The sequence below is a fragment of the Salinimicrobium gaetbulicola genome (genome assembly GCF_042676025.1).
GTDB lineage: Bacteria > Bacteroidota > Bacteroidia > Flavobacteriales > Flavobacteriaceae > Salinimicrobium > Salinimicrobium gaetbulicola.
On record NZ_JBHTJP010000034.1, the window covers coordinates 272 to 57,942 of the forward strand.

General features: G+C 38.8%; 48 protein-coding genes (1 of these 48 cut by a window edge). 29 read left to right on the forward strand and 19 right to left on the reverse strand.

What is annotated here, in order from left to right; genetic code table 11:
• Positions 1-715: 715 nt before the first annotated feature.
• Complete coding sequence (locus ACFQ1G_RS08310; RefSeq protein ID WP_380738508.1) at positions 716-1,405, reverse strand: DUF4294 domain-containing protein; 690 nt, start codon at positions 1,403-1,405, stop codon at positions 716-718.
• A 107-nt stretch (positions 1,406-1,512) separates the two neighbouring features.
• Between ACFQ1G_RS08310 and ACFQ1G_RS08315 the strand changes: the two genes are divergently transcribed.
• On the forward strand, positions 1,513-2,601 hold the full coding sequence (locus ACFQ1G_RS08315) for a M42 family metallopeptidase (RefSeq protein ID WP_380738510.1): 1,089 nt from the start codon (positions 1,513-1,515) through the stop codon (positions 2,599-2,601).
• Between the two features lie 127 nt (positions 2,602-2,728).
• A complete protein-coding gene (locus tag ACFQ1G_RS08320; protein ID WP_380738512.1) occupies positions 2,729-3,814 on the forward strand; it encodes a DNA topoisomerase IB in 1,086 nt (361 codons plus the stop codon).
• A gap of 33 nt (positions 3,815-3,847) precedes the next feature.
• Here ACFQ1G_RS08320 and acs read toward each other — a convergent pair whose 3' ends face one another.
• Complete coding sequence (gene acs / locus ACFQ1G_RS08325) at positions 3,848-5,755, reverse strand: acetate--CoA ligase (RefSeq protein ID WP_380738514.1); 1,908 nt, start codon at positions 5,753-5,755, stop codon at positions 3,848-3,850.
• Between the two features lie 177 nt (positions 5,756-5,932).
• On the opposite strand from acs, the gene ACFQ1G_RS08330 reads away from it, so the two are divergent.
• Positions 5,933-6,874: a DnaJ C-terminal domain-containing protein gene (locus tag ACFQ1G_RS08330; protein ID WP_380738516.1), complete on the forward strand. Its 942-nt coding sequence runs from the start codon at positions 5,933-5,935 to the stop codon at positions 6,872-6,874.
• Positions 6,864-7,157 carry a chaperone modulator CbpM gene (locus tag ACFQ1G_RS08335; RefSeq protein WP_380738518.1) on the forward strand — a complete coding sequence of 98 codons (294 nt, stop codon included), beginning with the start codon at positions 6,864-6,866 and terminating at the stop codon, positions 7,155-7,157. Before ACFQ1G_RS08330 ends, ACFQ1G_RS08335 begins: the two co-directional genes overlap by 11 nt.
• A 57-nt stretch (positions 7,158-7,214) precedes the next feature.
• On the opposite strand, the gene ACFQ1G_RS08340 is transcribed toward ACFQ1G_RS08335, so the two are convergent.
• A complete protein-coding gene (locus ACFQ1G_RS08340; RefSeq protein ID WP_380738519.1) occupies positions 7,215-9,974 on the reverse strand; it encodes a TonB-dependent receptor in 2,760 nt (919 codons plus the stop codon).
• Positions 9,975-10,131: 157 nt separating this feature from the next.
• On the opposite strand from ACFQ1G_RS08340, the gene ACFQ1G_RS08345 reads away from it, so the two are divergent.
• The gene (locus tag ACFQ1G_RS08345) at positions 10,132-10,431 is read left to right on the forward strand and encodes a hypothetical protein (RefSeq protein ID WP_380738521.1); all 300 of its coding nucleotides are present in this window, start codon (positions 10,132-10,134) and stop codon (positions 10,429-10,431) included.
• Positions 10,432-10,498: 67 nt separating this feature from the next.
• Here ACFQ1G_RS08345 and ACFQ1G_RS08350 read toward each other — a convergent pair whose 3' ends face one another.
• Together ACFQ1G_RS08350 and ACFQ1G_RS08355 are read right to left on the reverse strand one after the other, a co-directional pair.
• Complete coding sequence (locus ACFQ1G_RS08350) at positions 10,499-11,446, reverse strand: phosphoribosylaminoimidazolesuccinocarboxamide synthase (RefSeq protein ID WP_380738523.1); 948 nt, start codon at positions 11,444-11,446, stop codon at positions 10,499-10,501.
• A gap of 73 nt (positions 11,447-11,519) precedes the next feature.
• The gene (locus ACFQ1G_RS08355; protein ID WP_380738525.1) at positions 11,520-12,473 is read right to left on the reverse strand and encodes a PhoH family protein; all 954 of its coding nucleotides are present in this window, start codon (positions 12,471-12,473) and stop codon (positions 11,520-11,522) included.
• Between the two features lie 108 nt (positions 12,474-12,581).
• Between ACFQ1G_RS08355 and ACFQ1G_RS08360 the strand changes: the two genes are divergently transcribed.
• The 5 genes from ACFQ1G_RS08360 to dnaN all read left to right on the forward strand — a co-directional run bounded on the left by ACFQ1G_RS08360 (position 12,582) and on the right by dnaN (position 17,551).
• Complete coding sequence (locus ACFQ1G_RS08360; protein WP_380738527.1) at positions 12,582-13,412, forward strand: SAM hydrolase/SAM-dependent halogenase family protein; 831 nt, start codon at positions 12,582-12,584, stop codon at positions 13,410-13,412.
• An 85-nt stretch (positions 13,413-13,497) separates the two neighbouring features.
• Positions 13,498-13,803: a putative quinol monooxygenase gene (locus tag ACFQ1G_RS08365; RefSeq protein WP_380738529.1), complete on the forward strand. Its 306-nt coding sequence runs from the start codon at positions 13,498-13,500 to the stop codon at positions 13,801-13,803.
• Between the two features lie 11 nt (positions 13,804-13,814).
• Positions 13,815-14,549 (forward strand): gliding motility-associated ABC transporter permease subunit GldF, encoded by a 735-nt coding sequence (gene gldF, locus ACFQ1G_RS08370; RefSeq protein ID WP_380738531.1) that lies wholly within the window; start codon positions 13,815-13,817, stop codon positions 14,547-14,549.
• A gap of 2 nt (positions 14,550-14,551) precedes the next feature.
• On the forward strand, positions 14,552-16,228 hold the full coding sequence (gene gldG, locus ACFQ1G_RS08375; RefSeq protein WP_380738533.1) for a gliding motility-associated ABC transporter substrate-binding protein GldG: 1,677 nt from the start codon (positions 14,552-14,554) through the stop codon (positions 16,226-16,228).
• Between the two features lie 204 nt (positions 16,229-16,432).
• Positions 16,433-17,551, forward strand: a complete 1,119-nt coding sequence (dnaN, locus tag ACFQ1G_RS08380) for a DNA polymerase III subunit beta (RefSeq protein WP_380738535.1) — start codon at positions 16,433-16,435, stop codon at positions 17,549-17,551.
• Between the two features lie 351 nt (positions 17,552-17,902).
• Here dnaN and ACFQ1G_RS08385 read toward each other — a convergent pair whose 3' ends face one another.
• Positions 17,903-18,241, reverse strand: a complete 339-nt coding sequence (locus tag ACFQ1G_RS08385; protein WP_380738537.1) for a DUF4870 domain-containing protein — start codon at positions 18,239-18,241, stop codon at positions 17,903-17,905.
• Positions 18,242-18,737: 496 nt separating this feature from the next.
• Here ACFQ1G_RS08385 and mnmE point away from each other — a divergent pair, with 496 nt between their 5' ends.
• From mnmE to ACFQ1G_RS08455, 14 genes are all read left to right on the forward strand, one after another.
• Positions 18,738-20,204 carry a tRNA uridine-5-carboxymethylaminomethyl(34) synthesis GTPase MnmE gene (gene mnmE / locus ACFQ1G_RS08390; RefSeq protein ID WP_380738538.1) on the forward strand — a complete coding sequence of 489 codons (1,467 nt, stop codon included), beginning with the start codon at positions 18,738-18,740 and terminating at the stop codon, positions 20,202-20,204.
• Between the two features lie 317 nt (positions 20,205-20,521).
• The gene (locus ACFQ1G_RS08395; RefSeq protein ID WP_380738540.1) at positions 20,522-20,887 is read left to right on the forward strand and encodes a helix-turn-helix transcriptional regulator; all 366 of its coding nucleotides are present in this window, start codon (positions 20,522-20,524) and stop codon (positions 20,885-20,887) included.
• 6 nt (positions 20,888-20,893) lie between these two features.
• Positions 20,894-22,030, forward strand: a complete 1,137-nt coding sequence (locus tag ACFQ1G_RS08400; protein WP_380738542.1) for a tyrosine-type recombinase/integrase — start codon at positions 20,894-20,896, stop codon at positions 22,028-22,030.
• Positions 22,020-22,907: a hypothetical protein gene (locus tag ACFQ1G_RS08405; RefSeq protein WP_380738544.1), complete on the forward strand. Its 888-nt coding sequence runs from the start codon at positions 22,020-22,022 to the stop codon at positions 22,905-22,907. Before ACFQ1G_RS08400 ends, ACFQ1G_RS08405 begins: the two co-directional genes overlap by 11 nt.
• Before the next feature lie 215 nt (positions 22,908-23,122).
• Complete coding sequence (locus ACFQ1G_RS08410; protein ID WP_380738546.1) at positions 23,123-23,455, forward strand: helix-turn-helix domain-containing protein; 333 nt, start codon at positions 23,123-23,125, stop codon at positions 23,453-23,455.
• A 309-nt stretch (positions 23,456-23,764) separates the two neighbouring features.
• The gene (locus ACFQ1G_RS08415; protein ID WP_380738548.1) at positions 23,765-24,193 is read left to right on the forward strand and encodes a hypothetical protein; all 429 of its coding nucleotides are present in this window, start codon (positions 23,765-23,767) and stop codon (positions 24,191-24,193) included.
• Positions 24,184-25,461, forward strand: a complete 1,278-nt coding sequence (locus ACFQ1G_RS08420) for a DUF3987 domain-containing protein (protein ID WP_380738550.1) — start codon at positions 24,184-24,186, stop codon at positions 25,459-25,461. The genes ACFQ1G_RS08415 and ACFQ1G_RS08420 overlap by 10 nt, the downstream gene beginning before the upstream one ends.
• A gap of 115 nt (positions 25,462-25,576) precedes the next feature.
• Positions 25,577-26,518 (forward strand): DUF6371 domain-containing protein, encoded by a 942-nt coding sequence (locus ACFQ1G_RS08425; protein ID WP_380738552.1) that lies wholly within the window; start codon positions 25,577-25,579, stop codon positions 26,516-26,518.
• Positions 26,519-26,596: 78 nt separating this feature from the next.
• Complete coding sequence (locus ACFQ1G_RS08430; RefSeq protein ID WP_380738554.1) at positions 26,597-27,535, forward strand: hypothetical protein; 939 nt, start codon at positions 26,597-26,599, stop codon at positions 27,533-27,535.
• Positions 27,536-27,659: 124 nt separating this feature from the next.
• Positions 27,660-30,542 (forward strand): SNF2-related protein, encoded by a 2,883-nt coding sequence (locus tag ACFQ1G_RS08435; protein ID WP_380738556.1) that lies wholly within the window; start codon positions 27,660-27,662, stop codon positions 30,540-30,542.
• A 6-nt stretch (positions 30,543-30,548) separates the two neighbouring features.
• Positions 30,549-33,569: a site-specific DNA-methyltransferase gene (locus ACFQ1G_RS08440; RefSeq protein ID WP_380738558.1), complete on the forward strand. Its 3,021-nt coding sequence runs from the start codon at positions 30,549-30,551 to the stop codon at positions 33,567-33,569.
• Between the two features lies 1 nt (position 33,570).
• The gene (locus tag ACFQ1G_RS08445) at positions 33,571-36,753 is read left to right on the forward strand and encodes a DEAD/DEAH box helicase family protein (RefSeq protein WP_380738560.1); all 3,183 of its coding nucleotides are present in this window, start codon (positions 33,571-33,573) and stop codon (positions 36,751-36,753) included.
• On the forward strand, positions 36,753-37,250 hold the full coding sequence (locus tag ACFQ1G_RS08450; protein ID WP_380738561.1) for a hypothetical protein: 498 nt from the start codon (positions 36,753-36,755) through the stop codon (positions 37,248-37,250). The genes ACFQ1G_RS08445 and ACFQ1G_RS08450 overlap by 1 nt, the downstream gene beginning before the upstream one ends.
• A 22-nt stretch (positions 37,251-37,272) precedes the next feature.
• On the forward strand, positions 37,273-38,124 hold the full coding sequence (locus ACFQ1G_RS08455) for a phospholipase D family protein (protein ID WP_380738562.1): 852 nt from the start codon (positions 37,273-37,275) through the stop codon (positions 38,122-38,124).
• Between the two features lie 61 nt (positions 38,125-38,185).
• On the opposite strand, the gene ACFQ1G_RS08460 is transcribed toward ACFQ1G_RS08455, so the two are convergent.
• A complete protein-coding gene (locus tag ACFQ1G_RS08460) occupies positions 38,186-40,822 on the reverse strand; it encodes a hypothetical protein (RefSeq protein ID WP_380738564.1) in 2,637 nt (878 codons plus the stop codon).
• Positions 40,819-42,408: a hypothetical protein gene (locus ACFQ1G_RS08465; RefSeq protein ID WP_380738566.1), complete on the reverse strand. Its 1,590-nt coding sequence runs from the start codon at positions 42,406-42,408 to the stop codon at positions 40,819-40,821. The genes ACFQ1G_RS08460 and ACFQ1G_RS08465 overlap by 4 nt, the downstream gene beginning before the upstream one ends.
• Before the next feature lie 377 nt (positions 42,409-42,785).
• Between ACFQ1G_RS08465 and ACFQ1G_RS08470 the strand changes: the two genes are divergently transcribed.
• Positions 42,786-43,466 (forward strand): YDG/SRA domain-containing protein, encoded by a 681-nt coding sequence (locus ACFQ1G_RS08470; RefSeq protein ID WP_380738568.1) that lies wholly within the window; start codon positions 42,786-42,788, stop codon positions 43,464-43,466.
• Between the two features lie 187 nt (positions 43,467-43,653).
• Here the strand turns inward: ACFQ1G_RS08470 and ACFQ1G_RS08475 are convergent, their stop codons facing one another.
• The 8 genes from ACFQ1G_RS08475 to ACFQ1G_RS08510 form a co-directional block, all read right to left on the reverse strand.
• Positions 43,654-43,974, reverse strand: coding sequence for a hypothetical protein (locus ACFQ1G_RS08475; protein WP_380738570.1), 321 nt, complete (start codon positions 43,972-43,974; stop codon positions 43,654-43,656).
• Positions 43,975-44,008: 34 nt separating this feature from the next.
• Entirely contained in the window at positions 44,009-44,596 is a 588-nt protein-coding gene (ribA, locus tag ACFQ1G_RS08480; RefSeq protein WP_380738572.1) for a GTP cyclohydrolase II RibA, read from the reverse strand.
• Complete coding sequence (locus ACFQ1G_RS08485) at positions 44,586-45,035, reverse strand: DUF4231 domain-containing protein (protein ID WP_380738574.1); 450 nt, start codon at positions 45,033-45,035, stop codon at positions 44,586-44,588. The genes ribA and ACFQ1G_RS08485 overlap by 11 nt, the downstream gene beginning before the upstream one ends.
• A gap of 129 nt (positions 45,036-45,164) precedes the next feature.
• Positions 45,165-45,812, reverse strand: coding sequence for a hypothetical protein (locus ACFQ1G_RS08490; RefSeq protein WP_380738576.1), 648 nt, complete (start codon positions 45,810-45,812; stop codon positions 45,165-45,167).
• Positions 45,809-46,225 carry a DUF6884 domain-containing protein gene (locus ACFQ1G_RS08495; RefSeq protein WP_380738578.1) on the reverse strand — a complete coding sequence of 139 codons (417 nt, stop codon included), beginning with the start codon at positions 46,223-46,225 and terminating at the stop codon, positions 45,809-45,811. The genes ACFQ1G_RS08490 and ACFQ1G_RS08495 overlap by 4 nt, the downstream gene beginning before the upstream one ends.
• 30 nt (positions 46,226-46,255) lie before the next feature.
• The gene (locus tag ACFQ1G_RS08500; RefSeq protein ID WP_380738580.1) at positions 46,256-46,552 is read right to left on the reverse strand and encodes a hypothetical protein; all 297 of its coding nucleotides are present in this window, start codon (positions 46,550-46,552) and stop codon (positions 46,256-46,258) included.
• 32 nt (positions 46,553-46,584) lie between these two features.
• Positions 46,585-47,649 carry a type I restriction enzyme HsdR N-terminal domain-containing protein gene (locus ACFQ1G_RS08505; RefSeq protein WP_380738582.1) on the reverse strand — a complete coding sequence of 355 codons (1,065 nt, stop codon included), beginning with the start codon at positions 47,647-47,649 and terminating at the stop codon, positions 46,585-46,587.
• Between the two features lie 288 nt (positions 47,650-47,937).
• Positions 47,938-49,413: an exonuclease domain-containing protein gene (locus tag ACFQ1G_RS08510; RefSeq protein ID WP_380738583.1), complete on the reverse strand. Its 1,476-nt coding sequence runs from the start codon at positions 49,411-49,413 to the stop codon at positions 47,938-47,940.
• A 528-nt stretch (positions 49,414-49,941) separates the two neighbouring features.
• Between ACFQ1G_RS08510 and ACFQ1G_RS08515 the strand changes: the two genes are divergently transcribed.
• Entirely contained in the window at positions 49,942-52,005 is a 2,064-nt protein-coding gene (locus ACFQ1G_RS08515) for a hypothetical protein (protein ID WP_380738585.1), read from the forward strand.
• Positions 52,006-52,296: 291 nt separating this feature from the next.
• On the opposite strand, the gene ACFQ1G_RS08520 is transcribed toward ACFQ1G_RS08515, so the two are convergent.
• The 3 genes from ACFQ1G_RS08520 to ACFQ1G_RS08530 form a co-directional block, all read right to left on the reverse strand.
• Positions 52,297-52,632, reverse strand: a complete 336-nt coding sequence (locus tag ACFQ1G_RS08520) for a hypothetical protein (protein WP_380738587.1) — start codon at positions 52,630-52,632, stop codon at positions 52,297-52,299.
• A gap of 104 nt (positions 52,633-52,736) precedes the next feature.
• Positions 52,737-53,069: a hypothetical protein gene (locus tag ACFQ1G_RS08525; protein WP_380738589.1), complete on the reverse strand. Its 333-nt coding sequence runs from the start codon at positions 53,067-53,069 to the stop codon at positions 52,737-52,739.
• 62 nt (positions 53,070-53,131) lie between these two features.
• On the reverse strand, positions 53,132-54,043 hold the full coding sequence (locus ACFQ1G_RS08530; protein WP_380738591.1) for a metallophosphoesterase: 912 nt from the start codon (positions 54,041-54,043) through the stop codon (positions 53,132-53,134).
• 419 nt (positions 54,044-54,462) lie between these two features.
• Between ACFQ1G_RS08530 and ACFQ1G_RS08535 the strand changes: the two genes are divergently transcribed.
• The 3 genes from ACFQ1G_RS08535 to ACFQ1G_RS08545 form a co-directional block, all read left to right on the forward strand.
• On the forward strand, positions 54,463-55,854 hold the full coding sequence (locus ACFQ1G_RS08535; protein WP_380738593.1) for an NAD-dependent succinate-semialdehyde dehydrogenase: 1,392 nt from the start codon (positions 54,463-54,465) through the stop codon (positions 55,852-55,854).
• Positions 55,855-56,017: 163 nt separating this feature from the next.
• A complete protein-coding gene (locus tag ACFQ1G_RS08540; protein WP_380738595.1) occupies positions 56,018-56,512 on the forward strand; it encodes a DsrE family protein in 495 nt (164 codons plus the stop codon).
• Positions 56,513-56,878: 366 nt separating this feature from the next.
• Positions 56,879-57,671: the 5' end (the start) of a serine hydrolase gene (locus ACFQ1G_RS08545; RefSeq protein ID WP_380738597.1), read on the forward strand. The gene runs 884 nt beyond the window's last position; the window shows 793 of its 1,677 coding nt (coding positions 1-793); it begins with the start codon at positions 56,879-56,881; the stop codon falls past the right edge of the window.

Below are 57,671 nucleotides of genomic sequence, written 5' to 3' on the forward strand. Positions count from 1 at the left end.
CTATTTCAGTAATTTCTTGTGAACTTCGCTTGTGTTCTAAGCGGCTGCAAATATACAACCGATTTTCAAACTCGCAAGAAAAAAATTTTATTTTTTTTCAAAGCCCCCAAAGAAGCGTTTTGACCAGAACAGGGATGCAAATCTACAACCTTTTTTCCTTACAAAACAAACAAAATTTTAAACTTTTTTCAGAGAACTTTTCTAGCTTCAACCTTCGCCCCTGCTGGGATCTCAACTCATAACCCGAAGGTCATTTGTTGCGGCTGAAAGCGGCTGCAAACTTACAACCTTTTTTTCTTAGCTTCCAAAAGAAATTTCAAATATTTTTCAGAGAACATTTTCGCTCGGAGACCTCGTCATTACTGGACTTTCACTTCGGATTCATAACCCGTTGCTGTGTCTCAAAGCGGGTGCAAATATACGCCCTCTTTTTAATCTCGCAAGTCCCAAACTCAACTTTTTTAAGGTTTTTTTAAGCCTCCGTTTTAAGGGCTTGAAAATGTGGTTTTTGAAGAGTAAACTTTTTTTCCTTTTTTGAAAAAACTTCCTCCCTCCTATTATATAGGTAACCAAACCGCGTTAGGGATAGCAGCGGAAATCCTTTTTGTGAAGCATAAGCAAAAAGATTGAAGCGGATAGCCCGACCCCGCCAGGGGCGGGGAACGCCCAAATCAATAAAAGAAATATGCACTCCTATATATAAAGGAGAAATGAATTATGATTTTCGATCGGGCTTATTTGGAGCCGACCATTTATTGGTCAATTCAAGAAAATTAAAATCAAGTGCTGAAGGCTGCTTCTGCAACTGCTTCTTTTGAAAGGCACGCTGAAGAATATCCTCGATCAAATAATCTTCCTGATCGCTCTCCGGCTTAAACTCTTCTTTGAGCGAAATATCAAAGAAACTCGCGGTCGTATTATACCAAAAGGCACGCCACCCGCTTTTCAACTCCTTTATAAGGTCAAAGGTAGTGGTACCTGTTTGACGGTGTATCAATTTCACCAGGATCTGACCTTCGGTGCGGGTGAGTTTTTTCAATTCGGCTGAAAACTGGTCTTCTATATAGTTCTGCACAATCTTGGTGTACTTCTTCCTGTCGCGGCGACTCTTGATCTGGTCCAGCCTACTATTCAACTCAACCAATCTTTCTGAAGCCAGTTTCGCGTATGGATACACTTTTATAGTCTTACGACGCAAGATCAAATACTTTCTTCTTTCAAGGTCACTGTCAAATTTGAGCCGTCCAAGGATCAAAACCTCATCAAGGTCTATATGCTCACGGGCAATAGAATCACCTTCTATAAACATATATTCCTTCTGCAGCGTATCACTAACAGGCATATTTTCCTGAGCGATCGCAGAACCTGAAAAAATGAAAAGTAAAAGCAGAAATAATCTTTTCACAAAAGTCCTTTTTTATAAATACTAGCGCTAAAATCATTCCAAAATTACATTATCTATAAATTGTCAGCTGTTTTATTCTTATTAAATTCGTGCAAAATCTTTATTAAATGGGAAAAGAAAGTTTACTGAACGATAAATCGCTTGCGTTTTTAGAGAAATACCTGAATAACGCCGCCCCTACCGGGTACGAATGGGAAGGGCAAAAATTATGGATGGACTACCTGAAACCATACGTGGACGAATTTATCACAGACACATATGGAACCGCTGTAGGGGTGATCAACCCAGAAGCGAAATACAAGGTTGTTATTGAGGGCCATGCCGATGAAATTTCATGGTATGTCAATTACATTACAGATGATGGTCTTATATATGTAATCAGAAATGGAGGAAGCGACCACCAGATCGCTCCTTCTAAAAGAGTCAACATCCACACCAAAAACGGGATCGTAAATGGTGTTTTTGGATGGCCGGCCATTCACACCCGTGATAAGGAAAAGGAACAGGCGCCCAAACTGGACAACATCACTATAGATGTGGGATGTACTACCAAAGAAGAAGTGGAAGCACTTGGGGTTCATGTTGGTTGCGTGATCACTTATCCCGATGAGTTCTTCATTCTGAACAATGATAAATTTGTTTGCCGTGCGCTAGACAATAGAATTGGCGGATTTATGATCGCGGAAGTTGCCAGACTTCTGAAAGAAAATAAGAAAAAATTACCTTTTGGACTCTACATTACCAACTCGGTTCAGGAAGAGATCGGTTTACGCGGGGCTGAAATGATCACTCACAGAATTCAGCCGAATGTTGCTATCGTGACCGATGTTACCCATGATACCACTACCCCAATGATCGAAAAGAAAACCAATGGTTTGACCAAGATCGGGGCGGGACCTGTGATCACGTATGCTCCTGCAGTTCAAAACAGGCTTCGAAACCTGTTGATCGAGACTGCGGAAGAAAAGAAAATTCCTTTCCAGCGTGCCGCGTCTTCAAGAATGACCGGTACAGATACTGATGCTTTTGCCTACAGTAACGGAGGAGTTCCTTCTGCACTGATCTCGCTGCCTTTGCGCTATATGCATACCACGGTTGAAATGGTACACCGGGAGGATGTGGAAAACGTAATCAAACTTATTTACGAAAGTCTCTTGCAATTGAAGGACGGAGAAACCTTCAGCTATTTTGAATAAGAAGCTCTTATAATCGCATTTTCAAACCTCCTTCTTTACGGAAGGAGGTTTTTTATTTCTGCAACTTTCACATTTTTTTAAATCCAAGACAGCTATACTCAGGTTATCTTTAGGAAAAAAGTGAGCTATGTCCCTCTCTTCTGATGAAATCAACGAACTTATTGGCAACCCTCAACTTTCCGCAGAAAAGGCCAATCTCATATATACTTCAGAAAATGATCTCTGTATTAACCGCCAAAAAAGAGGAAAAGGATATCAATATTTAAAAGACGGGGAACCGGTGAAGCCTGAAGTGGTAGAACGAATAAAGAAACTGGTGATCCCCCCGGGTTGGAAAAATGTTAAGATCTGTCCGCTTGATAAAGGACATTTGCAGGTGGTAGGGATTGACGCTAAAGACCGAAAACAATATATGTATCACCCGGACTGGTCTAAAATAAGGAATCAGACCAAATTTTATAAAATGTCGGCTTTTGGAAAGGTCCTTCCTAAAGTAAGAGAACGTGTAGAGCATGACCTGGCGAAAAGAGGAATGCCCCGCCAAAAGGTTTTAGCACTGGTCATTAAGCTTATGGAAGAAACCCACATTAGAATAGGGAATGAAGCATATGCCCGGGAGAATAAATCTTATGGTCTTTCCACTCTAAGAAGCAAACACGTAGACATTTCAAAAGGGAAACTTCAGTTTTCCTTTGTCGGAAAGCGCGGTATTGAACACCAGGTACCCGTAACTGACAGAAAACTGGTAAGACTGGTGAATCAATGTGAAGAAATTCCGGGCTGGGAGGTGTTCAAATACTTTGATGAAAACGGGAATAAACAACGTATCGACAGCGGAATGGTCAATGAATATATACAGGAAATTAGCGGCGAGCTATTCTCTGCTAAAGATTTCAGGACCTGGGGCGCTACAAAGATCTTTTTCGAGGCCCTAAGAGAAATAGGTTTTGTAGAGAAGGAAAAAGAAATTAAATCAAATATTCTCCGGGCCTACGATACTACCGCAGAAGCTTTAGGTAACACCCGCAGTATTTGTCGCAGCTATTATGTGCATCCTCATGTAGTGCAACTTTACGAATCAGGAGGCATCGTTCCCTATTTTAAAAAAGTAGAACGCAAAAGAACCTCAAAACCTCATTTTTCACAGACAGAAGAGATCCTGCTTGAAATGATCAGTGATTTTGAGATCAATTTATCTGAAGGAGAGGAATAAAAAAGACCGGAAATCCGGTCTTTTAAAGTTTGTTTACACCAAAGCCTTTTCTTTGATCTCTTCCACCACCTCAGGATTCAATAGAGTTGAAGTATCTCCCAGGTTTGAAGTATCATTGGAGGCGATCTTCCTAAGGATCCTTCTCATGATCTTCCCGCTTCGGGTCTTAGGAAGGTTGTTTACAAACTGGATCTTATCAGGTTTCGCGATAGGTCCTACCGTGTCACTTACCAATTCTCTAATTTCCTTACGCAGTTCTTCGGAAGGCTCTACATTATCATACAATATTACATAAGCGTATAAGGCATTTCCTTTCACATCATGTGGGAACCCAACTACTGCGCTCTCCACTACTCCTTCATGCTCATCAATTGCATTTTCGATGGTAGCAGTTCCTAAGTTATGACCTGAGACTATGACAATATCATCTACCCTTCCGGTAATTCTATAGTTCCCGGAAGCATCCCTGTAAGAGCCGTCTCCGGTAAAATACTTATTCTCATAAGTCGAAAAGTAGACTTCTTTATAGCGTTCATGATCGCCGTAAATAGTTCGGGCGATAGACGGCCACGGAAATTTTATGGCCAATCTACCTTCTGCCTTTTCATTAAGATTGGTTATCTCTTCCCCGTTGTCATCCATTAAAGCAGGTTGAACTCCAGGCAAAGGCAAGGTCGCAAAAGTGGGTCTTGTGGGAGTGATCCCTGCCAGAGGTGAGATCATAATGGCCCCTGTTTCGGTTTGCCACCAGGTATCTACGACAGGGCAATTTCCTTTCCCTATATTATCATTATACCAGTGCCAGGCTTCTTCATTGATCGGTTCTCCCACACTTCCAAGAACTTTTAAGGAGGAAAGGTCATGTTTCTCTACAAATTCAAGGGACTGTTTCGCCAGTGCCCTGATAGCGGTTGGGGCTGTATAAAAATGTGTGACATTTAATTTTTCACAGATCTCCCAGAATCTTCCGTAATCAGGATAACTTGGAACCCCTTCAAACATTACTGTTGTCGCCCCCGAAGCAAGCGGACCGTAAATTATATAAGAGTGTCCGGTGATCCAGCCGATATCGGCCGTGCACCAGTACACATCATTCTTTTGCAGTTGAAAAACATTTTGAAAAGTGTAAGTTGTCCCTACCATATACCCGCCAACAGTATGAACCATTCCCTTAGGTTTACCAGTAGAACCGGAAGTGTAAAGAATGAACAACATATCTTCCGCATCCATCACCTCAGCCGGACATTCCTTTTCAGCTTTCTGAAGTTCATCGAACCAGAACTTATCGCGACCTTCCTTCATAGGTGTTGGTTCAACGGTTCGGCGGTACACAATTACTGATTCTATAGAAGGTGTTTCTTCCAGGGCCTTATCACAGATCTCTTTCAAATTCACCTTTTTCGATCCTCTATAAACCTCATTGGCTGTGATCAGCATTTTACATTCCGAATCATTGATCCTTCGGGCAATGGCAGCACTTGAAAAACCGGCAAAGACTATGGAATGAACGGCTCCTATTCTTGCGCAGGCCAGCATCGCAATAGCCAGTTCGGGGATCATTGGCATGTAAAGGCATACCTTATCCCCTTTTTTAATACCATTATTCTTAAGCACGTTCGCGAAGTGAGAAACCTTCACAAATAGTTGTCGGTAGGAAATGTAACGGGATTCCTCATCGGGATCGTTCGGTTCCCAAATAATTGCGGTCTTATTGCCCAACTTTTCGAGATGACGATCCAGGCAATTCTCTGTGATGTTGAGCTTTCCGCCCTGAAACCACTTAACTTCAGGTTTACTAAAGTCCCATTCCAAAGTCTTATCCCATTTCTTGTGCCAGGTAAAGGTGTCGGCAATTTCATCCCAAAAGGTTTCCGGGTGCTTTACACTTTTCTTGTAAGCCTTTTTATATTCGGCGAAGGTCTTGAGCTGTAAGTTTTCCATCTATTAAAAATAGAAAAACCAACTTCAAAAACAAACATTCTTTTTTCCGCAGCTCCTTCAGAAGCACAAAATCATAAACTGAATTTTACAGAAGTTTAAGAATATAAACTAACAGCTGCCTGGCGAATATTGTATATTTAAGGTAACATCTCCCTGAATCGTAAAACAAATACATCAATGGAATTCATAGATTATTATAAAGTTTTGGGACTTTCCAAAGATGCTTCCAAGAATGACATCAAAAAGGCCTACCGGAAATTAGCCCGCAAATATCATCCAGATCTCAATCCCAATGACGCGGCGGCACAAAAAAAATTCCAACAGATCAATGAGGCCCACGAAGTACTGATCGATCCCGAAAAAAAGAAGAAGTACGACAAATACGGTAAGGACTGGCAGCACGCTGAAGAGTTTGAAAAAGCCAGGGCACAGCAACAGCAGTATCAGCAACAATATTCAGGTGGTGGTTATGGCGGAAGAAATGCCGGAGGATTTGAAGGATTCGGCGGACAGGGTTTTGAACAAGGTGATTTCTCCGATTTTTTCGAATCTATGTTTGGAGGTGCCGCCAGGGGTGGTCAACAAAGAACTACCCGGTTCCGAGGGCAGGATTTCAACGCTCAGCTTCAGTTAAACCTATCCGATGTCTATAAAACTCAAAAACAAACGCTCACCGTAAACGGTAAAAATATCCGACTAACTATTCCTGCCGGGGTGGAAAATGGCCAAACCATTAAGATAAAAGGCTACGGAGGTGAAGGTATAAATGGCGGTCCAAACGGAGACCTTTTTATAACGTTTGCCATCAATAACAATACTACCTTTAAAAGGGAAAAACAGCAGCTTTATAAAGATGTGGAACTTGATATGTTTACCGCGGCTTTGGGAGGCAGCATTACCGTTGACACCTTTGACGGAAAAGCCAAACTTACGGTTAAACCCGAAACCCAGAATGGAACGACTGTCAAATTGAAGGGCAAGGGTTTCCCTGTCTATAAAAAGGAAGGGCAGTTCGGAGATCTTTTCATCACCTACAAAGTCAAGATCCCTACCAACTTAACTACTCGTGAAAAAGAACTGTTACAGGAGCTACAAAAATTGAGAAAAAATGGATCCTAAAGAATTTATATTAATTGCAGACTTCTGTGAATGTCATAACGTTCAGTACTCGTTTATTAATTCCCTGAATGAATTCGGACTGCTTGAAATTCAGGTGATCGAAGAAAATGAGTATATAGACCCCGAACAGGTTCGGGAGTTGGAAAGAATGATGCGGCTCCATTATGACCTTGAGATCAATCTTCAGGGAATTGACGCCATTCGAAACCTTTTGAACAGGGTATCTGAACTTCAGGATGAAGTGAGAATTCTTCGGAATCGCCTTAGCCGCTACGAGGAATAACTCCCGAAAACAAAAAAAGGAGCCCTCAAGACTCCTTTTTAAAATGCTTTCTTCCGATTAAAAATTATTGAAAGTTAACGAGATATAATATTGCTGACCTATGTGTCCGGTACCATAAGCTGTGAAATATTCATCACCACCAATATTTGTAGCTCCGGCCTTAAGAATAGACTTGATAGAAGGAATTTTATAACTCACCTGTGCATCAACCACTGAGAAAGCAGGTACCTGCCCATCTGCAAAAGTGGCTTGCCAGAAATAAGTATCACTCCATCTGTAGTTCACTTTAAATCCGAAATTGTCAAAAAGATCTGTATTCCCGAAGGATAATTTCACCTTATGTTTTGGCGTGTTGAAGTTCGTTCTGAAATCGGGCGCTGAAGCCTGGTCAAAATCCTGCTCGGCATAGGTGTAACTCCCCTCCAGATCGTAATCTCCAAACACCTTAGCTGAAAGGCCCAGAGATGCTCCGAAAGATTTCACGTCGGCAGGAGAATTCGTGTAAGTCTGGAAAGCTTTATAATCTTCCTGCTGCAAAGCAAGCAAGGACAATGAATTATCCCCCACTTCCCCATATAAAGGTACGAGAACGGTTTCATTGGAAATAAAATCCTTGTATTGATTAAAGTAAGCATTAAGATCTACTATAACACGTCCCATTCTTCCACGGTAACCAACTTCAAAAGCCGTTACCTTTTCAGGTTTTACAATGTCAACATCGGCAGCAGCCGGGTCTTTTGCCTGAACGGAAGCCAGTGAAAACGAATTTTCATAGGCATCCCTTCCGGAGATCGTAGCTTCCGAACTTCCGGAGGCGGCAGCTCCTGCTCCACTTACCGGAAACGTGCGCACATATCTGTCAAGGTTTTCCTCTGCTGAACCCACTAAAATAGCCCGACCCACATCTAATCCAATGAACAGATCCTGGGTGGTGGGATACCTGAACCCGGTTTGTACAGAAGCTCTGAAATTGTGCTCTCTTTTGTCACCAGCAGTATACCCGACAGATAGACGTGGAGAGACGTTGCCTTCAAAAAGTTCAGATTTATCGTAGCGTAGAGAGCCGGTTAGCTTCAGTCTTTCTTCTAGAAGTTTCTTCTGAATCTGAGCATAGATCCCGTATTCGGAATAAGTTATAGGAGCATCATAATCTGTAAAGATGGTTCCGAAAGAGTTTAGCTTGTATTGCCTGAAAGATCCACCCGCCTGTATTTCGGCAAAGTCACCGGTCAAATGTGTGAAGTTATAGTTTAGATCGGCGTGTCTCAATTGAGAACCATCCCGAAACTGTGATCCTGAAGCCAGATCTGAATCGGTAGTAACCTGCTCAAAAGCCTGTTGGAACTCAGGGGTTCCCGGCACAAACCTACCCTGGTCGGCAAATTGCCTGGCGGCGGCATGGGACTGCTCGGAAGAAGCACCTTGAGATGCCACCTGAATATAAGCACCCGCATATTGCCCAAACCAGTCCTGATCACTCTTCCAAACCCTGTTCACATTAATTCCTGTGAAACGAATATCGTAAGAATCGCCCGCGTCCTCATCGGTTATATAAAACCGGGCGAAGAAATTTTCATTTTCAACCTGGAGTTTATGTTGCTGCAGGAAAAAGTCATTCAAGGAATACCGGTTGGCACCCTGATAAATTGTAGTTCCCATTCCCACTTTTCCGAGGTAACTGATCTCAAGATCATCCCCGAAAGGACGGTAATGCAAAGCCGCGTCAAATTTGACACTTTCAGCATTATAGTCGGTCAAGGCTTCTTCGGCATAACCTGTTCGGCTTACTTGCTCATTAGGCAGGAAATTTTCATAACCAGCAGGGATCCTTCCCATTGCTACAAGAGCATCACCCACTCCCTTTATATTCGTACTTACTTCATCCCCGTAAATATTAAGTCCGTCATAGTTTGGATGGGCCCTGGTCCTTCCGGGATTTAAAACATCCTCTTCACTTACCGCATACCAATCTGTTCCGCTTAAATATGAGAAGTTAGCTTTCGCGGCGAACTTATCAGAAAATTTGTGAGCCACGCGAACGCCAAGATCATAAACCGCATTGGTTCCTGCCGCATCCTGGACGGTCCAACCTTGTTTGTAATAGGCACTTATACCGGGAAAATCAAACGGATTCTTACTATTCATAAAAAGTATACCGTTGAAAGCATTCGCGCCATATAATGCAGAAGATGCACCCGGCAACAACTCAATACTGAAGACGTCTAATTCTGTCATACCCAATAAATTCCCTAAAACGAAATTTAAGGCCGGGGATGAATTATCCATTCCATCTACCAGCTGAACAAACCTTGTATTTGCAAAAGTGGCAAACCCGCGGGTGTTTACAGACTGAAATGTCAGACTGTTGGTATTGATGTCCACTCCTTTTAAACTCTCCAGCCCCCCGTAAAAAGAAGCTGCAGGAGTATTCGTAATTTCTTTGATCCCAAAACGCTCCACGGTAACCGGCGATTCGAAAATTCGCTCAGGTGTTCTGGAGGCAGAAACCACAATTTCGTCCAGCGATGTTCCTTCCATCATGGTCACAAGTATTTCCTGATCTTCTGAAGTGACCCGGACTTCTTGAGATTCATAGCCCACATTACTAAACTGAAGTACAAAAGGAGGATCCATTGGAGCCGTGAGTGAAAATCTACCGTCAAAATCTGAGATGGTTCCCTGTGTCGTTCCGGCTAGTAAAATATTCACTCCGGGAATGGGCTCATTGTTACTGTCTACCACCTTCCCTGAAACACTGGTTTGAGAAATTGCAAGCGAACAAAATAACAAGGTCAAAACTGATAAAATTGTCTTCATACCGTTTACGAATTGTTGATTTAATACATACAATATAAACAAATTATCAATTCTTAACATTCTTTAACACAAAAACTATAAGTTTCGCAATTCCAATTAAGATTGTCTGGATTTACATCTGAAATATTATACCTTTATTGAAAATTTAAAAAACACCATGAGAGTAATCGCCTTTTTCACCCCAATTTTTATGTTGTTATTTTTTACTGCGACCTGCAGTTCCACCACTCAAAAAGACACAATGGAGATATCCGGAATTATAGAACCTCAGGGAATTACCTCCTACCAGTATGGCACTCATACTATTTCTAACGATGATACATTTTACGCTATTAAAAGTGAAACCGTGGATCTCGATGATTATGTGGGGGAAAAAGTAACCGTTACAGCAGAAAAGATCGAAGGCTATCCTTTGGAAGGAGGTCCGGATTATCTTTTAGTTCTCAAGGTCAAATAACTGAAATAATGATCATAAAAAAAGCCCGTTCACAGGAACGGGCTTTTTCATTTTAAGCGGTCTGGTCTTATTTATTCAAATAATCCAGAACATTCTTTTCGATCCTGGATTCAATATCCGAGATATCAGCTTTAATAAAGGTCTCCCCTGTTATTTGCTCATAAAGTTCAATATAACGTTCAGAAACCGAGTTGATATATTCATCGGTCATCTCAGGTATCTTCTGGCCGTCTTTTCCCTGAAATCCGTTTTCAATCAGCCATTGTCTCACAAATTCTTTGGAAAGCTGTTTTTGAGGCTCCCCGTTAGTAAGACGGTCCAGATAACCTTCAGCATAAAAATATCGTGAGGAGTCGGGTGTATGGATCTCATCGATCAAAACGATTTCACCATCGGCCGTTTTTCCGAATTCATATTTGGTATCCACCAGTATCAATCCGTTATCTTTCGCGAGTTCACTTCCTCTTAAGAATAGCTGACGGGTATAACTCTCAAGCGTATTGTAATCTTCTTCTGAAACGATCCCTTTGGCAAGGATCTCTTCGCGGGAGATATCCATGTCGTGCTCTCCTGAATCTGCCTTGGTGGTAGGAGTAATAATAGGAACTTTAAAAGCCTCGTTCTCCTTCATACCATCGGGCATTTTCACTCCGCAAAGTTCCCTTTTCCCGGCAGCATACTCCCTGGCAGCATGACCTGCAAGGTAACCTCTTATCACCATTTCCACCTTAAAGGGCTCGCATTTTGCGCCGATCGCCACGTTTGGATCGGGCGTGGCCTCCAGCCAGTTTGGAACAAGATCTTGGGTCGCTGCCATCATTTTGGTGGCGAGCTGATTCAGAATCTGTCCTTTATATGGAATTCCCTTAGGCATGACCACATCAAAAGCTGAAAGCCTGTCGGTCACGATCATTACCAGTTTGTCATTTTCCAGGGAATATACCTCCCTAACTTTTCCTTTATAAACCGATTTCTGGCCGGGAAAATTAAAATTTGTGGTGGTCAAAGTGTTCATTTCGTTGTGTAAGTTGTGCTGTTCGTTTTTATAATTAAAAAACCCACAGTTTCGAAACCGTGGGATATGTTGTTTAATCCGGAGTTTCAATTCGCTTATAAGCAGCGATAATTTGTTTTACCAGTTTATGCCTTATTACATCTTTGTCGTCAAGGTGAATGATCCCCACTCCCTGCACATCCTGCAATACCAGAATGGCTTCTTTTAATCCTGATACTACCCGTTGGGGAAGGTCGATCTGCCCGGGGTCACCGGTGACCATGAATTTGGCGTTCTTACCCATCCGGGTAAGAAACATCTTCATTTGTGCGTGTGTAGTATTTTGAGCTTCGTCCAGGATAACAAAGGCGTTGTCCAATGTCCTTCCACGCATAAAAGCCAAAGGAGCGATCTGAATAGTTCCTTTTTCAATAAAACTTTCAAGCTTTTCATGAGGGATCATATCTCTCAAGGCATCGTATAGGGGTTGCATATAAGGATCCAGCTTCTCTTTAAGGTCACCCGGAAGAAAACCGAGGTTCTCCCCTGCCTCTACCGCGGGTCGCGTCAAAATGATCCTTCTCACTTGTTTCTCTTTCAGAGCTTTTACTGCCAGAGCCACCCCCGTATAGGTTTTACCCGTACCGGCAGGCCCTATCGCGAAGACCATGTCATTTTTGTTCATCAATTCCACCAACCTGCGTTGATTGGCAGTAAGGGCTTTGATCAGCCTTCCGCTTACGCCGTGAACCAACACCTCTCCGCTTGCGCTGGAAGTGTCATATTGTTCCTGACTTTCACTGGTCAAGACCCTTTCCATGGTGTTTTCGTCCAGCTTATTGAACTTTCCGTAGTGATCAATAAGCATGTTGAAACGTTTGTCAAATTCTTCCAGCAACTCCTCATCGCCATAGATCCTGAGTTTATTTCCCCTGGCAACGATCTTCAATTTTGGAAAATACTTCTTTAGTAATTCAATGTGGGCGTTGTGTTCGCCAAAAAAATCCCGGGGATTTATTTCAGAAAGCTCAATGATAAGTTCGTTCAAAAGCGGTGTGGATTTAATTTAAAAATTGACTTAATTATCTTTAGATTTGCAATACAAACTTAGCAAATTAAAGGTTTAAGTTACTAAAAATTATTCTAAGAATTGCCCATGGCTATTATTACCTTAACAACCGATTTTGGGGAAAAAGATCATTTCGCAGGGGCAGTTAAAGGTGCTATTTATTCCGAATTACCTACGGCCAAAATAGTCGACATTTCTCACTCTATCGCTCCCTTCCACATTACTGAAGCATCCTATATAATCAAAAATGCTTACCGGAGTTTCCCGCAAGGCAGTATTCACATAATTGGAGTGGATTCTGAACTGACCCCCGAAAATAAGCATATAGCATTGAAACTGGACGGGCACTATTTTATCTGCGCCAACAACGGGATACTTTCGTTGATCGCTTCGGAATATGTTCCCGAAAAGATCGTGGAGATCAATATTCACGACAAGGTGGAGACTAATTTCCCGGTACTGGATGTCTTTGTTAAAGTAGCCGGCCACCTGGCGCGGGGAGGAACCCTGGAAGTCATAGGAAAGCCTATCAAGGAGATCAAACAACTTAAGGAAGTAGAGCCATATTACAATACAGAGCAGAACCAGATCAAAGGAAATGTGCTGTATATTGACAACTACGGCAACGTGGTCACCAATATTTCAAAAAAGCTTTTTGACAAGATCGGTAAGGGACGCAAATTCACCATGAGAGCAAGGACCGCTACCTTTGATGAGATCTTTCACACCTACAGTGACGCAATAAATTTTGAAACAGACCAGTTAAACAGGGAGGATGGAAAGAAACTGGCTATTTTCAATTCCGGGGGTTATATAGAGCTTGCCATCTATAAAAGCAACCCGAGTACGGTGGGAAGTGCCTCCACCCTCTTCGGACTGGAGTGGCGGGACACTATCACCATAAATTTTGAGAATTAAGTGTTGATCGATAAGGGATCGGTGCCCTATAATTGGTAACGGGTCCTTTTGATACTTATTTATTGATAATCGTTAATTGAAACAGATGTTCGTACGAATCGTAAAAATGACTTTCAATCCTTCTGAAACTGATGCCTTCCAGGAGTTATTCCATAAAAACAAACTGAAGATAAGAGGTTTTGAAGGCTGCAATTTCCTGGAACTGTATCGGGATAAAGCCGAAGAAAATATATTTTTCACGTATAGTTACTGGGAAAATGAAGAAGCTTTGGAAAATTACCGCACTTCAGACCTTTTTAAAGAGGTATGGAGCAACACCAGGAAAATGTTCTCAGCCAAACCTGAAGCCTGGAGCGTAGATAAAGTATGGAGCTCAAACAATAATCTCTAAAACCCATAAAGGTGTTTGCTATCTTAAGAAAGGAAATCAATTCATTTTTCGCGACCCCCATCGGATACCTTGTGATCGGACTTTTCCTGGTAATTAACGGACTTTTCCTGTGGGTCTTTCCGGGGAATTACAACATCCTGGACAGCGGCTTTGCAAGCCTTGGCCCATTTTTCACGATCGCCCCGTGGATCTTGCTTTTCCTGATCCCGGCCATCACCATGAAAAGTTTTTCTGAAGAGATCAAACAGGGAACCCTTGAATTGTTACTCACAAAACCGCTTAGCAGCCGTGACCTCGTACTTGGCAAATTCTTTGGCGCCCTTGTCCTGGTCATTCTTTCCCTTATCCCAACCCTGCTATATGTTCTGGCCATAGAAATGCTAAAAAAACCGGAAGCGATCCTGGATTGGGGGGTGATCACCGGATCCTATTTCGGCTTACTTTTCCTGGGAGGATGCTATGCCGCGATCGGACTTTTCGCATCTATACTTTCACCTAACCAGGTAGTCGCATTTATCCTGGCGATCTTCCTGTGTTTCATCAGCTTTTTCGCTTTTGAGGCCCTTGCCGGTTTTGACATTTTTAGCTTCGGGAGTTTCAACCTTTCAGACCTTGGCATTAGCGCGCATTACGACAGCATCAGCCGTGGGGTTATCGACACCCGTGACCTGGTATATTTTTTCAGTTTCATCATTTTCTTCCTGTTTGTGACCGGATTCAACCTAAGCTCCAAAAAATCCTCCTGATCTTGAAAAACAAGCAATCAAATATCGTTAAGGCACTGGTGTTACTGGTAGTTCTGTTCCTTATTAACGGAGCGTCGTCCTTCATATATGAACGTTTCGACCTGACGGCAGACAAACGATACACCCTTTCCCCTGCTTCGGAAGAGATCCTGGAAAAGGTGGAAGCCCCTATCATCGTAGATGTTTTCCTGAAAGGGGAATTTCCGCCGGAATTTAGAAGACTTCAGGAAGAGACCCGTCAACTCCTGGAAGAACTCGCAGCCGAAAATCCGAATATAACATACAATTTCATTGATCCCCTGGAAGACGGAGGTAACGCTTCGGCGATAGCAACCCAATTCTACGAGATGGGAATGACCCCGGCAAGGATCAATGTGGTCGAAAACGGCCGTACCAGCGAGGCCATTGTTTTTCCGTGGGCTATGGCCAACTACCGGAACAGAACCGTGAGCATTCCGCTTTTGAAAAACCAGCTGGGTGCCACTACCGAAGACCGGGTCGAAAGCTCCGTGCAACAATTGGAATACTCCTTTGTCGACGCCTTGAGCAAACTGGTCACTCCCCGCAAGAAAAAGATCGCCGTGATGCGCGGTAACGGGGAACTGCCCGACGCTAATATCGCCGACTTTGTAAAAAGCATCCAGGAATACTATTTCATAGCCCCCTTCACCCTGGATTCGGTTGAAACCGTTCCCGAAAAAACCCTTTCAGAGCTGAATAAGTATGACCTTGTGATTGAAGCCAAGCCTACCCAGCCTTATTCGGAAGCTGAAAAATTCGTGCTTGATCAATACCTGATGCAGGGTGGTAAACAGCTGTGGATGCTGGAACATGTAGCCATGGAAACCGACAGCCTGTTCTCCCCTGCCGGAAGCGCCTTTGCTCTGCCCAGAGACCTGAACCTGGGAGATTACTTTTTTAAATACGGTATCAGGATCAACCCTGTACTGGTAAAAGATATTTACTCGGCTCCTATCGTATTGGCCCGTGGCTCGGGAAATGATACCGAATTCAACCCATATCCCTGGTTCTATTTTCCGTTGTCCGCTTCTCAGAAAAACCATCCCGTGGTCAACAACCTCGAAGCCGTGAAATTCGAGTATGCCAGCCCGATAGATACGCTTGCCAATGATCTTGACAAAACGGTATTATTGACCAGCTCCCCAAACAGCTTACTGGAAGGCCTTCCGAAAGAAATAAGCCTGGACCTGATCAATCAAAAGCCCGATCTGTCCCTGTATGACGCGGGTGAGCAACCCCTTGCAGTCCTCCTGGAAGGAGAGTTCACCTCAGTCTATAACAACAGGATCCCGCCGTTCAAACTGGAAAAGCAACTTAACAAAAGTACGCCTACGCAACTGCTGGTGATCTCTGACGGGGATATCGCCAAAAATGAGCTGCAACGCGGCCAACCCATGGAACTGGGATTTGACAGGTTTACAGGCACTACTTACGGTAACAAGGAATTCCTTCTGAACGCGGTAAATTATATGCTGGACGACACCGGTCTCCTGAACATAAGATCCAAAGAAGTTTCGATCGCATTTCTGGACCTTCAGAAAGCAGATGAAGAGAGAACCTTTTGGCAGGTGGTGAACCTGGTCCTGCCACTGGCAGTATTGGGTATCTTTGCCGGACTCTTTATTTTCATGCGGAGAAGAAAGTATATCAGGAAATAAATAATATTTCAGGTTACTCACTGATAATGAGATAGTTTGATGCTTATTAACAATTCTGAAATCGGTCAAAAACCAAAGCAACTGAAAATCAACAATTTAACTTAAAAAAGTCTTTTTTTCCTGTTAATAAAAAATAGAGGGGCATTCCCCTATTTTTAAAGGATTAGGATATATTTGTATCACGATTAACTTATTACGAAGCCAATGAAATTTATTGTATCAAGCACTTATTTGCTGAAACAGCTACAAATACTCGGGGGAGTTATTAACAACAACAACACCCTACCAATCCTGGATAATTTCCTGTTTGAACTTAATAACGATGAGCTTACCGTTTCCGCTTCAGACCTGGAAACCACCATGTCTGCCAAGCTTACGGTAGAGTCAGATTCTCAAGGGAAGATCGCGGTTCCTGCCCGTCTTTTACTGGAGACTCTTAAGACCTTTCCTGAACAACCTTTGACTTTTGTAGTTGAAGACAACAATACCATTGAACTTAGTTCAAATCACGGTAAATACGCGTTGGCTTATGCCGGTGGGGAAGAATTCCCTAAAGCGGTGAGTTTGGAGGAACCAAGCAGCACAAGGATCCAGGGGGATGTCCTGGCAACAGCGATCAGTAAAACGATCTTTGCTTCCGGTAATGACGACCTTAGACCGGTAATGAGCGGGGTGTTCTTCCAGTTCACTCCTGAAAACCTGACTTTCGTAGCTACAGACGCTCACAAGCTTGTAAAATATTCCAGGGATGACATCTCTGCATCTCAGTCGGCTGAATTCATCATGCCTAAGAAACCATTGAACCTGTTGAAAGGGATCCTTTCAGGATCTGACAGTGAGGTATTGATCGAGTACAACGACTCCAATGCCCGTTTCACTTTTGAAGACACTACTTTGGTATGTAGGTTGATCGACGGAAAATACCCGAACTATGAAGCGGTAATTCCGAAGGAGAATCCTAACAAACTGGTAATTGACCGCGGACAATTTTTAAGCTCTGTAAAAAGGGTTTCTATTTTCTCTAATAAGACCACGCACCAGGTACGCCTGAAGATCGCCGGTGCCGAACTGAATATTTCCGCAGAAGATGTGGATTACAGCAACAAGGCCGAAGAACGTCTTACCTGTTCTTACCAGGGAGACGATATGCAGATTGGCTTCAACTCACGTTTCCTTACAGAAATGTTATCAAACCTGAATGCAAATGAAGTGCAGCTGGAAATGAGCCTTCCAAACCGCGCAGGGATCCTTACTCCTGTGGACGGACTGGATGAAGGTGAAAAAGTCACCATGCTGGTGATGCCAGTAATGCTGAACAACTAAAAAGGATCACACTTTTATAATAAAACCCTCTGAAAATTCAATTTTTCAGAGGGTTTTTTCTTTTTAAAGTCCTTCTATTTTTCCTCCTTTTGGATCAGATGCAAAAGGCCGGTGCGGGCATCTTTAAAACCGTCTTTGCGAGGGAGTTTTTGAACGGCCGAAGCAATCTCATCTTTTACCCCCTAAATCCCCCTAAAGGGGGACTATCCTGGAATATGTGATATGATCTGTCCACTAATTACCCACTATCCACTGTCTTCTACCCTCTTTTCATTTTTTGAGCATCATAAAACAGTTTAAAACTCCAAACTCTCAAACATCGACTCCCGTCTAAAGACTAAAGTCTATATACTACTTTATGATCTCGATGGTCAAAGGATATGACGGTATCTCCCCGTTGTTCACTTTGATGGCATTAAGAATTGGGAAAACGATAGCGATGATCCCGATCCCGATCAAAATAAAGATCCCTAATCCAAACAGGAGAATTAGCGGAATAGCCACAATGGAATAAATGAACAGACTTATCTGGAAGTTCAGGATCATCTTTCCGTGTGCATCCATCCCAAGGATCTTATCCCGCTGGGTGAGCCAAATGACCAGGGGCACGATGAACCCGCCTATTCCGGTCACCAGGTCTAATAATTGGCTTAAATGCGTAAGCATTAGTAATTGTCTGTCCTCTCTCATCTTTTTAAATATTATGTTCGTAATGATCTTTTGTGCTTTCCAATAGCTCCTCAAAATTAAATTTGAGGTAGTTGGTTTTGCAAGGTACTAATAAGACGACGAGAAAATTAATTTGTTACAAAAAACTTTTCTATCTGCTCTTCGGGACCGGTATTTGGTAATTGCTTATTGGTCACTGGTAATTGTTAATTGATCATTGATAATTGTCCTATTCCCTATTCCTTATTCACAGCATTATCCCCTCAGAAGATCACAGCACCACCACATCACAGCTTCACTGCATCACAAGATCACTCCCCTCTACGAACTCCACTTTTCCGTTTTACCCCAACCCTAAAGGGAGCCGGAAAAATGGAAGGATGTAAATTTCACCAAATAATGATACCATAATCAAAGCATAACTCTATTCCCACAGCGTTACTTCTTCACAAGGTCACAAGATCACTTTCTAACTTCTCACTTCCAACATCTAAATTCAAATCCTTACTTTTGCAGCATGAAATTGAATGACAATATAGTAGCGCTTGCTACCCCTGCAGGAGCGGGAGCCATCGCGGTGATCAGGGTTTCGGGGCCAGATGCGATCGACCTGGCAGCACCTCTCTTTAAAGCCAAAAGCAAGAAGGACCTGAGAGAAGTCCCTTCCCATACCCTGCACCTGGGCAACATTATGGATGGAGAGCGCATCCTGGACGAAGTCCTGGTATCTGTATTTCACGGGCCCAAATCCTACACGGGTGAGAACACCATTGAGATCTCCTGTCACGGGAGCCCTTATATTCAGCAGGAGATCATTCAATTATTGATACGGAAAGGCTGTCGTTCCGCGGAAGCCGGGGAATTCACACTGCGCGCTTTCCTTAACGGAAAGATGGACCTTAGCCAGGCCGAGGCGGTTGCCGATCTTATTTCTTCTGAAAACCAGGCGAGCCACCAGATGGCCATGCAACAAATGCGCGGAGGTTTCTCTAACGAGATCCAGAAACTCCGCCAGGAACTGCTGAATTTCGCTTCTCTCATAGAACTGGAGCTAGACTTTGCCGAAGAGGATGTGGAATTCGCGAACCGGGATGAATTCCAGAGCCTGGTAAGTCGTATTCAGCAGGTGCTCAAAAAACTGATAGATTCCTTCGCGGTAGGGAATGTACTGAAGAACGGGATACCTGTCGCTATAGTCGGGGAGCCCAATGTTGGAAAATCCACGCTCCTGAACGCTCTTTTGAACGAGGAGCGCGCCATAGTTTCAGAGATCGCGGGAACCACCCGTGATACCATTGAAGACGAGATCTCCATTGGCGGCGTTGGTTTCAGGTTCATCGATACCGCCGGGATCAGAGAGACCAAGGACGTGGTAGAAAGCATCGGGATCAAAAGGACCTTTGAAAAGATAAGCCAGGCGCAGGTGGTGCTGTATCTCTTTGATGCCTCCCGCCTAAGTATTTCAGAGGGGCATACAGACCGTCATCCTGAACTTGTTTCAGGATCTCAGGAAGGCCCCACGCCCACTCTCGAGCAAGTCAAACTGGAAATAGAAAAGATCAAGAACCAGTTCCCGCAGAAACCTTTGATCATTGTAGCCAACAAAATAGATCAATTATCTGAACAGGAAATTGCAGACCTGAATGTCAGCCTAAGCTCCGTCGAAGGCTCTTCTTACCTGCCTATTTCAGCAAAGACAGGCGCGGGCGTCGAGGAGTTGCAGCAAAAGCTCCTTCAGTTCGTAAATACAGGTGAGCTTCGCAACAACAACACCATTGTCACCAATTCCCGTCACTATAACGCGCTATTGAGCGCCCTTGAGGAGATCAACAAGGTGCAGGAAGGCCTGAACCAAAACCTTTCAGGAGACCTGCTGGCGATCGACATTCGGGAAGCGCTGCATTACTTCGGCGAGATCACCGGCGAGATCACCAACGATGACCTGCTGGGGAATATTTTTGCGAATTTTTGTATTGGCAAATAGAAAATCAAATCAACCCAAAGAAAAACAAACCAAATATCACACTATAACTGAGATTAGAAACAAAAGTTATATTTTTGTCTTTTGTTAAAAGGTACATTTTTTTTGATATATGTACCTTTTATAATAAAATTTATATTTAGATTTGGCTTATGAATGTCTCTTATTTACTTCAAAAGACACCAAAAATGAATATAAAAATTGTGTCCCAAAAATTTGGGGAGATTACGACTCGTAAGTCCTTCTATAACCCCTTAAAAACCCAAGCGAAATGTCCCTTAGAGATATCTAATCGAGGATATCAACATTAAAATTGATCTATGAGCTCTAATATTAGAATCAAGAAAAAGTGCCAGCTCTGCAACAGCGAATTCATTGCAAAAACTACAGTTACCAAATTCTGCGGAGACACCTGTGCCAAGATCGCCTACAAGGCGAGAAAACGAGCTGAAAAAATTCAAAAGGCTTCTAAACCACAAAAGGTAAAAGTTGATCCCAAGGAAAAGGTTCAAGATTTACAGTTGAAAGAATTTCTCAGCGTAAAGGAAGCTGCCATTTTACTTGGTTGTTCAGCAAAGACTATTTATCGCCTTATAGACAATGGGCAATTAAAAGCAGTCAATCTGGGACAGAGACTTACCCGTATTAAGAGAACTGAAGTAGATTATATCTTTAACCAAATATAATAAGCCATGGCAAACGTTACCTTAAGATCCAAACCACTAAAAAGTGGTATGCTTAGTCTTTACCTTGACTATTATCCGCCAGTCATTATTCCTAAGACAGGAAAGCTTTCTCGACGAGAATTTTTAAAGCTTAAGATTTATGAATTTCCTGAAAATGCTCAGGAAGAAAGGTTTAATGAGTCACAACTTGAAATAGCTGAGGAAATAAGAGCTACCAGGTTTCTGCAACTCAAGAATAAAGAATTTGGGTTAGTTGATAATATCGTAATGGATATTAAATTCAGCCAGTATTTTCAAGAAGTAGTAGATGAATATTATAACACCGGAAGCAAAGGGAACTATCATTCCTGGAAATCTTCTCTTGATTACTGGAAAGCTTTCATGGGAGAGGATTTGACCACACAAAATTTAACTGAATGGCATGTTAACAATTACAGGAATTTTCTTCTCACCACAAAAAACCTAAGGACCAGTAAAGGAAAGTTAGCCATTAATACCGCCTCCAGCTATTACAAGAATTTCATTATGGTCCTGAAAAGGGCTTTCAAGGATAAACTTCTTTCAAGAAATTTAGCTGAGGATGCCAGATATATTAAAGAACAGGAGACGCACAGAGAATACCTTTCGGAAAAGGAATTGTCTAAACTTTGGAAAACTCCTATTGATAATGTAAAAGTGAAACATATGGCCATATTCTCAGCTTTAACTGGTCTTCGATTTTCAGATGTTATTAACCTGAAGTGGGAAGATGTATATGAGGACTCCCATCAAGGCTATTACATTCAATTTAGGGAGCAAAAAACAGGAAACATTAAGAACCACCCTATCTCCAGATCAGCTGTTAATATCCTAAGTGAACAAGAGACCAAGGAAGGAAGAATTTTTACAGATATTAAATATTCACAAATATCCAGACCTCTTAAGAAGTGGTTACTCGAAGCAGGTATTCATAAGAAAATAACTTTTCATAATTTCAGGCACAGTTATGCTACACTGCAATTAGCTAATGGAACTGATATCTACACAGTTTCAAAGCTATTGGGCCATAAAAATGTATCCACAACACAGATATATACCAAGGTCATGGATCAAAATAAAGTAAAGGCAGCTAACAGGATAAACTTAGATTTGGATGGATTATAATAAATTATTTGAAGAGAAATACCGGGACACTTTCCAGAGTTTAGAACATTTCGTCAATAATGAATTCAAAAGCTCAAAAGAAGACGATGAGGATGAGCGGGATTATCAGGAGACTTATAATGAAGTTAGATCGAAAATTGATGACTGGAAAAACCAACACTTTGAAACCTCTAAGTTATTGAGCAACCTTGAAATTTATAGATATTTTACAAGTAAGAACAACAAAGCTACATTACCGGAATTTCTTTTTCCAGGTGTGCTGGGGAGGAAGACAAAAAAGTTCTTTTTAGAGAAGCATTCTGAAGGAGAATATTCTTCCTTTATTGAGGACTTAGCAGAAAATAAAGCCTACACAGATGTTGTAGACATTATCAATAATTACGACAGGTACATTGAACTGGTTTACAAAGACAAGAAGTGGAAAACAATAGATCTCACAAAGTTCGACCACAACTACCAATCAGCTGAATATTTTATTAATCTTCATAAGAAAATATATCCCCCCAGAAATCAAAGTAACGGGAAAAAAGATTATAGTCTTAAAATTGAGCAGACTAAAAATCTGCTAAACAAATTCGATGAGGATGAAAAAGTTTTTTTGATAAAACTTTTTTATGACAAATATGTGGAGAACAAGAACACCCTAACTAGAACAGAATTTATTAAGTTTTCACATGTAATTTCCGAAATAAAAGATATTTCAATTTTTTATAAGCAACCCCAGTATTCAAGTACCTATAACCTTTTTCAAAAAGATTATGAATATTTCTCCCTTTTGGAAGACAAGAATTTTTTCAAGATTTTAATTAATAAACTTAATGCCGTCGGATTGAAATCAATAAAAACACAAGTGAAAATCTTGGAAAGCAAATATTAAAAAAACGAGTCATTTATTAATGCTAAAGTAGAACCAGCTAATTAAATTAGCTGGTTTTTTTGTGTTTTTTAGCATTCTCTTTTAGCCTCAATTAATTATCAAACAGATATTTAACTTAAACCTACACCTAACCTACGGGTAACCTACGACTATCTCCTCTTTGCTTCAACTGCAGTAATCTTACATCATAATTAATATTAACACAATTATTTATTATGAAAGATTTGACGATGATCACCAGCGATGATCTTAAAAAACTCGCTTCAGAACTTTACCAGCTCTCGAAGAAGGAAGCTGAAGAAAACAATCAGGAAGACATCCTTAATGCTAAACAGGCTGCAAAGCTTTTGGATTTAAGTCCGGCTACAATCTACGGTAAAACCCACCGCAATGAAATTCCCTTCTTTAAACAAGGGAAAAAGCTTCTCTTTTCCAGAGCTGCTCTCATAGAATGGCTAAAAAAGGGAGAAAATCCGGTGACTACTTTCAAACTAAGCTCAGCCAAATCTAAGGCAGCTGAATATTTACACAGAAATAAAAGATTTTAATTAATTATTTAAACTATTTATTATGGACTATTTTAAAAAATGTGTGCATTGCTCACAACCATTTATCACCGATAAATATTTCACCAATCATTGTAATGAGAAAGTTTGCAAAGAAACACATGCTTTGCAGGAAATTAAAAGTGAATTATATCGATTAAAACGAACTAGGTATATCTCCGTAAAAAACCTTCCAAAGGGACCCAACGGGATGACTGCGAAATTTGATATACTCACAAAAGAAGTCGTTTTCAAAACCTTTGACGACCTATAGTAAAATTCGTTAACCTAACGTTAGATTAATTTAAAATTATGGAAAATCATCTATATATATGTGAATACTGTTCGAAAAAGTATTTACCAAGAAGAAGGCATAAACAGAGATTCTGCAGCAATAGCTGCAGAGTCAATGCCCACAACCGCAAAAGGAAATTATTACTTCTTTCTAAAAATAAAGGACTCAACAAACCTTCAGACCATCAAACAAAGAATGGAATAACTTGGGGTGGTATTGGTAATGCCGCGATAGCCAATGTAGCTACTGAAGTAGGGAAATCAATCTTTATAAAGGAAGAAAATAAACCGGCAACAAAGGGTGACATCCAAAATTTGGCCAACAAGATTGGCGAAAGATACATCTTGATAAAAAACATGGATGCACGAGCTGACGGTGCTCCTGCCTATTTTGATACAACCTTAAAAGAAATCGTCCACCTCAAATTTCTGCCGACATGGAAATAAACATTCTGAAAGACATTGAGGAGGCAATAATCGAAAATAGCTCCAGCCTTGAAGATAAGGCTGTTAGGCAGCTTCACAAAATTATTGATAAGTTGCCTCCCTACATTCGCAGATTAATTTATGAAGCATTTGAATTTAAGCGAATACCGAAGGAATATCTGTTAAGCTCGATACTTTTTGCTTTTAGTAATGTGGCAGGATTAGCTTTCAGATTAGATGCCGTCACATACTCAAATTATGGTAATATCTATTTGGCTCTAATAGGAAGCAGAGGTGATTCAAAATCTCCTGCAATGGACCTGGCTACAGCTCCCCTTAATGAGTATGATACCAAAATGTACAAAGAATTCATAGAAAAGACTCAGGAAAATGGATTTGAAGAACCCACTGTTAGAAAACAGTTGCTTATCCAAGATGCCACAATAGAAGCAGCCTACCAAAAGCATCATGAAAACCCATTCTCATTGGGGATTTACATGGATGAATTATACCATTTAATAGAAAAAATGGGCAATAAGACCAGTAGAGATGGCTTGGATTGGAGGCAATTACTCCTCCAAGGCAACACAAACAAACATGTTGACATCATTAGAAAAACTACTAATAGTTTTCGTCTACCCAAAGCTTGTCCTATACTCCTGGGCTCCATACAAGAAGAGTTTATTCCACAAATTTTTTCGGGTGGTAATGAAATTAGTGGTTTCACAGATCGGTTACAATATACACCCAAATTAACTCATAATTCTACACTGTCCAGACGTGGAATAAGTACAGATTGTTTGAGGAATTATTCCGATAACCTTTTAAGATTAATGGAACATCGTAATACGGTTGAACACAAAGGTCTAAATCACCCGTATATCTTAACCTGTACTACAGAGGCTGAAGATGTAATATTCAACTACACTCAAGATCTACTCCATCGTCAGGAGAACGCAGAAAATGGAGAAAAGGAATATTTATCCAAGGTACAGATTAACGTTCTCAAAATGATGATACTCATACACCTTATGGAGCAATCAGCTTCACCAGAACTTTGCCTAAAAATAGAGTCCAAAACTGTACACGAGGCAATTCAGATAATGGAATTTTACATTACTAATTTCCAAATCATTAGACAAAAACGGCAAGTGCAGGAAAAGAGTTTTAATATTAATGAAATAATTAATTTGGGAAGGAAAAACAATGCCACCCAAGAACAAATAGCTGCAGTCTTGGGAGTCAACAAATCAACAGTCTCCCGTAAAATGGCCAGAATGAAAATATAATGCAACCTGCAACTTGCATTTTAGCTCAATTTCATCTGCATTAGCCTAATATTCAGACATATAAAACTGATTTAAAAGGAGTTTGCAAGTTGCACGTTGCACAACAATGTACCCTATGCTTACTAAAATTGAGAGAATATTAAAATTTGACAATAGGCGGAATTTCAAGATTATTACCCCTTGTTGTGGTAAACGAAACACAGATGGTAAATTCGTTAATTATAAAGGGTACTCTTACAATTTTGGCTACTGCCATTCCTGCGGAAAAGCCACTACCCCGCCCGCTTTCTACAAGGATGAAAAAGGGCAAGAGTACCAATGGAATGAAATTACCAACTCCTGGGACACGGATGTAGTGACCTCCCCTACTCCAAGCTTTTCAGAGAATTTTAGCTCTGCAAGCAATAATCCAGATCAGCGATTTATACCTGAATCCCTGATCTGGAAATATTATAAGGTAACACCTGAAAACAATCTGCTGCAGTATCTCAGAAAGAACTATCCAGAGCAAGATGTAGATCGTGTCAAAGAGGAGTATGCCCTTGGCTCTACAAAAGACAAAGGTGTTGTTTTCTGGTTAATCAATGAGGATCTCCAGGTGCAGAAAAATAAGATTTGCTACTATTTTGAAAACGGTAAAAGGACAAATCGCTTTAAAGCCCCTTACAAGAACGAGGACGGCTATTATGCCTGTTTATTTGGTGCTCATCTTTTGGGTAGTATCAAACGAGGTGAAGATCTTGTGATCCTAGTTGAAAGTGAGAAAACTGCTGTTGTAGGAGCTATTCTTCTACCGCAATACACTTGGATTTCCTATGGTGGATTAAATGGCTTAACAAACGACAAGATCAATTGCTTAGAAGGACATAGAGCGCTGCTAGTTCCTGATATCAGTGAACAAGCTGTTTCTGTAGCCTATTCCAAACTTCCACTTCTTCGTCAAATAGGCGTAAATGCTAAGATCTGGGATATGACAAATGACAGAACAGATTCGGAGCTAAAAAAAGAAAGGGTTTACAATAATGATTTAGAGGATTACTTTCGGAAAGTACACTGATTTAAATAAACCTCCCTTATTTCTCTTTTGCATTTCTTAAGCAGGGTCTTTAAATTAGCTAACCTCTTAAACTTTTATATGCCTTGTACCGAATACCCAGTAGCTCTGAAAAAAGGAACCAATGACTTAGCTGAAATAAAAGAAGTTCCAAACGGTAAAGCATGTAATTGTTATTGCTTTTATTGTAAAGGAGATTTAATCGCTGTAAATAGAGAAGAAAATGTCGTAGCTGATCATTTCAAGCATTATCCAGGATCCAATTGCTCTCTTTCTTTTGAAACCTATTTACATTGGCTGACCAAAAAAATATTTGAGAAATTTGACTTTATAAAACTCCCAGCCATAACTTTCAAAGACTTATACGTTAAATACTGGTGCTTTGAATCTCCAAAAATCAAAAAAATAAGAGAGCTATTCTCAAAATATAATCTTCCAGAGGAGTTCAGGGATATTATTCAATATGAGTTTGATCTTAATGTTTCAAATCAATTTAAAATCGAACTATGCACTACCGAGAAACGTCTCAAGAATGAAAAGGACCAAATTCAGCCAGATATTCTTCTAAAGTTAAATTCTATGGATCTTTTAGTAGAGCCTTATGTAACTAGTAAAATCAATGCTAGGAAGCTAGGGAAAATCAAGGAAATTGATATATCCACATTATCGATAGACTTGAATACGTTTCGGAAAGAAAATAAGTTAGAATTTACCGAAGAAGATCTTACCAATTATTTGCTGCTTGATTCATGTAAGGAATGGTTGTATCTCAGTAAATCCTTTCGTGAAGAGTTATTCAAGGAATTTATGTCCCTTTTGGAAAAAAGACTGAATGAAAGAATCTCTATGGTACAGGATTATGCCAATCATGAATCTCAAATTGAAATAAATGGGAAAGAAATGAAAAGTACTCAGGACACAATTGAACAGCTAGAAAGAAAAATAAGATCACTTGAATCTGTTAATTCTGACCTAGCTAGTAAAAGAAGATTATGTATTCGTTCAATATACAGTTACTAATTTAAAATTGAAGTTTTAAATATTCACATTGCTTTAACGTTCCCATTCTTTTTCCTAAATTGTCGCTGCTTAAGAGCCCTACCTTAAGCAAGGTGTTGTTACTGAATTTACCGAGCCAATTTACATGAACTTAACCCCTCACCAGGCGAAATACTATGCCTATGAACTTAGTAAAAAAGTCAAGTCCAATAGCACTGAAAAATTTGGTGCTACCCTACTTGATGCTAAAGTAGATCTTAACCCACACCAGATCCAGGCTGCTCTTTTTGCTTTTAAATCTCCATTATCTCAGGGTGCAATTCTTGCTGATGAAGTGGGATTAGGTAAGACTATTGAAGCCGGGATCCTTCTTTCCCAGAAATGGGCAGAAGGTGCCAGACGGATACTTATCATCTCCCCTTCCAGCCTTCGAAAGCAATGGATGAACGAATTGATGGATAAATTCTATTTACCTTCCGAAGTAATGGAAACAAAAGTCTTCAATAAAAGACTGAAGCAAGGAAATAAAAATCCATTTGAGAACAAAAACAAGATCCAGATCTGTTCTTACCATTTTGCACGTAACAAAGCAGAATACCTACAATTGGTTTCCTGGGACCTGATCGTTATAGATGAAGCGCATTTTCTGCGCAATGTTTACCGCACCGGCAACAAGATTGCCACAGAGATCCAGCAGGCCATTTCTCCTTACAAGAAGGTATTACTTACGGCCACTCCCCTTCAGAATAAAATAGAGGAATTATACGGACTTGTAAGTTTTATAGATCCTAACACTTTCGGCGACCTTAAGAGTTTTAAAAAACAGTTTATACGAAAGGAAGGTGGGATTGATCTTGATGAATTAAAAGAAAGGATCCTCCCGTTATGTCACCGTACCCTGCGTCGCCAGGTAACCGAATATATTAATTATAAGAACCGAATTCCACTCACCCAAACCTTTGAACCCTCTCCTAAAGAGCAGGAACTTTATGAAAAGGTGACAGAATATTTACAAAGGGAGACGAACTACGCCCTGCCTTTAGCCCAGAAGCATTTAATGACTTCTGTACTAAGAAAACTATTGGCCTCTTCTTCTTTTGCAATTTCCGGGACCTTAAACAGTTTGATTCGCCGGCTTAAGAAACTTGTTGATGATTACAATGAGGATCTTGAGGATTTTAAAGCGGAAATGGAAGAGCAATATGAAGGATTTGATGAAGACGTCGAAGAATGGGATGAGCAGAATATTCCCGAAAACGAAGCTACATTTGATAAGGATAATCTCACTGCTGCAGATATTGTCAACATCAAAAGGGAGATAGCAGATCTGGAAGGTTTTCTTAATCTCGCGAACTCGATCCAGCACAATGCCAAGGGCGATAAACTAATGATTGCTCTAAATAAAGGTTTTGAAAAGCTTAAGGAGCTTGGGGCTAATCAAAAGGCAATCATTTTTACAGAATCTACTCGCACACAACGATATCTTTTTGAAATGCTTCAAAAAAGTGAATACGGCGGAAAGATCCTTCTTTTCAACGGAAGCAATAATGAAGATATTTCAAAAGAGGTTTACCATCAGTGGGTTGCCAATAAAAAAAACGCGCACAGGGTCACAGGAAGCAGAGATGTTGATATTCGTTCTGCTATTGTAGATACTTTTAAAACTGAAGACTTCCAGTTAATGATCGCCACTGAAGCTGCTGCTGAAGGTATAAACCTGCAGTTCTGCTCTATGGTTGTGAATTATGACCTGCCCTGGAACCCGCAGCGAATAGAACAACGTATTGGAAGATGTCACCGTTACGGCCAGGAATACGATGTGGTTGTGATTAATTTTCTCAATACTAGCAATGAGACAGATATGCGGGTTTTCCAGTTACTGGAAGAAAAGTTCAGTTTGTTTGATGGTGTCTTTGGTGCTTCAGATGAAGTCTTAGGTTCAATTGAGAGCGGAGTAGATTTTGAAAAACGACTTATACAGATTTATAAGCAATGCCGCACAAGAGAGGAGATAGATCGTGCTTTTGATGAACTGCAGGAAGAAATGCGGGAGCAGATAGATGAAAAGATCAAGTCAACCCAGGAACACCTTTTCAAAAATTTTGATGCCCAGGTAGTCCAGCGACTAAAGACCACCCTAGAAAATACTAAGAAGTATATCTCCAAATATGAAGACTGGCTTTGGAAGATTACAAAATATTCCCTGCAGGGAAAAGCCGACTTCAATGACAGGGATCACAGCTTTATCCTGAATGGACAATCAGAAAAGATTGCTCCACAAGGTCTTTATTCCCTGGACAAAAAAAGAGAAGATGCGTGGCATTACCGTTTAGGGCATTCCCTTGCGGAAAAGATCATTTACCGCAGTAAAAAAATAACCACTCCTTTAGGGAAGATCATTTTCGATTATACCTCCAGCCCTTTAACCTATAAGGAACTGGAAGATCTTAAGTCTAAAAAAGGTTTGTTAAGAGTGGCAAATATGAAATTAAATTCTCCGGCAGAGGATCTGGATCTTATAGTGTTTTCGGCCATAAATGAAAGTGGAGAAGTTTTAAAAGATGAGCTCTGCCAATTTCTATTGACGCTTCCTGGAATTTATGAAGGAGATTTGCAAAGTCCTGACCTGCGTAGACTTGAAAAGAATTACCTGGAACAAAAGCAGAAGCATCTGGATTTTATCAAGAACAATGATGCCCAACTTCTGCAAACGGAAATCCGAAAATTCGAGAAATGGGCGGATGATAGAATTACTTCAACAGAACAGGACCTTAAGGATGTAAAAAAGAAGATCCAGGAACTGGAAAGGGAAACCCGTGGCGAAAACATTAATGCCGATGAACTACTGGAAATTCAAAGAAAAATTAGAAAACTGGACCGGAAAAAAGCAAAACTGCGCCGGGAGATCTTTGACGTGGAAGACCAGATCCTGGAAGAACGGGATCAAATGATAGATGAAGCAGAAAATAAATTAAACCGAACAATGAAAGAACAGGAGCTATTTACGATAGCCTGGGAAATTATATAAAAGATTATGAGCAATAATTACGATAAACTGCAAAAAGTACTTACTGAAGTTTTTCAATTGGACAAGGCTGAACTTGATTTTGGGATTTACCGCATCATGAACCAGAAGCGGAATGATGTAGAAACATTTCTTACAGAAAAACTTCCTTCTCAGGTACGTGAGATCCTGGAGCAGAACAATAATGGAGATACTGCAGAGCTACAAAAGGAGCTGGAAAAAACAGTAAATCTTTTAAAAGATGCAGGAGTTGATCCTTCTTCATCTTCAAAGGTTAAAGAACTGAAACATAAAATTGAAAATGGCACCTCCGTAGACGCTTTGGAACAGGATGTATTTTCTCATTTAGCGTCCTTTTTTAAACGCTACTACAAGGATGGAGATTTTATTTCTTTACGTAGATACAAGAAGGATGTATATGCCATTCCCTATGAAGGAGAAGAAGTAAAACTCCATTGGGCCAACCATGACCAGTACTACATCAAGACCTCAGAATACTTAAAGAATTATGCCTTTAAATTACCTGGAGATAAGACGGTAAAATTCGAGCTTAAAGAAGCAAGTACAGAGCAGAATAACAATAAAGCTTCAAAAGATAAAGAACGGCGGTTTGCGCTTTATACAGAAGAGCCGGTGTCGGTAGATGGAAATACACTTGTGATCAACTTCACCTACGAGCCCCATAAAAAATCTGTAAAGCAAGAGAAGCTTATAGAAAAAGCTCATAAAGAGCTTTCAGGCAAGATCCCGCAGAATTTTCAAGAAGTGTTTGCTCTTAAACCAACAGAGAAAAACAAAAAAAGAACCCTGCTCGAGAAACATATTAATGACTATACCGCCCGCAATAGCTTTGACTATTTTATTCACAAAGACTTGGGAGGCTTTCTCCGCAGGGAGCTTGACTTCTATATAAAAAATGAAGTTTTGTTTATTGATGATATTAATACCGAAGATGAAGTAGCCTTTGAAACGCAGATCTCGAAAATCAAAGCACTAAAACAAGTGGCCGGAAAGATCATCACTTTTTTAGAACAACTGGAGAACTTCCAAAAGAAGCTTTGGTTGAAGAAGAAGTTTGTTGTTAATAGTAATTACTGTATCACCTTAGATCGTATTCCTGAAGAATACTACCAGGAGATCCTGCAGAACAATATGCAGTTGGAAGAATGGAAAAGATTATTTAATGTAAAAGTGAAAGATCTGGATGGACTGAAAAAGGAGCCTTTCCTGGTAGTGGATACGAAATTCTTTTCGCAGAAATTTAAAGACAATTTGTTGGCAGAGTTTGATGACCTTGACATGGCTACAAATGGATTGCTTGTCAATTCTGAAAATTTTCAGGCTCTCAACTTGTTGAATAAGAAATATAAAGATCACCTGCAATCGGTCTATATCGATCCTCCATATAACACAAGTGCTTCAGAAATTATCTATAAGAACAGTTACAAGCACTCATCATGGTTGAGCTTTCTTAGAGACAGACTCATCTTTGCTAAAAATTTTCTTACCGAGCAGGGGATTTTTTGTATTACCATCGATGATTTAGAATATCCAATCTTAAAAGTTTTATGTGATCAAATTTTCGGACCAGAAAATTATTTAGCCACCACACCCATTAGGAATAATCCCTCAGGTAGATCTACTTTAAAAGGGTTTTCTGTCAATCATGAGTATGCTATATATTTCTCAAAAAGCGAAACCATTAGTACTGTCGGAAAATTACCTCACAGCAAGAAACAAATTGAACGATACAATCTCCAAGATCCTGATGGGAGACGATATGAATGGGAAAATTTAAGAAGAAATGGACCTGATTCAAACAAGGAAGATAGACCTAAACAATACTACCCAATTTTTGCAAAAAAGAATGGGGAAATAAGAGTTCCAGAAATAGAATGGAGTGCTAAAAGCACTGAATGGATGTTGAAAGAAAAAGAAGCTTCAGATGAATCTGTTATTCTGCCAATCCATCCAAATGGAACAAAAAAAGTGTGGAGGTACAGCTTAGAAAATATTCTTAATGAGCCACAAAGGTTTAAAGCCGAGTTCAACAATGGTACTGTCGAGTTATATCGTAAGAAATATTTGAACAGTACAGGAGTGCTGCCGAGGACTTGGTGGGATAAACCTGAATATTCAGCAAGGGATAATGGAACACGGGATATTGTAAATCTCTTTGGTAAGAATAATCAATTTGATTTCCCTAAAGCTGTTGGGGCTGTTATAGATTCATTAAAGGTTACAAACTTAAAAGATAAGGAAACTGTAATAGATTTCTTTGCTGGTTCGGGAACGACTGGACATGCTGTAATAAATATCAACAGAGATGACGGCAGAGAACGTAAATATATTTTGGTAGAAATGGGGGAATACTTCAGTTCAACAACAAAACCAAGAATTCAGAAAGCAATTTACACCGAGAACTGGAAGAATGGAAAACCACATGATAAAAAGGGAATTAGTCAAATTTTCAAATATTTATACTTAGAAAGTTATGAAGATGCTTTAAATAACCTCGTGCTTCAAAGGGATCAAAAACAGCGGGATCTGTTAAGCGGTAACGAAGCCGTAGAGGAAGAATATCTTTTAAAATATATGCTGAATGTGGAAAGCCGGGGGCATTTATTTAACCTTGAAGCTTTTAAAAACCCATTTAATTACCAGCTAAAAGTAACTGAGAACAACGAATTAATTCCAACCACAGTCGACCTGGTAGAAACCTTTAACTACCTGCTCGGCCTTCACGTAAAAAGGATTCAACGAATAGGTGCGTATAAAACCGTAGAAGGAGTTAACAACAAGGGAGAAAAGATTCTGGTAATCTGGAGAAACTTGGAAGAAACAGACAGTAATGACCTTGAACGTTTTGTAACTAAGGCTGGTTTCAACATACTCGATGGGGAATTTGACACTATTTATGTTAATGGCGATAACAATCTAGCGAATTTCAGGAAAGATGAAGACAACTGGAAAGTGTTGCTTACAGAAGAAGTTTTCTTTACGGAAATGTTTGATGTAAAAGACGTATAGTATGGCCGCATTTCATAATAAAACAGTTTTAGCAAAATATCTTCTCACTCAATTTAATGTGTTAGGTTTTGAAGCTCTTGCGAAAGATCTTAAAAGCTCTCATCTAGAAGGTTACAATGAAGAAGGAAATACTAAATATCTGCATGCACTTCAAAACAGGCTTTATGATAATGAGAAGCTCACTAAGGAAATACTGCAGGAATATGATGAGAATATTGTGCGATTTACGCATGAGATCTCTCATCACCGTACAGAAGTCATTAAGTGGAAATACTTTCAATACCTCTCTCTCCTATTCACAGAGATCTTCCTGGATAAATACTTTAGTAACCCCGCAAAGCTTTTGAATGAACTAAATCTATTTGTGGAGGATTTCAACAACAGGCTGGACGAAAATTTTAGAAAATTAAATCCAAACTCTTTCGTAGTAGAAAAATTTACCGAAAGTGATCTAAACAAAATAGCTTTCTGGAATGCCACCGGAAGTGGAAAAACTCTGTTGATGCATGTTAACATCAAGCAGTATTTACATTACGCTAAGAAGCAACAACACGAATTTAATAAGGTAATTCTCATAACCCCAAATGAAGGATTATCGCAGCAACACCTGGAAGAATTTAAGCTTTCTGATATGGATGCGGGAATCTTTTCAAAGGACAGCACAGGTATGTTCTCCGGGGACGAGATCGAGGTCATAGAGATTACGAAATTGGCTGAAGAGAGCGGAGATAAAACGGTAGCTGTAGATGCTTTCGAAACAAACAATCTGGTATTGATTGATGAAGGTCATCGTGGTTCTGGGGGTGATAAATGGAAAATGTTTCGGGATCGTCTTAGTGAGACCGGATTTGCTTTTGAATATTCCGCCACATTTGGCCAGGCAATTTCAGCAGCTTCAGGAAAAAATAAAAAGGAACTGGAACAGGAGTATGCCAAATCTATCATTTTTGACTACTCCTACAAATTCTTTTATGGGGATGGTTACGGCAAGGAATATAAGATCCTAAATCTTGATAAAGATGATAATAAGAACTATGTAAGAAAATATTTAACTGCAAACCTGCTTTCCTTCTATCAACAGGTATTAATCTTTGAGCAGAATAAAAACCTAGCCCACAGATTCTTGCTTCACAAACCGCTTTGGATCTTTGTAGGTGGACGAGTAAATGCAGTACGGAAAGAAGGTGGTGTGGACACGTCTGATGTGCTTGATATTATTTACTTTCTTACCAACTTTATAAAAGATAAAAACAAGGCCGTACAAGACATAAATGATGTTCTGAATAACAATGCAGGGCTTTTGGACGATAAGGGAAATTCTATCTTCCATGACAGTTTTGCTTATCTCGTAGGAGGAAAAACAACTGCTAATGACATTTATCTTGATCTTCTAAAAAAGGTCTTTAATTCCGAAGTTCCCGGGGCAAACCTTTACCTGGATAATCTTAAAGGTGTAGACGGAGAGCTGGGACTGCGGGTTGGAGAAGCTGACTATTTTGCTGTGATTAATGTAGGGGATGAAACTAAGCTCTTTAATCTCGCACAAGACAATAAGGTCCCAGGCAATGACAAAGAATTTTCCGAATCTCTTTTCCACGGAATTAATGAAGAGGAATCTTCCATTAATCTTCTAATAGGTTCTAAAAAATTCACTGAAGGTTGGTCCAGCTGGAGGGTGAGCTCAATGGGCCTAATGAACATAGGAAAAAGTGAAGGCTCACAGATCATCCAATTATTTGGACGGGGCGTAAGACTAAAAGGGTATGAATTCAGCCTTAAAAGAACAGGTGGCCTGGACGATTACCAGCGACCAGACAAACTAAAAGAATTAAGAAAGATCCTGAATCCGCTTGAGACCCTAAACATCTTCGGTGTACGTGCTGACTATATGCAAAAATTCAAGGAATTTCTTGAAGAAGAAGGACTTCCATCCAATGATTCTTCCTGGCATACAGTTAAAGTTCCTTCTATAGTCAACACAGAAATGCTTCGAAATAACCTAAAACTTATCCAGGTTAAAGAAGGAGAGGATTTTAAGAAGAAGAGAAAATTACAACTTAAACTGGACAAGGTAATTTATGATAATAGCCTTATAGAGCTAGACTGGTATCCAAAGATCCAGGTGTTGGTTGACCGGAAGATTAATACCGAGATGACAGCAAGAAAAGATGAGGGAACTTTGGTGGAGCATAATCTGGCATTCATAAATTGGAACAATGTCTTTTTTGAAATAGAGCGTTTCAAATTTGAGAAGCACTGGTACAATCTTTCACTCAGCATAGATGATCTTAAAGCTATAAGTTATTCCAAAGACTGGTACAAAATCTTTATCCCGCATAGTGAACTGGAGTTGCGCAGTTTTGAACAGGTAAGGATCTGGGAGGAATTAGTGATTGCACTGCTCAAAAAATACATTGAGAAATTCTACAACTACAACAAGAACCTGTTCAATTCTCAACATATTGAAACAAGGATCCTGGAAAGCACAGATGATAACTTGATGTATGAATATGAAATTAAGATGAACTCTGAAGAGAACTTGGATACTATTCAGATCAGGATCGAAGAGTTAATCGAATCTATTAAGGATAACTCTTTCAATGGACAACAACAACTAGGGACAGAATTCTATGCGTTCAACAATGAGCACCATATATACACTCCCCTACTTTCAATGGATGTGAGTACCTATAGGCAGAAATTAAAGATAAGCCCTATTGCCCTAGACGCTTCAGAAAAACTTTTTGCAGATGACCTGGTAAAATATTACCGCGCCAATCATGAAAAATTTGATAAGCAGCAGGTATTCCTTTTGAGAAATCAGAGTAAAAAAGGAATAGGCTTTTTTGTGGATACCAACAACTTTTACCCCGACTTCATTCTATGGATTAAAGAAGGCGACCGCCAGCATATAGCATTTATAGATCCTAAAGGAATAAGGAACTCAAAATCCATTAATGATCCTAAGATTCAATTTCATAAATACCTCAAGGAAAAGATACAGCCCCAGGTAGAATCAGAAGATATTATCCTCAATTCATTTATTGTGAGTAATACCCGTCTTTTTGAAGTGAATTGGAAAGGGGACCTGGAAAGAGAAGATTTTCATAAACACAATGTGTACTTTCAGGAAGAGGATAATACTACTTACATAGGAGAGATCCTGAAAAAAGTTTTGATTTAATGGAGATAGGTAGTTTTAAAATTCCCGGCCACGCTACAAAAAGAAAATGGGCAGTTTATATTTTCAAAGCTGTACCTCATAACTCGGAAGAAAAAATTCAGTTGTACGTTGGTAAGGTTGGAGATAATCGCGCCGGTTGTAATCCAGTTATATCCCGGGTAGGCAACCATTTTTCCCATAACAAGATCCACTCTCAGATTAGGAACAAGATCGAAATTCCTGAGGAATATGATTATGAATATTTCTACTGCCACTTTGATGAATACGATGAGGAATGCCCTAAAAGGTCCGAAACAAGACAAAAAGTGAATGAACTCGAAAGGGAACTAAACAGACAGGTTCAGGACAGAATCGTAGATCGCAACAAATACTTACTACTCAACGAGTATAAAGGAACTGGTTACATATCTCTAGAGGAAAAAAAGAAAAGAGAAGCCCTACTTCTACCTTCTGAAATCGAAATGCTAAAGCAGCTTGTGAACGAAACAATTGAATAGTCACACAGCGAATTTATTTTAAATGGCCAAATTTTTAACCACAGCTGGAAATTCCTTTTACATAGAACAGATCATAATCAAATCTGTAAAATCATTAACCTTAGTTACTCCCTACCTAAAACTGAGTAGAAATCTCCTAGAACGGCTTTCAGATGCCCAAAAAGAAGGAGTCCGAATAACTTTGATCTATGGTAAAAATGAATTAGCCCCCAAAGAAAAAAAGAACCTTTTCTCCTTCAAAAATATTGAAATCTACTTCTGCCAGAATTTACATGCTAAGTGCTATCACAATGAAAATTCAATGATTATTAGCTCCATGAACCTCTACGAGTTTTCCGAAAAAAATAACCGGGAGATGGGTTTACTGATAGAAAGAAATAAGGATCATGAGATATTTGATGATACCCTAAGGGAAATCGAATCAATTAAAAATTCTTCGGTATTAGAAAAAGACTTTAAGGAAGAATCATCTTCTTCAGATAGCAGCTGGGATTTAGATCCTGAGTATAATGAACTATGGAATTTCCACTTACCAAAGTTAAAGTCAATTTTAGAAAAAAGCTATCCAGAATATTCAATTCATTTCTTCGATGGTCACATTAGAGTCAATGATTTTCCTCGAAAAGGTATTGATATGGTGGTAAATGGCAGGATAGATTTTCTGGTTAATAATAGAAATTTCTACGATGAGCTCAAGTTTAATAAACGTGAAGAAATTAGGGATAAACTATCATCAGAAAGATGCTATTGGAATTATAAACAGATCAATATATATACCGCTAAAGAATTTGAAATAGAGATAAACCGAAAAGGCCTGAAAAAAGCAGTTGAAAAATTCCTATGGATAATCGAGAAGGTATATAATAATCTATGATTTAAAGCTTCGTCCTAGGTTGAAAAGGTTTTATATGATTAGTTGAATTAGATATAATGTTTTAAAACACTAATACTTGATTCGCATATTCCTTCCGCCGGTCAGATAAATCACATCCATTCCCGGAATATAATGGTACATGCTTCAAATTTAAAATGATGTTATTTTTCTTATCAGTTTGAAATCCTTCGAAAATACAGAAGCCCAATGCTGAAAAATAAATAAGATCTGATTCTCGTAAAGCATCAGACTTTTTAATTATTTTATCCCTGCCATTATTGTGGTGTTTCAAAAAATTTTCAAAAGCGGGAATAATTTTATTAAAGACAACATTTAAGTTGGTCTGAAATTTACCAGATTCAAAATAAGGTTTTTCTTCACCATGAGAAATAAATGTTGACAAACGAAAATGTTTAAATTGGCTTTTAAATTTAGACAACTCAAAATCTGGATTTGAGTGGAAGTAACCTTTTAATAAATTCAACATTACCACTTTATAACTTTGTACCACCTCCCTATTCCAATAAAGATTACAAACATGAAAGATGGAAAGATTTAAAAGGTCAAGTTCTAATTCTTTTATTTTATTGTTCACAACTTCCGAACCTGTTTTTTCCATTCCATACTGATAAAGCAAACTAAACTTACTCAAGCCTTCAAGTGTAAACACATTTATAGCATTCTCAGCTTTTTGGCCATAAATGGAAGTGAAAAATTCTTCTTTTCCAGTCTCGGCATTCAGTACCTGAAAATCTTTGTTATGAAGAAAAACACGCATCAAATGGAGAACAATAACTACATTGGAGAGTTCGTGAAGATCAACTCGAACCTTTAAAATGTCACGGCGGGTGCTGGTGCATAAAATTGGTTGAAGCTTTTCGGTTATATGTCTGATATATTTTTTTACAAAATAATCATTGGCCCTTCTAAGTTGAGGAAGAAACTTATTCATTCTTATTTCTTTCCTTAATGGATCATCGTGCAAATCACCTTCATATATACCAGAATTATGATCCTCCTTCTCGAGACCTTTTTCAGTAGTCTTAAATTTCTGATTAGCAATTAATCTAAGGACTTCAACAATCTTAATATTTCCAGAATTGAGAAGGTGTGCATAATACCTTTGAGAACCTTCCTGAAATTCCTCTTTTGAAAGAGTTACAGATTCAATTCTAGATTTTTCCAAAAAATTGCTTCGTTCCTGTACTTTTTCTGTACTTATTTGACCTGAGGTTTTGTCAATGTCAAATTTCACATAGGAAAGAACCTTTCCTAAAACAGCATAATCTCCATGCTCTAATTCTGCTATTGCTGCCTCGAGTTCAGCTTGGGAAGGATCGGGATTGGATTGAAAATGAAAGGCTTCATCTTGTATTGGATGTATATTTGATATACGATCTCCTGTTATGTTTTCAATATATATAGAAAAAGGAATTATTGAAGATTCAATGTTAATTAAAAATTCTCCTTCTAGTTCATTGAAGTTCTTTTTAAAAAGTATTTCCTGTGAACTGGATTTAATAAATACTACAGCAGGATCTTTTAAATTTTTATTTAGTATTACATTCCAGGTTTCACCCAATCGATAAACGTCTAAAATTTTAATTAAAAAATTTTGATGCTTAATAGCGGAACTACTATTGATAAGACTGGGTTCCGGGGGTAAGTCAATTTGATATTTCTTCTTAAGCCGAATACCCAGCTCAGAGAATATGTTACTATTCTTTCGTATACTTACAATACAAACTTCTTCATTTTTAGGATTTTGACCATTCCCTCCCATTGCTGCTACTGTGGCATTCCCACTTCCCGAAATAATAATTTCGGAACCGTCATCTAGATTAAGAGAAATTAATTTAGCATGAAGTCGTCGGTATTTCGGTTCATTATCTGATATACACTTTTGCCAATCATAAAATCTGAAGTCATTTGGCTGCAATTTAAATGGAAGAGCATTACTAGAAAGATCCAAAACAACATTAACTACTTCCGGAGCGAACTTCCTCTGCAACTCTAAAATAAAATCACCAGCTTTATCATAGAACGGGGACAAAACAGAAATGGAAAGTACTTTTCTACTATCTGTTAAATTGCCTAACTCCTCAAATAATGGAGATTTGAAAGAAAATAATCCTATACTCTCATTTTGATAGTTTGAAAATTGGTTCAAGCTTTTAGAAGGTAGTTCATTGGTCCATGATGTAAATTCCCTGGACCTTAGCCATTTATCTTTTGATAAGCCTACAAAGTTCTCGCTGAGTTTCTCAAAATACATTATAGCCTGAGCAAAAATTTCTGCATTTTGAGAATCTTTTCCCTTATAATGAAATACAGACCATAATTCTTTATTTAACCCATTTCCTGCTGCCGTCTGGTTTCCTGATCCTACCGCCAGAAATCCTTCCTTTTCACCTAATAACAACATAATTTTGGGGTGAAAAACCCCTTTTGATTCAATGGCTTGAATACCAAATCTCAAATCATTCTTGAAAATTTTTAATATTGGAAGATCTAAGAGATAATTTAAATAGTGTTCATCAACAATAGCTAATATGTTCCTAGCCCCTGTTCTTCTAAGCGCCGGCACAGCTTCCAAACTAAAATAGGATAGATCAAAGGCATAAGTTGTAATAAAAGCACTATGATACTTTGCCCTACCCTTTCCTAGGAAATCATATATATTATGAGTAAATATCATTCTTTCTTTTCCAATTGGATCAAAATCTCTTTACCTAAAGATGTTAATTGATTTTCCTTTACAAGTTTTAAATCCTCCATTACATCTTCTACGGTTCCCAAACGGGGACTGCTAAATGAAAAATCAAAGTTGCCTATAAAAGTAATTGTTCCTTCTTCAAGAATAAATTTCAGCGAGGTCTGATTTCCTCTCATTTTTCTAATTCCATTATAGTGATGACGATAAATTATTTCCCGCAGCAAGTAATCGTAAAAGAAAGATTCTAAATCCCCCTTGTAATCTTCAATGGTGTTTAAAACATCTAACACATTTCCCTCTTCCAGAACGGGGAAAGTATCGGTTAAATCTTTAAGGTCGGTTAGAAACGCCTGATTTGAATTATGCAATAGAAAAAATAACTTGAAAGCCCTTGCAATAGTGTCAAAGGGTTTATTCTGCCTATTTAACTGATCTATTTCATTTATAAGATCAGTCTCAATTTTTGATTCATTATTTACAAAAGCTTCAATGGGATCGTTTTTCTTCTGATTACCTTCAGCTAAAAATATTTTAAGACTTGATTCACAAATTTCTCTAATAAAAGAAGTTAGGGGAATCATGGGAGGTTTTTCCTCCAACACCTTTAAGACAGAATAGAAAATAGCTCCTGCCGCATATTGATAATAATCATTTAAAGTGTAAAGGAACCATAGGTTCCAGGTGTCATTGTTTTTTAAGCCATCCTGGAGCGTCAATGAATAAATCCCATCAAGAAGAGTATAATAATTCACTCTATCCTGAATAGTATAAGATTCAAGAAGCAACGTAATACTTTCTTTACGGTGGTTGCTTTTATGATCCAAACCTTCTATTGAAGAAATGACATCATCCGGCTGAAGGATCATTTTTAGAATTAATTTCCATTCCTCCGAATTAGGTTTTATGGCAGATGTGGAAAATTTCTCATAAAGACTTTTCATATCCTTTTTATGGAGTTTCCCTTCTTCCAGGGTTGATATGAATACTTTAATTACCTCTAGGCCTACAGACTCCTTAAAAGCTTTCCCAAGAGCCTCTCCTGACACTTCGGGAACATCTTTATCTTCTGTACATAGATATTGATTGTGCTTGTTAAGCTTTATAAGCTGCAACTGCTTCATGGGACCAACATAAAATTGACCAAATGCACCAAAAGGGTTAGCAAAATAGGTTTTGTTCCCACCTGTCTGTATAGCATGTTCATTGATGTCAAAATAATCTCCTGAATTTTTCGCAATCACTTCTTCAGCTACTAAAGAACCAGTAATATTCGTGGTAGCCGGTTCAAATGATTTCATCAAAAGCACGAGAATAAAGTCAGCTTTGCGCAAAAAATCCTTTTGTTTTTGAGGATTAGAATCTCGAATATTTTCAAAATAATAATTAAAGAGCCAGCAATAAAAACTATAATATCTGATTCTATTACTAACGTTCGTAATTCCAGGTAATAATAGCGAGTATATACCCTGAGATGATGCTTTAAGACCTAAAGGATCCAGGCCAGTAATAAATTGGCTGCCTTCACCCCAAAAGATGTTATAGTAGTTATTTTTTTGAAGTACAGCCATTTTATCAGAATGCTATGGGAAATAATATATTATTAGAAACTTAACTGATACTACTTTACGGGAAGGGGCACGCAGAAGTAAGAGTAAATATAAAAAACCATTTAAAAATGTTAATACTTTTCTTTAAAAGAATTCTTGGAGGCGCAGAAAAATTGTTGTAGGTCCGTTGCAACCGTATACGCAACCGCGCACACAATGGACGGTTGCTTAATTTTCTTCTGCTGTTGCATTAACAGTTGGTAGTGCCGTTGATGATAAATTTAAAAAGTGATAAAATATCGATTTTCTTAAATTTTTGCTAATTTCACCTTCAACATCGAACTGCCTATTACAGTCCCAGTTTTTACATTTTTCTTTAACCAGACAAGACTTATATCATGAGTATCATTCTATTTGGCAACCCTAAGAATATTGATGAAGGAACTGTTTTTCAAAGTCGTTATGATTTAATAGAAGCCGGATTACACCGATCAACAGTTAGAGGAATAGACGGAAATGGAGTTGAAGGTGCTGCTGCAATTGTTATGTCTGGAGGATATGAGGATGATTATGATATTGGAACTGAAATCCTATACACAGGAGAAGGTGGAAATGATCCTTCAACAGGAAAACAAGTAGCACATCAATCCTGGAACTCACCGGGAAATGCAGGTTTACTAATAAGTCAAAAGAAGAATTTTCCTGTACGAGTAATAAGAGGCTCTAACCATGCTTCAAAGTTCTCGCCTAAATCCGGCTATAGATATGATGGGTTATTTAAGGTGACCCATTCAGAAATGGTCCTTGGAAAGAGTGGTTTTAAAATTTGCCGATTCACGCTAAACAAAATAGGAGCAGATTCAGATTCATCAACTGTGGTTCAAGAAGGAAATCTGGTATTACTGAAATCTCCAGTCACACCCGAAAAATGGTATGCAATAGGAGTTGAAGCTCCTAATGGTAAATCTATAAGTGTAGAAAGCAATTTAGCCCAAAAATTACTTGGAAAAAAAGTTGGAGAAAAAATAGAATTTGGGCCAGGGTTGGAAATTATAGAAATCAGAAAATATTTGGGTTGAGCCACAATAGAGAAAAAGAAGTGCCTCTAATCAATATTTAAAAAAGGAGATTTACTAAAGTTAAAAAGTGATTATAGCATCAATCTTTTACGGCAAATTTCTAAGACTGCATTGGACATAATCGACTTTAAGCTGTCCTTTTTATAACTCATTTCAAAATAAATATAATTTTAATTGTCGGATTGAATTATTCTTTAATTAACTTCTTTACTTTCTCCTCAATATCAAAGGGTGTACCTTTAAAAACATAGACATAATCAGGTACATAATTTTTAAATTTTTGATCCATTAATTTCTCATTATCAATACTTTCATGAAACTTTATACCTACGCATTTTAGAACCATGTTGATTGTTAAGATTGAATAGACACAAGTAACATTCTCCTCCTCTATTTTTTCGCCTTCTCCAAAAGGTAATTTGATAATATACTTTGGGTAAATTTTTTTATTATTAGAGGTAATAAAGTGTTCTAAATTTGGTGCATTTGGAATATTTGTATGTATCATAAATCTCTAATTGTAAAGTAATAAAATGGTTATTCTATAAAAACTTATTGAATAAATGCCCGAGTTCCGTTTTTTTAGATTTTAAATAATTTTCAGAATCTTTTGTAGGCTCTATTTCTATTGGAAGTCTAGTTACATCAATTCTATTTTGGGTTAAACCATCTATTTTTCTAGGATTATTGGTTAGTAATTTAACTTTTTTAATGTCAAAATGATTTAGAACTTCAACCACTCTTTGATACTCTCTTGGGTCTCTTTTTATATTTAATTTATCGTAGGCTTGCGCTGTGTTCAATCCCTCCTTTTGAGTAATATGCATACCTTTTATTTTTTTGAATATCCCAGCTCCTCGGCCATCCTGTAATAAGTAGATAAGTAATCCACCTTTTTGACTTATTAATTCTAAAGATGTTTCTAATTGTTCATGGCAGTCACAATCTTTACTTCTAAATATTTCTGAAGTGAAACAGGCACTCTGAATTCTCAAATACGGTCTTTCACTTTGGCAATTATTTTTTAATACTAATACATTGTCATTCTCACAATCTCCAAAGTTAAAACAATAAAAATCGAAGTTGCCAAAATGGGTATTCAGCTGACATTCTGATATTTTATATTCCATTATTCAAGTTTATTAATTTTTCTAATTCTTTTGATTTCGGTGCTAAAGGTGTCCAATCATAATGTAATTGGAGAGCTCTTTTACTAACCAAATCCGCTAAAGTTTTTTCCTTATCTCCATTAATATATTCTCCGTTTTCATATTTATATTGATCAATTTGAAATTCAATATCTCGTTGAGCTGTTCGATATAAAACCCATCTTTCGTGGGGTTTTCTTAATTGAATCCAGTATGATGCTAGCGCTGCGCCAGCGGTAAGAATAGCTGGAGTAAGTTTTGACAACCAAAAAATGTCTGAAATCAAAATTAAAACAGGAGAAGCTACTGTTGAGAAAAGGGCAACAAAAAACAAAATATTTGAGAATTTCTTATTTTCCTTTGCTTTCTTCTGAATACCATCCCGGATTTTGATGGCGTATTCTAAGGGGGGTTCATTCATTTGGTTAATTTTCTTACAAACATAAATAATTTTTAATTCTGAATTCTGTTATAATATTTTTGACAACTCCTTACCTCAGAGTGAAAATAGTTAAATGTTTTATTAGAAAGGTCTTCCTCAATTTGCTCGTTAACCAGGAACGTCAGTGTTTTTCAATATTTCTTTTAATTCTGTCAATTCCTTTTCTGAAAAAGATTGTTTCCATAATTCATTCACTAGCCATAATCCACTGTCTTTTATTTTTTGTTTTGGTGAGGATAGTCCTAACCAATTTTTACTAGGTTTACAATTTGTACAGTTTGAAACGGTGGATATAAGTCGAGATTCAATCTTTAATCTATGTTCTTTTTTTAAAACCTCAAAAACTGCAAATGAAAAATTGTTTTGGATATATTCTGTTACTCTTTTCTCAACATTTCTAAGTTTTTCAAAGTCCACTTTTCCAGAATATTTTTCTATGTTCGCTCTACTTGTTAAATCCAAATCCCAGCAATCCAAAAAACTATCATTATCTATGTTTAATAAAGCTCGACCAATATTTTTTCGAAAAATGCTACGGTCTTTATTTTCTTTAATAAAATGTTGTTTTAATCTTGATTGAAGTTGATTGTTTCCTGTATGCGTTCCAACTCTTACAATTCGTTTAAGTCCATCTATCTTCTCGCCTTTCTCAAACAGAATGTATATTCCGTTTTTAGGGATTTCGTTTTGGTCAAATGGAAACTCGTGTTCTTTTAAACCATTAAAAATTTGGTGGATTTCATTACAAATATTCACTTGCTATTCTGTTTTGTTAACCATTGTAATTGTTCGCCAATTTTCAATCCTTTCATTGGGATTTTCACTCGGGTTAATTCTGATAGCAAATATTGTCGGTATTTTTTGCCTGCCAAAAAAGTGAATTGATCATTTTTAAAATCTGCCACAGACTTTAGCTGATTAATAACTAATCTCGACCATTCCTTTTGTTCGCCAACACTCATTTTATTAAGGGTTTTATCATAAGGCTCAATTTCATCTGTCAATTTTAGAAGCCCATGTTTTGCAGAAAGTATAAAAATTCCGCTTGGTTTTAATGACTTTGCATAAGTCAAATTCTTTTTGAATAGTGAACTAGTATAAATCTTTTCCGCTGTCGCTTTTCTATCCAATTTTTTACTGACACAAGAAATTAGAACTATGTTTTTCATTTAAATAAATGTTTTTTCAGCTTTACCGTCCTAAAGCAAGGTCTTGTATCCCTCCGATTCTTTCAGGTGTTTCTGGCGTAGGAAATTGAGTTTCTTCTTTTTAATATAAGAGTAGTAGTCCTCTTCGGTGATAAACTCTAGTTCCGTGGCAAGCTCCACCTCCAAAACAATATTGCTGTGCTGAACCGGCATATATTCTTCTTCCCCAAAAAACATTAAATAAGTTTCCCACGAAAATTCACTTGTCGGAACGGTCCTCACCACACATTCCTCTATAGGGTGTTTGCAAAAGGTCTTTTCCTTACGGAATTTTTCACTGTAACCCATAATATAAGTCAGTTTAGAAACATTATTACTGCCTAAGGTAAGCCTCTGCGATAAATTTCTTTTAGCCAGTTCTCGAATGATTCCCAATGTGATACATTCCATTGTGCACTTAGGTAGTACTTTCCACCAAAAACTTCTTTATAGTACCTATTATAACCTTTATGGTCGGCTCGGCCTTGAGAGGTATTCCTTAGAACAGGATATCCTGCGTTTAAAACCCGCTTACTATAATCAGGACTTAATAGAGCTTGAATATCATTAGAATTCAACTTATTATTTGCAAATAACTCCCTGAAAGTTTTCTGAACGTACTCCCCTATTTTGAGTCCGTCTTTTGTTCTTTTCGCATTCGAATCGCTGGACCTAACTTGAGATGTAGTGATGGCTAATGAGTGAGAACTTTCAATATCATGAAAGGCAGCTTTCTTGGACCTTACCTCAAATTCATAATCCATTAAAACTTTTTCCACCAAATTAGGATCGTAAAACTCAATGAGTCTATCCTTTACCAGTTCAAATATTTCATCACTAAAGTTTCCCTGATTTAATCTATTCTCAATTTCCTTAACCTTTCTTTTTTCATTATACTTTTTTAATCCACTTTGAACATAAGATTCAATCGAATTATAAATGTTTTCAGATTTTTTGAAGGATTGCACAAATGCAGCCCCTTTTTCAGTAGTCTTTTTCAAAGGAATCTCCTCAATAAGAAAGATTTCATTTTCCCTTGAATTAGGCATTTCAGTAAAGACTTTAAATTTATCCCCTACAAGAATTCCAACGGGCGTTCTAAGCATCCTCATATATGAGGCAAGTTGATTTTTATGTCCAGAAAAATTTAAATCTGCGGTTGGTTTTTTTATTTCCACAACAAAAACAGGTTCAGATTTTCCATTACGAATAATAATATCCGGACACATCCTATTAGCAGCGCCAAATTGAATAGACTCTCGAACTGATAGTTCTTTTTTATACTGGCTCCATCCCAGTTTTTCAAAAACCCTGATAACTTTGTTTTCGTAAATCTGTTCAGAAACATTGGAAGGAATCGTTTCAGTTAAAATAAAACAGATTTCTTCCCATAAATCCTTTTCCATTTTGTTGAAATAATCGGTTAGTTGAATGTTTACCTTCTAATTTCGTAATTTTTAATGAATTAACCTGAAAGATTCTAAGAAAGAGATGAATAATCTTTACGGATTTTTTGTACTGTTGAATCTCACATCGCATGTTATGGAGAAATATAATTCTGTATTGGCAAGTAAAGCCCACTTGTTCTCGATACAAATTTCATCCTGTAAAGGCAGTCTGAAATTCACTCGAACTGACGTAAAGGTTCATTGATAATTGTTCATTGTATATTGTTTATTGCTCACTGATAATTGTCAACTGAACAGCGACAGTGTACATTGAGAGGCCATAACCGCAGCATTCCTTTTTGCCCTGGCAACCGGCCGATCCGTAGTTGCTTCAGACTCGTGGTTAAAGAAGATCACCTCAGGCGCTCCCTGCTTTCGGAGGTAATTACTCAGGATCTTATTGGTATGGTAAGTAGCAGTTTGCCGCTTTAAAAAAGCTTCGTAATCTTCAAATCTACTTATTGTAGTTTCGGCATCAATAAATCCGAAGCCCTGGTACTGTCCCCCTTTTACCAGCACAAAACCTTCCTCCTTAAAGCTTCGCCCCTTCTCTCTGATCACAAAGGTCGAAGATTCCCCAGTTAAAGCAGCAATAGCTTTCCTAACTTTGTTATTGTAAGCTTCCACCTCCTCCTGTTCACTACAGATGCCTTCACAGCTCACAATGCTGTAATGGGAACATTCCTCCACATTTGATTGCAGACTGCAGTATTTGGGACACAGGCTAAATTCCCTGCACAAATGTTCCAGCTTTTCCTGCGCCAAAGACCGACTATAAAATATACCGACAGCTTCCCTATTCTTAACAGTCTTTTCCATTGCCAGCTGAAGGATGCCACGTTGATTCTCATAACTCACGATCTGGTAAACCGGTCCGGGCCGTTTCTGCGCCCTGTTGAACTTGGGATAGTATTTTCTAATGCATTCGGCCTCCAGGAGCAGGGCGATCAATTCGTTGCCCGTAGGTTCATGATCTATATGGAAGGTTTCCTGGCCCAACTGGTATTCCTTGCTCATACGATCATAGAAATGAGAGACTACACGTTTTTTGATATTGATAGCTTTGCCCGCGTAGATCACCTTATGCTGGCGGTCTTTAAACAAATAGATGCCGGGAGATTCAGGTAGCTCGTTGATCAGGTCGGCATCAATATGAGGTGGTAAGGTAGCCTGGCGGGAACGGGCATGCAGAAAAGAATTAATGACCGTAAAATTATCATCCAGCGACAGCAACCTTTGAAAAAGGATCACCGTGGCATCTGTATCCCCTTCGGCCCGGTGCCGGTTGACAATGGGAATATTGATGGAGTCACACAATCTTCCCAGGCTATAGGAAAACAGGCCAGGGATCAGTTTGCGGGAAAGACGTACGGTACACAGTTTCTTACGGGTATATTCAAAGCCCAGCTCCCGGAATTCATTCCGTATCACATTGTAATCGAAATTCACATTATGGGCCACAAAAATGGCATCACGTGTAAGCTCTTCCACTTTTTTTGCCACCTCGTGAAATTTCGGTGCATCTTCAAGCATGGCGTTATCAATATCGGTAAGTGCGGTGATGTAGTGTGGGATCTTCTCTTCAGGATTGATGAGGCTCGTGAATTTGTCTAGGACAACCGAACCCCGAAGTAGCACAATGCAGATCTCCGTCAATCGATTTCCGTTGATACCTCCGCCCGTGGTTTCCACATCAATAACGGCAAATAACTGATTTTCCATAACTGCTCTTCCAAAGCAGTAAATTTAGAAATTTTTATGAGATTGTAGGAATAAATCCAATAAAATGGAATTAGTCCATACTCTTAACTACAGGAAACAGTGAACTAACAGGTGAGTTTATCGCTCAAAATTTTCAGGAAAACACAGCGTGAATTCCCCTTTCACTTTTTGTACCTTTTTGTACCGTCGATGCTTACCCCGCATGTATAGGGAGAAACGAAATGATGTATTGCGTAATTTTAACCAACTAATAATCAATCATTTAAATGAATAATAACCTAAGAACTTGTAGGGGTAATATTTTTAAAATTCCTCAAATATTAAAGCAAAATATAAATTTGAACATGAATTAGGCAACACCTCCTGTTACCCTGGTTCTATCCCTGTTAGATCTTCGATGTTGCTCCTCCAACCTTTTTGAAAGGCCGGCATTTTTTTTAAGGTTGATTTTCATCAGGTGAGACATTCATCTTTTTGTTTACTTTTCAGCAATTTTTTAAGGTAGACTTTAAATTCCCCATTTAACGGATGAAAAACTTCTTTCGCTCCCCAATTACGATTGCCAGCTGTGGGCTCCTGCTGGTTTTAAGCCTTTCAGGCTGTTCTAAAGATGACGATAGCACAGAAGATAACTTATATTCAAATGCCCTGACTACAGCCAAAATTGATGACTTACAAGGAATCTGGTCTGTCTATGAAGTGAAATACGAAGGACGAAATACTACTGTCCCGCCAAATGCTTTTGAGTGTCCCCGTGATTTTTTTGTTTTTTCTTCAAATGGAAGCTATATAGAATTTACTTTTTCTGACAGTTATGGGTGTCCGCCTGAAGTTGGAATGACCACATTCAGCCTCAACAACGGTATAATAGACCTGGAGGGCACAACCATGCAAATGGTTATCACTTCTTTAAATTCCAACGAATTCAAGTTTAAAAGTCAAATAGATTATGATGAAGACGGAAAACCGGAAATCTTTGTATTTACAGCAAGACGGTACCAGCCACCGGCTGAAATTGATATATATTCCGAAACCTTTAGGCATGAACTTGTTACCCCACATTATGACAAGATCAGGTTAGCCTGGCAGCCTTATATAGGTTATAATATTTTTGATCGCTATGAAATCTATAGAATTAATAGCGGTTGTGATAAATCTAATGCCAGCCTTATTGGAACTATTAATGAGAGGCAACGGGATTATTTTATAGATGAAGATCCCCCGGTACAGGAGGAGATCTGTTATTTCTTTAGGCTTTACACTTCTGAAGGTCTATTGGCCGAAAGCGAACCTCTGAGCGTAAATACCGATTACTTGCAGGTGGGAATGGTGCAGATGGAGCAACCAATACTCCAGGGTCTGAACGTTACAATTAACTGGGAAAAATATACGGGATATTATTTCTCTCATTACGCGATCGCTCTCCGTAATTTCGAAAGCGGGTCCGGGGCCGGATACCGGGAAGAAGTGATTGCCACCATCCAGAGTCAGGAGATTACGACCTACACTTCAGAACTGCCCTATTTTGTTGATCCCGTGTATACAGTATATGTGTATGATATTTTCGGAAATAAAACAATGCAAAGTATTATTGGCGGTAACAGCCATAAAGTAGAAGCAACCCGCCCGGAGATCCTTCCGGTAAATTCTATTTTAAGCTTTATTACAGATCCCGAAAAAAGTATCATGTATCTCTATACCACAAATTCTACTTCGGGAGGATCGAAATTACTCAGTTATAATTATGAAACCCACAGCGTAGAAACCGAGGCTGCAAAAACACCCGTTTCCTATCCGAAGTTTGGTATGAAAATATTCATATCAAATGAAGGAAAGGAGATCTTTTTCCCTGAAGGCAGCCATATTTCTGTTTATGATGCGGAAACCCTGGAGTATAAATACTATTTAAGTGTTTTAGAGGAGTCGGTTTATTTTAATGATGTAGAGTATCTGGGGAACGGACTGTGGGCAATGGCAGATGAGGACCACCTGTATATATGCTCCCGGGAAACCAATACTTTCAGGTTACTGAGTAAGGAAGCTCATTTTACAGCTCACCAGGCATCGGGAAATTATGAAATAGTACAGCTCTTGAACCGGGAAGTACTGGTAGGACATAGAAATGAACCAACGAGTCTCAGATACATTGTTGAAAATGATGGCATGTTGACCGGAAGAACCAATGTAAATTTACCTCTAAAACCTCAGTGGCAAAATGGAGTGGAATTTTCAGAATCTTTAAAACTTCTCGTCAATTTTGAAGATCGCAGTATATGGTCAACTACAGACTTCTCTCAAGTCAATAAGTTTGATGCTCCCTTACTTCCGACTTCCCTAAGCTCGGATGGCAATTCAGTGTTGGGAAGTTTTAATCACCCTTCAGGGTTTACAGATGGCTCCACCTATGAAAAGAAGGCCCAAACTTTCGATCTCAATACCCGTACTGTAGTCACATACCCTGCAAAAGGTTATCCTCATTTTGTATTTAAGGATCACTTAGGTAGGATCATGAGCATTTCTTCCGGCTTGGTAAAAAAAGATTTAAAGAGCACCTCCCCCCGCCCCGATCTTTTTATGGAAAAGCTGGATTAGCGGTTCACAATTTAATTTTTATGTAGTCATGACATAGAAGGGCAATTTTCTAATACTGGTGAATACATATTAATATCTTTGAATAAAGTAGAATTATTCACTCAAGGAAGAGTGAATTTATGGGGGGAGATTACCCCAATAAATTTCCAAAAAAAATCAAGTAAATTACCCTGTCACTTTTTGTACCTTTTTGTACCATCGAGGCTTATGCCTTATGAATAGGGGGAAACGAAATGATGTATTGAAGGTTCTGGGTAGGCTGTGGAAGGTGCTTTTCTATTCCAGTCAGAACTAACCAAGTCCCGATTCCCATTCATATATCCAGATCGTGATCTGGGAATCTTCCTGTAATTTTTGAAGAAATTCGTCTAACTCAGAATTTGTCCGGTCGTTTTCAAGGATCCAAAGCTGGTCCTCGTAAATCCCTTTCCTTCTGTATTTATCCTGGCTTTCCTTAATCTTCAGAAAAGTCTTTTTATCAACATATAAATAGCAGTCTAAGTAATAATCAAGTTCCTCTTTGAAGTCATATGTACTCCTCAATTCATTTATATTCCACCATGAAGGTTCTATATATACCTCCTGCCCATTTTTAGTCTTGCCTGATATTCGTAAAGCAAATGCCATTTTTTTTATTTATTGCACTCCACCGGTTTGGAATAGCTCCATAGGTAAGTATGACCTTTTCTATATGTGGTGTTTCCTAAATATATTTTTAACCAATCTGAATTTTAAGTCCAGGTAAATGGTTTATATTCAATATTGTTTTCAGTCATAAACTCACCAAATGCAGAGTATCCTTTATTATTTCCAAACCTCTTCTTCAGTTCTAAAAGGAGTTTATGCCTATCTCCTTTTTCGACTTCTAATACCGAATATAATTTTTCAACATTCGAAGGTTCAATTGTATAAGTGTATTCATAATCAGAGTCACCCCAACAGTCTTCGACTCCTTTCCCGATGTCATAACCATCAAATATCAATTGGCCTTTCTTATTAAAATACAATTCCATTGAGATTTTAATGGTAGGTCCTTCAAGATAAAATAACTGAATTCTTTCCATCTTTTAAAAAATTACATCCCACTGACTTAACATCCTGGAATATTCATATATACTTCTAATTACTAGACATAGGTTAAGTTTCTCCCGTCCAAAATATTTTCCCCGCTCAGTCGGTAAGCAACGAGCTTACCCCCTTTTGCTACACTATAATCTAAACAGCAAATATTGTCTTTGTAAAATGATGGTTCACCTCTTAGCCAATAATGCCCGAAAAATACTTTCTTGTCATCACTGCGATAAAAGTCAAGGGATTTTAATTCAGCTAATTCAATTGGGTGCTCGGGCAATTTTTCAATGGGTTCAACGCTCATCGACTTATAGGTCATAGTAGCAGGATCTTCCCACCATTTTATTCGTATTTCAGTTCTTTTGTTTTGATCCTTATCTTCAAAGGAAAGTCCCCCCGGCATTTTCATTTCTTTACCTTTTAAGGTTTCTTCAATGGCCTCATGCAGTTCTGATCCTTTCGTTATCGATTGATATATAAGGTCATCGGTCAATCTGTCGTTAACTAATGTCTTTTTCAGATATTCAATGTTATTGTTGTCCCAGCAGGCGTGAACGGCTTTAAAAGTGTCAGTCTCGAAGTAAAGAGGCAATGTTTTGAACCAATCCAGATACTCTTCATATTCCTCCGGATAATCCTTAAAAGCCTCAATCGTTTTACAATGTTGCATGATATTTTTAATTGAATGCTTTCTAAGGTGTCCGCCTTCGGGGTCCTGGTAATGGAAACACAGGGCATTGTATTCGTGATTGCCCATTAAGGCATTTGCATTATCACTCTCGACCATCGACCTGACTATTTGAAGTGTTTCCCTGATCTTCGGCCCTCTGTCAATGTAGTCGCCAACAAATAATACTTTCCTGTGGGGATGCGAATAAGTTCCGTTATTTTTTTTGTAGCCTAACTTAAGAAGTAATGCTTCAAGTTCGTCCGCGTGTCCGTGAATGTCTCCAATGAGGTCTGTCATAATTTATAGTATATAGAAACACGATGATACTCCCGTCAAGCGACAGAAGGAAAAACTAAGTTGTAGGGATTATAACCTTAGGAGGGCTATGATTACTTTATAGCCTAAAAGAGAACTGATTACAGAAAAGCTATAATGTAAGAGCATTATAAATATATCAAAAAATCATCAAAAAACATTCATTTTGATGATCAGACTTATGAGTTTGCAGCATTTTAAAAACAGGTATCAAACAAACAGGTAAAATATTAACACTAAGGGAATTCCCCCATTTCATTCTCTTGTAAATGACATTACTTTTGGGAGGTCAAAAAATTTTCTACGCCTTAAGCCAGCCCAACAGGGTAAACATCAACGATGTGTACCTTATGCCGACAGAACAAGGATAATTATTGTTAACACTGAAAACCTAAAATAAAATGAGTGAAGCGGGAACGAGAAAAGCAATAGAGACAATCAACCCCGCAACGGGCAAGACCCTCGATCGCTATGAATATATGACAAACAAAGAGGTCGAGGCGGCTATTTCAAAATGCCAAAAAGCCTTTGAGAAGTGGAGAAATGTTTCTCCTGAAGATCGGGCCGAAGTCATCAAAACCATCGGAAAAGCCTTAACAAATGCCAAAACAGAGTTGGCGCAATTGATGACCGATGAGATGGGAAAGACTTTAGTGCAGAGTAAGCAGGAAGTGGATCTATGCGTGGCCATTTGTCAATATACCGCTGAAATCGGACCTAAGGAGTTGAAAACCGAGGAACGGGATATGGTCAATGGGGAAAAAGGCCGCGTTTCTTATGCTCCCATTGGGATAGTATATGGCATCCAGCCCTGGAATTATCCATGTTATCAAGTAGTGCGTTACTCGATAGCCAGCCTTATGGCAGGGAACGGGGTTTTATTAAAGCACGCCTCAAACGTAACCGGTTCCGGGAAACTGCTCGAGCGTATTTACAACGAGTCCGAAATCCCGGATGGCTTATTTACCACTTTGATGATTAATCACGATCAGTCTGATGAGGTTATAAAAAATAAATTGGTAAGGGGCGTAACGCTGACAGGGAGTCCTGACGCGGGTAGAAACATCGGACAGAAAGCCACCGCTGAGTTGAAAAAAACGGTCCTGGAATTAGGCGCCAATGATGCTTATTTGATTTTTGAAGATGCCGATATTGACAAAGCAGTAGAAGAATGTGTTAAAGGTCGTATTTACAACAACGGCGAAACATGTATTGCGGCGAAGCGATTCATCGCTACCGAAAAAGTGTATGAAGAATTTCGGGAAAAATTCGTGAAGACTATGAGTGAAGTGAAAATGGGTGATCCTAATGAGGAAAGCACTCAATTGGGTCCCATAGCACGCAAAGACCTCCGCGATGATCTTCACGAACAAGTTGTGAAAAGCGTTGAGAACGGAGCCAGGATTGCTTGCGGAGGGAAAATTCCGGATGGGGAAGGATTTTTCTATCCTGCCACCGTATTGGAAAATGTACAACCAGGACAGCCTGCTTACGAAGATGAACTTTTTGGCCCGGTAGCTTCATTGATCAAGGCCAAGGATAACGAAGATGCCATGCGCATCGCCAACGACAGCCGATTTGGACTGGGTGGAGGGATCTTCTCCAAAGATGAAGACGCTGCCTTCGAAATGGCAGAGAAGCACTTTGATACCGGAATGGTGTTTATTAATTCCTTCGGCCTGGCCGATCCCGCCATCCCATTCGGGGGTGTGAAAAATTCGGGCTATGGCCGGGAACACGGTGGATTCGGATTGAAAGAATTCGTAAACATTAAAGGTGTAATGAAAAGGTAAAATATTTTTATAAATACAATTCGGACTGGAAACAGCCAACTTATGGATGATCGATGGATTTGTAGCACAAAAACAGGTTTAGCAAAACTGTTTTTTTTGAGATCCAGAATTAGAAATTCTGAAAAAATTATTTCTTTAATCAATAACCTAAAATTATTTAATTATGAAAAGATCAATGGTTTTAATGGTAGTATTATTTTTTCTGGGCTTAATGCCACAGGGAAACGTACAGGCACAGACAGAAGACGCTTATCAGGCAATGGAAGGCGTCAGTTCGGTAAATACTGTCTTTGATTTTAGGATCAGTGATGCAGATAATGCTATGAAACATCTGAGCCTTATTCATGGAATGTTAGAGGATCCTAACATGATCATAAAAGGAGAACAACCGGAAATTATTATTGTGCTTGTTGGTCCCTCGGTAAAACTTGTGTCAACTGACAAGATGAAAAATGATTCGGAGGCAAAAAATGGAATTGCCAAAAAGATATCGGACATGACTGCAGACGGCATTAGATTTGAGATTTGTATGACAGCCGCGCACGCTTTCGGCGTTCCCGCCGATTCCGTTCTACCCGAGATTGTGCAGGTGAAAAACGGGTGGATATCCCTGGTGGGATACCAACAGAAAGGCTACTCAATGATTGCTGATTTTTAACAGGGCCAAATATTGCTTTGGCTTTGTGAACAAACATTTTGGGAGGGTTACTTAATTGTGCATTAACCACTAACGCTGGTGTGCGATCGCAGCGCTCCATAAGATTTCTTAGAAAACCCATCTTACCACAATCAACGTGTGGTAAGATGGGCTTTGAAGTAATTAGAAAAATACGCAGTGAATTCCCCAGAAATACTTTTTTGGCAACTCCCTTCTAATAAGTTCTCTTTCCCTTTTTGAGCCTTCGGGGCCTTTTTAAAATTCTTTGTTACACTTTTCGCGTAGCAGCGTCTTATTGATATAGTTTAAAACCATGAAGCTTTACAAACATTTTTCCAGATCCTAATGATTTAATTCCGGTGAATTATGAAACAAATATTGATCTTACTCATTTCTCTTTCTTTTAGTACGACAGTCTTCTCTCAAAAACTCCATTTAGATCAATTAAAAGCAACCACAGATTCTATCACCCGGCAACTTGCACAGGATGATGAACCCGGCTTATCTATAGGTGTCGTCTACCGGGGGCAGCCAATTCTTAATGCTCACTATGGACTTATGAACCTGGATTATGAGATGAAAACTTCTGATAGTACATTGTACAACCTGGCCTCGGTTTCCAAACATATTACTGCCTTAGGAATTCTTTTACTGGAAGCAGAAGGAAAGCTTCAGCTTCAGGATAAAGTAAGTGACCATGTTCCTGATCTTACCGGGGAGTATAAGAATATTACTATAAATCAACTCTTACATCATACCTCGGGTGTTCCATCTACAGATAACCTGCTGTTATTCGCAGGAATGTCAATGGATACCCCCTGGACCATGGCAGAGGAACTAGAACTCCTAAAAAGGTATTCACAGCTCAATTTTGAACCGGGATCAGAATACATGTATTCCAATGGAGGCTACAGCCTCTTAGCAGCCGTAATTGAGAATACAAGCGGTGAGGATTTTGAGGACTTCTTCAGGAAAAGACTTTTTGAGCCTCTTGATTTGCAGGCGAATGTTAACAATAGCTCCGGAAAGATCATTAAAAATCGCGCAAGAGGTTATAAGCCTTCCGAAACTACATACACAGATGTACTTTCTGAAAGCGTCCCGGGGGCTTCTAATTTTTATTTCAGCATGAATGATATGATCACCTGGATGAACCTGT

Excerpts from the sequence above, each read along its gene's own strand:
- ACFQ1G_RS08315 (WP_380738510.1), top strand. The coding sequence starts at position 1,513 with ATGGGAAAAGAAAGTTTACTGAACGATAAATCGCTTGCGTTTTTAGAG.
- ACFQ1G_RS08320 (WP_380738512.1), top strand. The coding sequence starts at position 2,729 with ATGTCCCTCTCTTCTGATGAAATCAACGAACTTATTGGCAACCCTCAA.
- acs (WP_380738514.1), bottom strand. The coding sequence starts at position 5,755 with ATGGAAAACTTACAGCTCAAGACCTTCGCCGAATATAAAAAGGCTTAC.
- ACFQ1G_RS08330 (WP_380738516.1), top strand. The coding sequence starts at position 5,933 with ATGGAATTCATAGATTATTATAAAGTTTTGGGACTTTCCAAAGATGCT.
- ACFQ1G_RS08335 (WP_380738518.1), top strand. The coding sequence starts at position 6,864 with ATGGATCCTAAAGAATTTATATTAATTGCAGACTTCTGTGAATGTCAT.
- ACFQ1G_RS08340 (WP_380738519.1), bottom strand. The coding sequence starts at position 9,974 with ATGAAGACAATTTTATCAGTTTTGACCTTGTTATTTTGTTCGCTTGCA.
- ACFQ1G_RS08345 (WP_380738521.1), top strand. The coding sequence starts at position 10,132 with ATGAGAGTAATCGCCTTTTTCACCCCAATTTTTATGTTGTTATTTTTT.
- ACFQ1G_RS08350 (WP_380738523.1), bottom strand. The coding sequence starts at position 11,446 with ATGAACACTTTGACCACCACAAATTTTAATTTTCCCGGCCAGAAATCG.
- ACFQ1G_RS08360 (WP_380738527.1), top strand. The coding sequence starts at position 12,582 with ATGGCTATTATTACCTTAACAACCGATTTTGGGGAAAAAGATCATTTC.
- ACFQ1G_RS08365 (WP_380738529.1), top strand. The coding sequence starts at position 13,498 with ATGTTCGTACGAATCGTAAAAATGACTTTCAATCCTTCTGAAACTGAT.
- dnaN (WP_380738535.1), top strand. The coding sequence starts at position 16,433 with ATGAAATTTATTGTATCAAGCACTTATTTGCTGAAACAGCTACAAATA.
- ACFQ1G_RS08385 (WP_380738537.1), bottom strand. The coding sequence starts at position 18,241 with ATGAGAGAGGACAGACAATTACTAATGCTTACGCATTTAAGCCAATTA.
- mnmE (WP_380738538.1), top strand. The coding sequence starts at position 18,738 with ATGAAATTGAATGACAATATAGTAGCGCTTGCTACCCCTGCAGGAGCG.
- ACFQ1G_RS08395 (WP_380738540.1), top strand. The coding sequence starts at position 20,522 with ATGAGCTCTAATATTAGAATCAAGAAAAAGTGCCAGCTCTGCAACAGC.
- ACFQ1G_RS08400 (WP_380738542.1), top strand. The coding sequence starts at position 20,894 with ATGGCAAACGTTACCTTAAGATCCAAACCACTAAAAAGTGGTATGCTT.
- ACFQ1G_RS08405 (WP_380738544.1), top strand. The coding sequence starts at position 22,020 with ATGGATTATAATAAATTATTTGAAGAGAAATACCGGGACACTTTCCAG.
- ACFQ1G_RS08410 (WP_380738546.1), top strand. The coding sequence starts at position 23,123 with ATGAAAGATTTGACGATGATCACCAGCGATGATCTTAAAAAACTCGCT.
- ACFQ1G_RS08415 (WP_380738548.1), top strand. The coding sequence starts at position 23,765 with ATGGAAAATCATCTATATATATGTGAATACTGTTCGAAAAAGTATTTA.
- ACFQ1G_RS08420 (WP_380738550.1), top strand. The coding sequence starts at position 24,184 with ATGGAAATAAACATTCTGAAAGACATTGAGGAGGCAATAATCGAAAAT.
- ACFQ1G_RS08425 (WP_380738552.1), top strand. The coding sequence starts at position 25,577 with ATGCTTACTAAAATTGAGAGAATATTAAAATTTGACAATAGGCGGAAT.
- ACFQ1G_RS08430 (WP_380738554.1), top strand. The coding sequence starts at position 26,597 with ATGCCTTGTACCGAATACCCAGTAGCTCTGAAAAAAGGAACCAATGAC.
- ACFQ1G_RS08435 (WP_380738556.1), top strand. The coding sequence starts at position 27,660 with ATGAACTTAACCCCTCACCAGGCGAAATACTATGCCTATGAACTTAGT.
- ACFQ1G_RS08440 (WP_380738558.1), top strand. The coding sequence starts at position 30,549 with ATGAGCAATAATTACGATAAACTGCAAAAAGTACTTACTGAAGTTTTT.
- ACFQ1G_RS08445 (WP_380738560.1), top strand. The coding sequence starts at position 33,571 with ATGGCCGCATTTCATAATAAAACAGTTTTAGCAAAATATCTTCTCACT.
- ACFQ1G_RS08450 (WP_380738561.1), top strand. The coding sequence starts at position 36,753 with ATGGAGATAGGTAGTTTTAAAATTCCCGGCCACGCTACAAAAAGAAAA.
- ACFQ1G_RS08455 (WP_380738562.1), top strand. The coding sequence starts at position 37,273 with ATGGCCAAATTTTTAACCACAGCTGGAAATTCCTTTTACATAGAACAG.
- ACFQ1G_RS08460 (WP_380738564.1), bottom strand. The coding sequence starts at position 40,822 with ATGATATTTACTCATAATATATATGATTTCCTAGGAAAGGGTAGGGCA.
- ACFQ1G_RS08465 (WP_380738566.1), bottom strand. The coding sequence starts at position 42,408 with ATGGCTGTACTTCAAAAAAATAACTACTATAACATCTTTTGGGGTGAA.
- ACFQ1G_RS08470 (WP_380738568.1), top strand. The coding sequence starts at position 42,786 with ATGAGTATCATTCTATTTGGCAACCCTAAGAATATTGATGAAGGAACT.
- ACFQ1G_RS08475 (WP_380738570.1), bottom strand. The coding sequence starts at position 43,974 with ATGATACATACAAATATTCCAAATGCACCAAATTTAGAACACTTTATT.
- ribA (WP_380738572.1), bottom strand. The coding sequence starts at position 44,596 with ATGGAATATAAAATATCAGAATGTCAGCTGAATACCCATTTTGGCAAC.
- ACFQ1G_RS08485 (WP_380738574.1), bottom strand. The coding sequence starts at position 45,035 with ATGAATGAACCCCCCTTAGAATACGCCATCAAAATCCGGGATGGTATT.
- ACFQ1G_RS08495 (WP_380738578.1), bottom strand. The coding sequence starts at position 46,225 with ATGAAAAACATAGTTCTAATTTCTTGTGTCAGTAAAAAATTGGATAGA.
- ACFQ1G_RS08500 (WP_380738580.1), bottom strand. The coding sequence starts at position 46,552 with ATGGGTTACAGTGAAAAATTCCGTAAGGAAAAGACCTTTTGCAAACAC.
- ACFQ1G_RS08505 (WP_380738582.1), bottom strand. The coding sequence starts at position 47,649 with ATGGAAAAGGATTTATGGGAAGAAATCTGTTTTATTTTAACTGAAACG.
- ACFQ1G_RS08510 (WP_380738583.1), bottom strand. The coding sequence starts at position 49,413 with ATGGAAAATCAGTTATTTGCCGTTATTGATGTGGAAACCACGGGCGGA.
- ACFQ1G_RS08515 (WP_380738585.1), top strand. The coding sequence starts at position 49,942 with ATGAAAAACTTCTTTCGCTCCCCAATTACGATTGCCAGCTGTGGGCTC.
- ACFQ1G_RS08520 (WP_380738587.1), bottom strand. The coding sequence starts at position 52,632 with ATGGCATTTGCTTTACGAATATCAGGCAAGACTAAAAATGGGCAGGAG.
- ACFQ1G_RS08525 (WP_380738589.1), bottom strand. The coding sequence starts at position 53,069 with ATGGAAAGAATTCAGTTATTTTATCTTGAAGGACCTACCATTAAAATC.
- ACFQ1G_RS08530 (WP_380738591.1), bottom strand. The coding sequence starts at position 54,043 with ATGACAGACCTCATTGGAGACATTCACGGACACGCGGACGAACTTGAA.
- ACFQ1G_RS08535 (WP_380738593.1), top strand. The coding sequence starts at position 54,463 with ATGAGTGAAGCGGGAACGAGAAAAGCAATAGAGACAATCAACCCCGCA.
- ACFQ1G_RS08540 (WP_380738595.1), top strand. The coding sequence starts at position 56,018 with ATGAAAAGATCAATGGTTTTAATGGTAGTATTATTTTTTCTGGGCTTA.